Source organism: Treponema sp. Marseille-Q4523, assembly GCF_016901105.1.
Classification (GTDB): Bacteria; Spirochaetota; Spirochaetia; order Treponematales; family Treponemataceae; genus Treponema_D.
In genome coordinates this window covers 1-57,671 of record NZ_JAFEVM010000004.1, presented here as the reverse complement: position 1 = coordinate 57,671, position 57,671 = coordinate 1, and the positions used below count along the sequence as shown (strand labels likewise).

46 protein-coding genes and 1 tRNA gene (1 of these 47 running past the window's edge) are annotated in these 57,671 nt (G+C 50.6%); 17 read left to right on the top strand and 30 right to left on the bottom strand.

Annotation, left to right across the window (positions count from 1 at the left end):
* On the bottom strand, window positions 1-25 hold the beginning of the coding sequence (locus tag JSQ97_RS02025; protein WP_205074524.1) for a tyrosine-protein phosphatase. The gene continues 662 nt to the left of window position 1, outside the view; the window shows 25 of its 687 coding nt (coding positions 1-25); it begins with the start codon at window positions 23-25; its stop codon lies beyond the left edge, outside the window.
* A 124-nt stretch (window positions 26-149) separates the two neighbouring features.
* On the opposite strand from JSQ97_RS02025, the gene JSQ97_RS02020 reads away from it, so the two are divergent.
* Window positions 150-776, top strand: a complete 627-nt coding sequence (locus tag JSQ97_RS02020) for a hypothetical protein (protein ID WP_205074523.1) — start codon at window positions 150-152, stop codon at window positions 774-776.
* 71 nt (window positions 777-847) lie between these two features.
* On the opposite strand, the gene JSQ97_RS02015 is transcribed toward JSQ97_RS02020, so the two are convergent.
* Complete coding sequence (locus JSQ97_RS02015; RefSeq protein WP_205074522.1) at window positions 848-1,708, bottom strand: sensor histidine kinase; 861 nt, start codon at window positions 1,706-1,708, stop codon at window positions 848-850.
* Window positions 1,709-1,721: 13 nt separating this feature from the next.
* Window positions 1,722-2,450, bottom strand: a complete 729-nt coding sequence (locus JSQ97_RS02010) for a LuxR C-terminal-related transcriptional regulator (protein ID WP_205074521.1) — start codon at window positions 2,448-2,450, stop codon at window positions 1,722-1,724.
* 174 nt (window positions 2,451-2,624) lie between these two features.
* Here JSQ97_RS02010 and JSQ97_RS02005 point away from each other — a divergent pair, with 174 nt between their 5' ends.
* Together JSQ97_RS02005 and thrS are read left to right on the top strand one after the other, a co-directional pair.
* Entirely contained in the window at window positions 2,625-3,356 is a 732-nt protein-coding gene (locus tag JSQ97_RS02005; RefSeq protein WP_205074520.1) for a hypothetical protein, read from the top strand.
* Window positions 3,357-3,566: 210 nt separating this feature from the next.
* Complete coding sequence (gene thrS / locus JSQ97_RS02000; protein ID WP_205074519.1) at window positions 3,567-5,324, top strand: threonine--tRNA ligase; 1,758 nt, start codon at window positions 3,567-3,569, stop codon at window positions 5,322-5,324.
* 127 nt (window positions 5,325-5,451) lie between these two features.
* Here thrS and JSQ97_RS01995 read toward each other — a convergent pair whose 3' ends face one another.
* Window positions 5,452-6,531 carry a tetratricopeptide repeat protein gene (locus JSQ97_RS01995; RefSeq protein WP_205074518.1) on the bottom strand — a complete coding sequence of 360 codons (1,080 nt, stop codon included), beginning with the start codon at window positions 6,529-6,531 and terminating at the stop codon, window positions 5,452-5,454.
* Complete coding sequence (locus JSQ97_RS01990) at window positions 6,528-9,170, bottom strand: hypothetical protein (RefSeq protein ID WP_205074517.1); 2,643 nt, start codon at window positions 9,168-9,170, stop codon at window positions 6,528-6,530. The genes JSQ97_RS01995 and JSQ97_RS01990 overlap by 4 nt, the downstream gene beginning before the upstream one ends.
* Window positions 9,171-9,508: 338 nt before the next feature.
* On the opposite strand from JSQ97_RS01990, the gene JSQ97_RS01985 reads away from it, so the two are divergent.
* On the top strand, window positions 9,509-9,979 hold the full coding sequence (locus JSQ97_RS01985) for a hypothetical protein (RefSeq protein WP_205074516.1): 471 nt from the start codon (window positions 9,509-9,511) through the stop codon (window positions 9,977-9,979).
* Between the two features lie 557 nt (window positions 9,980-10,536).
* Here the strand turns inward: JSQ97_RS01985 and gap are convergent.
* From gap to hcp, 4 genes are all read right to left on the bottom strand, one after another.
* Window positions 10,537-11,583, bottom strand: a complete 1,047-nt coding sequence (gene gap, locus JSQ97_RS01980) for a type I glyceraldehyde-3-phosphate dehydrogenase (RefSeq protein ID WP_486389576.1) — start codon at window positions 11,581-11,583, stop codon at window positions 10,537-10,539.
* Between the two features lie 112 nt (window positions 11,584-11,695).
* A complete protein-coding gene (locus JSQ97_RS01975) occupies window positions 11,696-13,057 on the bottom strand; it encodes a hypothetical protein (RefSeq protein ID WP_205074514.1) in 1,362 nt (453 codons plus the stop codon).
* Window positions 13,058-13,079: 22 nt separating this feature from the next.
* A complete protein-coding gene (locus tag JSQ97_RS01970) occupies window positions 13,080-17,639 on the bottom strand; it encodes a 2-hydroxyacyl-CoA dehydratase (RefSeq protein ID WP_205074513.1) in 4,560 nt (1,519 codons plus the stop codon).
* Window positions 17,640-17,824: 185 nt separating this feature from the next.
* Window positions 17,825-19,462: a hydroxylamine reductase gene (gene hcp, locus JSQ97_RS01965; protein ID WP_205074512.1), complete on the bottom strand. Its 1,638-nt coding sequence runs from the start codon at window positions 19,460-19,462 to the stop codon at window positions 17,825-17,827.
* A 423-nt stretch (window positions 19,463-19,885) separates the two neighbouring features.
* On the opposite strand from hcp, the gene JSQ97_RS01960 reads away from it, so the two are divergent.
* Window positions 19,886-20,560: a Crp/Fnr family transcriptional regulator gene (locus JSQ97_RS01960; protein ID WP_205074511.1), complete on the top strand. Its 675-nt coding sequence runs from the start codon at window positions 19,886-19,888 to the stop codon at window positions 20,558-20,560.
* Between the two features lie 157 nt (window positions 20,561-20,717).
* On the opposite strand, the gene JSQ97_RS01955 is transcribed toward JSQ97_RS01960, so the two are convergent.
* The 7 genes from JSQ97_RS01955 to JSQ97_RS01925 form a co-directional block, all read right to left on the bottom strand.
* Window positions 20,718-21,578, bottom strand: coding sequence for a leucine-rich repeat protein (locus tag JSQ97_RS01955; protein WP_205074510.1), 861 nt, complete (start codon window positions 21,576-21,578; stop codon window positions 20,718-20,720).
* Between the two features lie 241 nt (window positions 21,579-21,819).
* Window positions 21,820-22,992 carry an alpha/beta hydrolase gene (locus JSQ97_RS01950; RefSeq protein WP_205074509.1) on the bottom strand — a complete coding sequence of 391 codons (1,173 nt, stop codon included), beginning with the start codon at window positions 22,990-22,992 and terminating at the stop codon, window positions 21,820-21,822.
* 209 nt (window positions 22,993-23,201) lie between these two features.
* Entirely contained in the window at window positions 23,202-23,978 is a 777-nt protein-coding gene (locus tag JSQ97_RS01945; protein WP_205074508.1) for a helix-turn-helix domain-containing protein, read from the bottom strand.
* 21 nt (window positions 23,979-23,999) lie between these two features.
* Complete coding sequence (locus JSQ97_RS01940; RefSeq protein ID WP_205074507.1) at window positions 24,000-24,293, bottom strand: DUF4491 family protein; 294 nt, start codon at window positions 24,291-24,293, stop codon at window positions 24,000-24,002.
* Between the two features lie 100 nt (window positions 24,294-24,393).
* Entirely contained in the window at window positions 24,394-24,873 is a 480-nt protein-coding gene (locus JSQ97_RS01935) for a flavodoxin (RefSeq protein ID WP_187383627.1), read from the bottom strand.
* A 249-nt stretch (window positions 24,874-25,122) separates the two neighbouring features.
* Entirely contained in the window at window positions 25,123-26,109 is a 987-nt protein-coding gene (locus JSQ97_RS01930) for a TAXI family TRAP transporter solute-binding subunit (protein WP_205074506.1), read from the bottom strand.
* Window positions 26,110-26,294: 185 nt separating this feature from the next.
* Complete coding sequence (locus JSQ97_RS01925) at window positions 26,295-28,259, bottom strand: TRAP transporter permease (RefSeq protein ID WP_205074505.1); 1,965 nt, start codon at window positions 28,257-28,259, stop codon at window positions 26,295-26,297.
* A 295-nt stretch (window positions 28,260-28,554) separates the two neighbouring features.
* Here JSQ97_RS01925 and JSQ97_RS01920 point away from each other — a divergent pair, with 295 nt between their 5' ends.
* The gene (locus tag JSQ97_RS01920) at window positions 28,555-30,054 is read left to right on the top strand and encodes a glycine hydroxymethyltransferase (protein WP_205074504.1); all 1,500 of its coding nucleotides are present in this window, start codon (window positions 28,555-28,557) and stop codon (window positions 30,052-30,054) included.
* Between the two features lie 97 nt (window positions 30,055-30,151).
* Here JSQ97_RS01920 and JSQ97_RS01915 read toward each other — a convergent pair whose 3' ends face one another.
* The gene (locus JSQ97_RS01915) at window positions 30,152-30,679 is read right to left on the bottom strand and encodes a hypothetical protein (protein WP_205074503.1); all 528 of its coding nucleotides are present in this window, start codon (window positions 30,677-30,679) and stop codon (window positions 30,152-30,154) included.
* Window positions 30,676-31,647, bottom strand: a complete 972-nt coding sequence (locus tag JSQ97_RS01910; RefSeq protein WP_205074502.1) for a hypothetical protein — start codon at window positions 31,645-31,647, stop codon at window positions 30,676-30,678. The genes JSQ97_RS01915 and JSQ97_RS01910 overlap by 4 nt, the downstream gene beginning before the upstream one ends.
* Window positions 31,648-31,947: 300 nt before the next feature.
* Here JSQ97_RS01910 and JSQ97_RS01905 point away from each other — a divergent pair, with 300 nt between their 5' ends.
* Entirely contained in the window at window positions 31,948-33,096 is a 1,149-nt protein-coding gene (locus tag JSQ97_RS01905; RefSeq protein ID WP_205074501.1) for a lipoprotein TP_1001-related protein, read from the top strand.
* A gap of 166 nt (window positions 33,097-33,262) precedes the next feature.
* Window positions 33,263-35,482 carry a peptidase U32 family protein gene (locus JSQ97_RS01900; protein WP_205074500.1) on the top strand — a complete coding sequence of 740 codons (2,220 nt, stop codon included), beginning with the start codon at window positions 33,263-33,265 and terminating at the stop codon, window positions 35,480-35,482.
* Between the two features lie 43 nt (window positions 35,483-35,525).
* On the opposite strand, the gene JSQ97_RS01895 is transcribed toward JSQ97_RS01900, so the two are convergent.
* A complete protein-coding gene (locus JSQ97_RS01895; RefSeq protein WP_205074499.1) occupies window positions 35,526-35,960 on the bottom strand; it encodes a single-stranded DNA-binding protein in 435 nt (144 codons plus the stop codon).
* A 601-nt stretch (window positions 35,961-36,561) separates the two neighbouring features.
* Between JSQ97_RS01895 and sdaAB the strand changes: the two genes are divergently transcribed.
* The 7 genes from sdaAB to JSQ97_RS01860 all read left to right on the top strand — a co-directional run bounded on the left by sdaAB (window position 36,562) and on the right by JSQ97_RS01860 (window position 43,675).
* Complete coding sequence (gene sdaAB / locus JSQ97_RS01890) at window positions 36,562-37,230, top strand: L-serine ammonia-lyase, iron-sulfur-dependent subunit beta (RefSeq protein ID WP_205074498.1); 669 nt, start codon at window positions 36,562-36,564, stop codon at window positions 37,228-37,230.
* Window positions 37,231-37,233: 3 nt separating this feature from the next.
* On the top strand, window positions 37,234-38,118 hold the full coding sequence (sdaAA, locus tag JSQ97_RS01885; protein WP_205074497.1) for an L-serine ammonia-lyase, iron-sulfur-dependent, subunit alpha: 885 nt from the start codon (window positions 37,234-37,236) through the stop codon (window positions 38,116-38,118).
* A 173-nt stretch (window positions 38,119-38,291) separates the two neighbouring features.
* Window positions 38,292-39,806, top strand: a complete 1,515-nt coding sequence (locus tag JSQ97_RS01880; RefSeq protein ID WP_205074496.1) for an ABC transporter substrate-binding protein — start codon at window positions 38,292-38,294, stop codon at window positions 39,804-39,806.
* A gap of 84 nt (window positions 39,807-39,890) precedes the next feature.
* Window positions 39,891-40,826 (top strand): ABC transporter permease, encoded by a 936-nt coding sequence (locus tag JSQ97_RS01875; protein ID WP_187385037.1) that lies wholly within the window; start codon window positions 39,891-39,893, stop codon window positions 40,824-40,826.
* Window positions 40,827-40,830: 4 nt separating this feature from the next.
* Window positions 40,831-41,712 (top strand): ABC transporter permease, encoded by an 882-nt coding sequence (locus tag JSQ97_RS01870; RefSeq protein WP_205074495.1) that lies wholly within the window; start codon window positions 40,831-40,833, stop codon window positions 41,710-41,712.
* 14 nt (window positions 41,713-41,726) lie between these two features.
* On the top strand, window positions 41,727-42,719 hold the full coding sequence (locus tag JSQ97_RS01865) for an ABC transporter ATP-binding protein (RefSeq protein WP_187385039.1): 993 nt from the start codon (window positions 41,727-41,729) through the stop codon (window positions 42,717-42,719).
* The gene (locus JSQ97_RS01860) at window positions 42,719-43,675 is read left to right on the top strand and encodes an ABC transporter ATP-binding protein (RefSeq protein WP_205074494.1); all 957 of its coding nucleotides are present in this window, start codon (window positions 42,719-42,721) and stop codon (window positions 43,673-43,675) included. Before JSQ97_RS01865 ends, JSQ97_RS01860 begins: the two co-directional genes overlap by 1 nt.
* A gap of 211 nt (window positions 43,676-43,886) precedes the next feature.
* On the opposite strand, the gene JSQ97_RS01855 is transcribed toward JSQ97_RS01860, so the two are convergent.
* The gene (locus JSQ97_RS01855; RefSeq protein WP_205074493.1) at window positions 43,887-46,136 is read right to left on the bottom strand and encodes an FAD-dependent oxidoreductase; all 2,250 of its coding nucleotides are present in this window, start codon (window positions 46,134-46,136) and stop codon (window positions 43,887-43,889) included.
* Window positions 46,137-46,574: 438 nt separating this feature from the next.
* Between JSQ97_RS01855 and JSQ97_RS01850 the strand changes: the two genes are divergently transcribed.
* Entirely contained in the window at window positions 46,575-47,039 is a 465-nt protein-coding gene (locus tag JSQ97_RS01850) for a hypothetical protein (protein ID WP_205074492.1), read from the top strand.
* A gap of 32 nt (window positions 47,040-47,071) precedes the next feature.
* Here the strand turns inward: JSQ97_RS01850 and JSQ97_RS13105 are convergent, their stop codons facing one another.
* From JSQ97_RS13105 to JSQ97_RS01815, 7 genes are all read right to left on the bottom strand, one after another.
* On the bottom strand, window positions 47,072-47,656 hold the full coding sequence (locus tag JSQ97_RS13105) for a regulatory protein RecX (RefSeq protein ID WP_205074491.1): 585 nt from the start codon (window positions 47,654-47,656) through the stop codon (window positions 47,072-47,074).
* 27 nt (window positions 47,657-47,683) lie between these two features.
* Window positions 47,684-48,076 (bottom strand): 30S ribosomal protein S9, encoded by a 393-nt coding sequence (gene rpsI, locus JSQ97_RS01840; protein ID WP_187383566.1) that lies wholly within the window; start codon window positions 48,074-48,076, stop codon window positions 47,684-47,686.
* A gap of 14 nt (window positions 48,077-48,090) precedes the next feature.
* On the bottom strand, window positions 48,091-48,519 hold the full coding sequence (gene rplM, locus JSQ97_RS01835) for a 50S ribosomal protein L13 (protein WP_187383565.1): 429 nt from the start codon (window positions 48,517-48,519) through the stop codon (window positions 48,091-48,093).
* A gap of 164 nt (window positions 48,520-48,683) precedes the next feature.
* Window positions 48,684-50,486 carry a hypothetical protein gene (locus JSQ97_RS01830; protein ID WP_205074490.1) on the bottom strand — a complete coding sequence of 601 codons (1,803 nt, stop codon included), beginning with the start codon at window positions 50,484-50,486 and terminating at the stop codon, window positions 48,684-48,686.
* A gap of 6 nt (window positions 50,487-50,492) precedes the next feature.
* Window positions 50,493-51,458 (bottom strand): hypothetical protein, encoded by a 966-nt coding sequence (locus tag JSQ97_RS01825; RefSeq protein WP_205074489.1) that lies wholly within the window; start codon window positions 51,456-51,458, stop codon window positions 50,493-50,495.
* Between the two features lie 415 nt (window positions 51,459-51,873).
* Window positions 51,874-52,425, bottom strand: coding sequence for an anti-sigma factor antagonist (locus JSQ97_RS01820; RefSeq protein WP_205074488.1), 552 nt, complete (start codon window positions 52,423-52,425; stop codon window positions 51,874-51,876).
* Window positions 52,426-52,914: 489 nt separating this feature from the next.
* Window positions 52,915-52,988 (bottom strand) — tRNA-Ala (locus JSQ97_RS01815).
* 114 nt (window positions 52,989-53,102) lie between these two features.
* On the opposite strand from JSQ97_RS01815, the gene JSQ97_RS01810 reads away from it, so the two are divergent.
* Window positions 53,103-53,858, top strand: coding sequence for an NAD-dependent protein deacylase (locus JSQ97_RS01810; RefSeq protein ID WP_205074487.1), 756 nt, complete (start codon window positions 53,103-53,105; stop codon window positions 53,856-53,858).
* Between the two features lie 145 nt (window positions 53,859-54,003).
* Here JSQ97_RS01810 and JSQ97_RS01805 read toward each other — a convergent pair whose 3' ends face one another.
* The 3 genes from JSQ97_RS01805 to JSQ97_RS01795 form a co-directional block, all read right to left on the bottom strand.
* Window positions 54,004-55,611, bottom strand: a complete 1,608-nt coding sequence (locus JSQ97_RS01805) for a Na+/H+ antiporter NhaC family protein (RefSeq protein WP_205074486.1) — start codon at window positions 55,609-55,611, stop codon at window positions 54,004-54,006.
* Window positions 55,612-55,690: 79 nt separating this feature from the next.
* Window positions 55,691-56,824, bottom strand: a complete 1,134-nt coding sequence (locus JSQ97_RS01800; protein WP_205074485.1) for a PTS sugar transporter subunit IIC — start codon at window positions 56,822-56,824, stop codon at window positions 55,691-55,693.
* Window positions 56,825-57,298: 474 nt separating this feature from the next.
* The coding region (locus tag JSQ97_RS01795) for a hypothetical protein (RefSeq protein ID WP_205074484.1) at window positions 57,299-57,671 on the bottom strand (373 nt) is incomplete at its 5' end.

Below are 57,671 nucleotides of genomic sequence, written 5' to 3'. Positions count from 1 at the left end.
AATGCAGCCGTCTGTAAGCTTTCATGTATACTCCTGATCTGTAAAGCACAAGTATAGCATAAAATGAGGGGAGAGCGAAAGCTGTGAAAAACAGGCATCACGGAAAAACATATATAGAATTTTCTCCGGTTTTATGCTAGACTTCTAAAATGCACGGAAAAAGTTCAGAATCCAAAAATATTTTTTGGGACGGCAATGCCTGTTCGGCTTTCTTAAATATATTTTTCCAAATTCTGTTGGGCATTGTTTTTGGACTTATGGATCTCGGGCCTCATTATTTGAATTCGCACTTCCGACTTCCGCTCTACATGGACACGATTTTTACCGTTACGGCAGCGTTTTTTTCACTTACGGCAGGACTGGTTTGCGCGGCTGTTTTTCATATTGTTTCCGTATTTACCTATCATTTTTCGCCGTATTCGCTTTTTTGGTCGATTTGCAGTTTTTCAATTGTTGTTATAATCAGATTTTATGTTTCGAGGAAAGAAAAAATCGGTTTGATTGATATTGTTTTTCTTATGTTTTTGATCCCCCTCATAATCAGTTTTGAAGGAGCCTCTATTTTTACCGTTATGAATATATTAGCAAACTATAAGGAAACATCCCAAGTCCGATTTATGTACTCGCTTTTAAAAAACGCGAATCTGCCGGTTTTTATTTCAGCGCTTTTGCCGAGAATTCCGGCGAATATCGTTGACAAAGCAATCGCCATGACCTTAGGTTGGCTTTGCTACAAAGGAATTTGCAGGATTTTCCCGAAAAAAAATTTGAAGTAAAGGATAAGATGACTTTCTAAAAACATAGGAAACACTGATTAAATGCGCACCTCGCTTTAATCAGCACTTCCCTAAATCTTTACAACCAATTTTATCTGCGTGCCTGTTTCTTCATTTGATTTTATCTTGAGTTCGGCATTGAGCAAGGCTGTCCGACTTTTTATTCCGCTTAGACCGAGGTGCGTGCCTGCGTTTTCCGTATTTTCAATTTTTTCAGGACAGAAGCCGTGACCGTCATCGCTTACAAGAAACACAAGTTTTTTGCCGTTTTTTTGCTTTTTCGCCGCGCATTCCGTTCTTTCATCATTTTCTTCACGGAGAACGACGCAGATTTCCTGTGCACCGGAATGTTTTTGGCTGTTGCTCACGCTTTCCTGTATTATTCTGAAAATATGCAGTTTTTGCGTTGCCGTCAGTTCATTAAAAAGAGGACTTTTTTCCGCATGAAATTTACACGGAATTTTTTCATGATCCGAACGGCTTGAGCAGAAGTCCGAAATCAGCTGGACAAAATCCGAAGTTTCAATTTCAGGCGGAGTAAGATTTCTGATAATAGTCCTGATATTTTTCAAATTCGATTCTTCAATTGACTGTATTTTATATAGGAGATTTTTTTGCTGCTCTGAAAAATCCGCGGATTCCGGCAGAGAACTGATTTTGTGTCCAAAAAGAAGGGCGGTCCTGATGTCCTGCGTTACAGTGTCATGCAAATCTCGGCTGATCCTCTTTCGCTCCTCTTCCTGAGCCTGAATGATTGCATTTGACCTCTCAAGTTCTTCCTCGTTCTTTTTTTTAAGCTGCCTGTTTTTTTCATTTTTTTTAAGATAAAGCAAAAGGATGATTACAAAAGAAATGCAGAGGATCGAAATTATCGTAAGAAGTTCTATAAACTGAAGAACCGCAATCTTTGCCTCTGCCGAAGAAAAGTCCATCAGATACCCCCCCCTATGAAAGTTTTTTTAGCAGCATATCTTTGTTTTTGCAGCCGATTTTGTCGTAAATGACGCTCAAGTAATTTTCAAGCGTGGAGATTTTTATTTCGAGGAACTGTGCAATCTCATGGTTTGAAAGCCCATCCTGAATCAGCTTTACAATCTGTTTTTCTCGTTTTGTGAGTATGGAAAAAACGTTCTGTGTATTCAAAAGGCTTGTAACCAAATCCGGCTGGATGAAAGTTTTTCCCTCAGCAACGGTATTCACCGCGTCCAACAGAAGTTTTTCATCGCCGAGTTTTGAGACAAATCCTCTTGCACCGACTTCATCGCTCATTGCGCGTTCAATACAGGCTCCTGTGTCGTGGCTGGAAAAAACAACGCTTTGGATCCCGTACTGCCGAAGAAGACGAACCGCTTCGAATCCGTTTGAAAATCTTTCGTCCGTGCCTTTTATCTGAATGTCAACAACCGCGACCGTGCAATTTTCCGCCTTGTCGGAATCCGGATATTTCGTTTCAGATTGAAAAACAGATTCACAATGACAAGTAATATTCTGTACTCTCTCCCCGTCATTTTTTTTCCTTATGTAAGGATCTTCTCCGATTTTTTTCAGAATATTAGGAATATCATCAAGACTTTCCGCTTCCGCAATCACATTCCACTGCGAATTTTCAGTGAAATATGCGGAAATTCCTTTTCTGAGCATTTTGTGGTCATCAACAAGAATCAAGTTTTTCATTAACTCTCATTATAGCACACAGTACGGACAACGCAATCAATTTAACTCACGGAAAAGCGTGAGTTAACTCACATAAAATCACAAAGGTATCAAACTGTTTTTTTGAAAGACGCTGATGTAGAATTACCGTACAAAAATTAAGTCGGCGGACAAAAAACGCGGAGGAAAAAATATATGAGCTATGAGACAAGATGTGCAATATGCGGAAGAAAGTATTGGCAGGAAAGTTCAGGCTTGGCAAAATTTACAGGAGTTGCCGGAGCCGCAGAAGATCTGAGTAATGCCGCTTTCCTCGGTGCAGGCGTGAAACTTCTAAGAGCCGGTGCAAAAGCTGCATCCGGTAAGAAAGATATTTGTCCTGATTGCAGGAGACAAGGATATAGTGAAAACTCTGTCGGCGGAGGCGGTTCCGGATACAGCTCAGAAGACGCCGGTCGTGCAGAAAGCAAAAGAAAGGCTGCCGTTCATAAGGAAGCAATAAGGGATATAAAGAATTATGAATTCCCTGAAGATGACAGAGAATTTAATCGCGCTGTAAATAATTTCTGTGATGATTATTGCGAATGCAGCGGAGGATTGATGGCGGACAGGGATTACAAAAAGACATACAAACAGAGAGCGGAACGCGAGTTGAAATTTTTAAAAGATTCAAATCCTGCACATTTTGACAAGTTCAACGAGCTTTGGGAAGAAGCGTCTGCAACCATGAAGAAAAAACTGAAGATAAAACTCATTATTTCCGGTGTCATTATAGGGGTATTTGTTATAGGCGGGGGAATTCTTATGGCTGCTGATAACGGAAATTTCTTTTTTGGCGCATTCGACGGTCTGTGTTTTGGCGGAGCGATAAGCATTTTCCCTCATATACCGCGTGGATTTGGCAAAACCAAAACAGATAACGAATAAGCAATTTATCTGCATACGGATTTTTTCGTATGCAGACATATAAAAAACGATGAAAGAAAACGCAATCCAATACATAATAAACCTGTTCGATAACCGGTTTGTCGAACAGGTTTACGCGTCCGTCGGGGCAAACGCAATTTCCAAGTGATTTACAAAACTCGGCATTCGAGCTATTATCAATGCAATCACGAAACGATATAGGTATTGTATATGGCACTCGACGAACGATTACAGACGATCAGGCACAGCTGTTCGCACGTTATGGCGGAAGCGATCAAACATCTCTATCCCGGCACGAAAGTCGCAATAGGTCCCGCGATCGATACGGGCTTTTATTACGATTTCGATTTTCCGAAAGACGTCAAATTTTCGGAAAGCGATTTTCCGGCGGTCGAAAAAGAGATGCGGAAAATTCTTTCGGGCAACCACGAATTCATGCGCAAAGAGATTTCAAAAGACGAAGCGCTTTCCCTTTTCAAAGACGAGCCCTATAAAATCGATTTGATACAAAACCTTCCTGCGGACGAAACGATCTCCACTTACGAGCAGGACGATTTTCGCGATCTCTGCCGCGGGCCGCACGTTTCGAGCACGAAAGAGATAAACGCGCAGGCTTTTAAGCTGATGAAAATCGCGGGCGCATATTGGCACGGAGACGCAAGTCAGCCGATGCTCACGCGCGTGTATGCGGCATGCTTTGCAAAGCCGGACGATTTGAAAAATTACCTCAAAATGCTCGAAGAAGCCGACAAACGCGATCATCGAAAACTCGGCGTAAAGATGGATCTTTTTCACATCGACGACGAAGATCCCGGCCAGATTTTTTGGCATCCGAACGGCTGGACGATTTACATAACGCTGCAGGAGTACATGCGCAAAAAGCTCGAAGCCGACGGCTACATGGAAGTCAATACGCCTGCGATCATGCCGCGCACGCTGTGGGAACGGAGCGGACACTGGGGACATTATCAAAAAAATATGTTCATCACCGAAAGCGAAAAACGCATGTTCGCAATCAAACCGATGAACTGTCCCGGCGCGATCGAAATATTTAAAACGCGGACGAGAAGCTATAAAGATCTTCCGATACGCCTTGCCGAATTCGGTCACTGCGTGCGCAACGAGCCGAGCGGCACGCTTCACGGCATCATGCGCGTGAGAGGCTTCGTGCAGGACGACGCGCACATTTTGTGCACCGAAGAGCAGATCGAAAGCGAAGTCGCAAAGTTCTGCAAGCTCCTCGTCGGCGTATACGGCGATTTCGGTTTTAATAAAAATCTCATCGTGAAACTCAGCACGATGCCCGACGATCATGTCGGAGACGAAGCGACGTGGCATCACGCCGAAAACGCTCTCGGAAACGCGTGCAAAGAAGCCGGTCTCGACTACGAAGTACAGCCGAAAGAAGGCGCATTTTACGGGCCGAAGCTCGAATTTACCCTCGTCGATGCGCTCGGCCGCGAATGGCAGTGCGGTACGATCCAGCTCGATTACCAGCTGCCCTCAAGCGAACGGCTCAACGCGGAATACATCGGAAAGGACAATCAAAAGCATCATCCGGTTATGCTGCACCGAGCCGTGCTCGGCTCGCTCGAACGTTTTATCGGCATCCTCATCGAAAACTACGCCGGAGCTTTTCCCGCGTGGCTCCACTTCGAACAGGCGGCCGTCGTCCCCGTCGGACCCGACTTTTACGATTACGCGGAGCAGGTGCGGAACGCGCTCGCCGAAGAAGGTATACGCGCAAACGCATACACAGACGAAAGCAATATGAAAAGCAAAATCAAATCGATAAGCTCGGAGCGCAAAACGCCGTACATCCTCATCGTCGGACAAAAAGAAAAAGACGAGGGTGCGGTAACCGTCCGCTTCCGCGCCGACAGCGGTCTCGAACAAAAAACGTTTTCGCTCAAAGACTTTATCGCCTATGTGCGGGAAAAAATGAAAACGCATTACAACGGCATTTGATCGATTGGTCGAACGGCGAGCGAAACGGATGGAAAATTTCGCGTTAAAAAAACTCGAAATTTAACCCGATTTCTAAAACCGGCATTTCCTGCACTTCGTTTTAAGCGATGTGCCGGATCACGGCGTGCTATCGTATCTTTGTAAGGCTCGCGTTGAATTCCGCTCCCGACACTTTTCCTTCGGGATAAAAATTGACTCCGTCGCGGAGCGTCATAAGTTCGTTTTCAACGCTGCCGAGTACCGCATCGAAATCGGGAGAATCGACGGGCACATCGGGGATCGGACTTGCAAGCATTCTGCCGCGGTAACGTTCGGAATATCTTACAGGATTTTGATTTTTCCTCGCAGCCGTCCGTAAATTCCACAAAAAGCGCGCGCACAGGATACGGCTCGCTTCCATCGCCGAGCGGAGCTGACTCTCATCGGAACTTCCGGAAACGCTTTTCAACAAACCCGCGCCCCGTACAACGGCAAACAATCTCTCGCCTCCGTACTTTTTTCCTCCGGTATAGATATCCAAAAGCTGCGTCGACGCTTGCGTGATTTCAACCATTTGCAAGAGCGAAAGCGATTCAAGCGGCAAAAATTTCGAAAGCTCTTTATCATCGGAAACGGCATCTTTAAGACGCCACGCTTTTTCGCGGAGCGGCGAATACGCGCTTTTATAAAAAGGAGCGAGAAGCAAAAAAGCCGTATCGAAGAGACCTGCCGCTTCATCGTACTTTCCCGCCTTGTATGCGTCGAGGGCGGATTCGAGCACGAGAACTCCGTCTCCGCTCCGAAGCGAAAGCGCTTCCTTTAAATTAACAATTCCCAAACGATGACCGAGCACGATCGCTTCGCTGTCGTCGGCATAGCGGCGGGCAGCCTGCTCGTAAGATTTTTTCGCTTCGCTCGAATTTCCGCCGATAAAATACGTGCGGCCCAGAAGCGCATAGAGACGGGAAGCCGTCCGTTTTTCAAGTTCGGGAACGGCGAGCCGCTTTTGTATCTCCGAAATGATATATGTCCTTTCGGCAGCGGAATTTAGGACATCGTCGCCGCCTAAAAAAGCGGCATCGAGCGGGGCAAGGCGTGACTGCATCGAAAGCGAAAAAGAGCCGTCAGAAGTTTCATTCGAAGAGACGAATACGTCTTTTTGAAACGTCATACAGGAAACGAGTACAAACGAAAACGCCGTGAAAATAACAATTAATAATTTTTTCATTGTATATCCCATGCATATAAATTTTTATCGAACGAAAGGACGATACATTCGCCCTTTTTATCGCCGTTGACATCCGCTATGACGGGTAAGCCCCTGCCCGCGACGGGAAATCCGGGGACGAGTTCGAGAGACTGCATAAAACCGTATAGTACGTTTTCGTCGGCGCACGCGTACACGGCATCTCCCGAAGCGGAACGTACGGAAGCGATTTTCCCTTGCCGAGCGGAAGACGCGCCGGGAATCTTTACCGTCGTAAAGGTACCGTCAAGTGCAAAGCGATACACTTCCGCATCCTCCGAAAGCGCAAAGAAAAAAGTTCCGCACGAAACGACATTCGTATAAAACACGCCGTTTGTCTCTATCGGAAATCCGTCTTCGAGCTTGCCGTCTTTAAAAAGGTAAAACCTGCCCGATTGGGTTATAAACGCCGTATAGAGAAAGCCGCCGCTTTCCATGAGCGCAGGCGAATCGAAGCCTATGCCGTCTATTTCCATCGGTTCTGAAAAATTAATAATTTTTTGATTTTTCATAAGATAGATCGAGCCTGCAAACGACTTTTCGTATACCGCAGCCGTATCGCCCGAAAGAGAAGGCGCGGATAAAATTTCACCGTCGTCCGGAAACTGCACTTCATCGTAAGTACCGTCATCTTTTACGACGACGATGACCGAACCCCGCGACGGGATCAAAAGCGTTTTGCCGAATGCTGCAGGACGTGCGGACGGAACGGCACCGGTGAGGATGGGAAAGTTTCCGACGTTTTCAAGAGCGCGGTTCAGCAGATGTACCGCACCGTTCGCGCCGACGGCCCAAAGCACGCCCCCATCCCTGCACTTTTCGGCAGCCGAAACGATCGACGCGGTTTCGGTAAATGCGAGTTCCGTCCGTTTCATGGACGCAAGTTCGAGCGAGCGTATCTTTTTTCCGTTTTCAAGCCAAAACACCGCACTGGGATTTTTACCCGTTTCGGCGTGCAACAAAAAGTCGGTCGTACCTTCGAGCGCGATCGGAAAACCCGGAACGAGGCGCATATCCGATGCCGAAGAAGCGACCGCATGCAGCTGACAGGTGAGCACCGAATTCTTTAAACGGAAATCGCAGCGGCCGACCGTGTACAATTTGAGCACATCGGCAAGCAGCGTACCGTTTCGGATAAAAAACGGAATGCTGCGTTTCAGATCGTAATACACGCTCACCGTCGCTTCCGCCGACTGATTGCCGGACACCGTTTTCCAATTTTCGTTCCGTGCGAGCATTTTGCGCTCTTTCAAATCGTTGTACACGGTCGAAAGGTTTTGCGGCGACTCGGAAAAATAAATATAATCCCCCTGCACGAAATAATACGGACGCGGCAGATCGATGCCGAAGGACGAAAGCAGTTCGCGAAGCAGCGGCGGCATATCGATACGGGGAAGGCGCACGCCTCCGATTATTAAATTCGTATTGTTTTCGATCGCAAACGATGAAAAAATGGAATCGAATATTTTTTCTCTCTGACGCGCATCGCGTATCTGCAGCGCAAAAACGGGATCGCTGTTGCCTTCAATGCCGAGCACGGCGCACTCGCTGCCCGTCCATGAAAAAACGATATCGTCGAGGGAAACCGAAAAAAGCCGCCTGCACCAAGCGTTCGCCCTCTGCCATGTACGCTCGACATCCGTCGTCCCTTGTAAAAGCGGAAAGAGCGCATCTTTCAATTCGCTGAACTGCCCCGCGTTGAGCAGCGTATAGTACTGCACGCTCTCTCCGAGCTGCGAAAGAAGCGCGGGCATTTTCGAATTTTTTATTAAAAGAGGCGCAAGCGGAGATGCGCTTGCATCCGAAATCGCAAACGGAAATTCCGCTTTGACCGTGATATCCGCATCGGTGATGCCGAAAGAAACGACGCTGAGAGCATTTTCATCGAGCAGCGAAGAAACGGCTTCGGCGACATCGTTTCCGGCGGTAACCTGTTCGACGAGCCGCTTTCCGTTTGCCACGATGCGGATCGGCTCGCCGCTTTTTTGCAGCAAAACCGCCTTTTCTTCTTTTTTGTACGCATGAGCGTTATCGTCCGAAATCGCACGGGAAAGCAAAGCAAGCGAATCGGATGCGATGAGGAGATTGCGCTTTTGGGCGATATAATACGCCGTATTTTTTCCCGCAGCGTATTTGAAATACGGAAAATCGGAATCCTTTACGTATTCAAAATTATTAATATCCAAATGCGGTGCGACAAGAGGTGCGAGGCGCGTCAACGCGGAAAGAAAGCTCATATCGATAAGTGCGATATACGACGAAGTTCCCTTCGCCGCATAAAACGCCGCATATACGCTTCGGGAAGCGGCAAAGCGCACGTATTTATTGTCTCGCAGAGCCGATGAACGGAACTCCATAAACGGAGCGCGATAATTCGAAAGCAGCGGATCGGCAAGCAGCACGTCGGCGGCTTTCAAATCGACTATCGGAGAAGCGGCATCCCACAGAGAATCGATGTGTACAAACACCGAATAATCGGACGGAATCACGTCGAGCGGCGACATCCTGTCGAGAACGGAAAAACCGATCCATCCGAAGAGAGAGACGAGGATGATGCATAAAAAAATCAAGATACCTTTGAAAAGCCGCACAATGAACGGCGATTTTTTCTTTTCCTTCATAGCGTACAGTATAGCAGATATGTAGGTCGAAAGTCGAGTTTCGAAAGTATTTCTAAATAAAGCTATGCTTTCGGCGAGAACTTCGTTCGGCGTCGCCTCACTACCGAGTTTGCCTTGCAAACTCGCCGTGTATGAGCCGCGGTCGAGCTTTTAGGGTAGGCTTCCGCAAGCCTAACGCTCGAAACGGCACGCAGCCGGAACCTCGCCTCCGCATCACTTTATTCACTTTCGAAACTCGCCGTTCAGTCGGTGAACGAAACAGTTGGTAAATTTCGAGTTTTAGAAAACTCGAAATTGAACCATGTAATTTTTTTTCAGTATCTGCTATAGTATTTTATATGAACGACGAACGAAAACAATTTTTTATCGAACTCGAAGAAAAGACGGGCGATGCCGTCGAAGAACTGGAATTCGTATGTATCAATGCGGATAAAAAAACCTACGCCGCCCTCTCGCTCACATCTTCGCGTACAGAGCTTTGGGGGCTCCTCGTCTTTTGCACGCACGGACTGTATTTTTACGTTTCCCCGTCCGAGAATTTTATGTCGCAGATGTTTCGCGAGATGACGCACGGGAAAAAACCTACCGAGCAGCTCATCGACCTCGGCCGGATCGAAGCGCTCGAAACGGAACTGCCTCAGAAAAAATGGTATTCCGTATTCTTTACCGATGTAAAACACCGCATTGACGCGTCGTTCGCCTTTGAAAAAAAACAATATTATTTTTCGATGACGACGCTCTCTCCGGCATCAGGCGTACAAGAGCGGATTCAAAAAAAGCTGCACGGAAAATCGGCGGTATCGACATAAACAAGCTCGCCGCAAAGCGTCGGGAATTGAACGCTCCGCAAGAATAAACGAAAAAAATCGGAAGAGCGCATAAAAAACCGGCCGTTAAAATTGCACAGCGAGTAAATCTTCAGATTTAGGAACTGTGCAATTCGTACGCGAGCCTCGCAACGCGCGCGTAAGCGCGAAGTTTCAAGCGGCGCACACGTATATCCGTGAGTTTTCAAAAGAGAACGGTTTGCCTTGCAAACTTGAAGTTAAATTGAACGGCGCTATTTCAGACGTTCAATTTAACCGGCCGACATGCATCACGCACCGACCGGTTTTATCTATTAATAATTATTAAAAATAATCCGAGCGACGAGGCGCAACCCTTACTTACTGATCACGCGGATCATTTCGCAAAGCTTGTTCGAGTAGCCCCACTCGTTGTCGTACCCACGGTCGAAGCAAGTGCGTACGACCGTGCAAAATACTTACTTGCTGATCACGCGGATCATTTCACAGAGCTTGTTCGAGTAACCCCATTCGTTGTCGTACCCACGGTCGAAGCAAGTGCGTACGACCGTGCAAAATACTTACTTGCTGATCACGCGGATCATTTCGCAGAGCTTGTTCGAGTAGCCCCACTCGTTATCATACCATGCGATCAATTTTACGAAATCATTTTCAAGCGCGAGACCTGCGTGCGCATCGAAGATAGACGTATGGCTGTCGCCCGTGAAGTCGGTCGAAACGACCTGATCTTCGGTGTACGCGACGATACCTTTGAGCGCGCCGTTCGCGGCTTTTTTCATCGTTTCGCAGATATTTTTGTACGCTTCGTCTTTGTCTTTGCCCGCAGCCTTTTCAAGCTGACAGGTAAGATCGACGACCGATACGTCGGGAGACGGAATGCGCATCGAAATGCCGGTGAGCTTACCGTTGAGCGCGGGGATAACTTTGCCGACCGCTTTCGCAGCACCCGTCGTCGACGGAATGATGTTGTTGTATACGGCGCGTCCGCCTCTCCAGTCCTTTCCGCCTTTTGACGGACCGTCGACCGTAAGCTGCGTACCCGTCGATGCGTGCACCGTCGTCATAAGACCGCGTTTAATACCGTACTCATCGTGGATCGCTTTTGCAAGAGGAGCGAGGCAGTTCGTCGTGCAGGACGCGTTCGAAATGATCGTCTGTCCCGCATAGGTCGTGTCGTTGACGCCGTAAACGAACATCGGCGTGTCGTCCTTTGAAGGAGCCGACATGACGACTTTTTTCGCGCCGCCTTTGATGTGCGCTTCGCACGCTTCCTTTGTCAGGAAAAAGCCTGTCGATTCGACGACGACATCGGTACCGCATTCGCCCCATTTGATATTCGCGGGATCTTTTTCCGCAAAGACGCGGATCTTGTTGCCGTTTACGATAAGGTGCTGATCGTCGAATTCGACTTTGCCTTCAAAGCGGCCGTGAACCGAATCGTATTTGAGCAGATATGCCAGATAATCGATCAGCATTTTCGAAGGATCGGCTTTATTGAAAGCGAGCAAATCGTTGATGCCGACGATCTGAATGTCGTTAAAGTTTGAAACCGCAGCGCGGAATACCATGCGTCCGATACGACCGAAACCGTTGATACCGACTTTAATCATACTAATAACCCCTTGTTAATAAAATCATTTTACGGGGATAATTTTACGCTTTATAAAAGCCAGTGTCAAGTTGATTAAAACGCCGCTGCGAGAGTATCCGAAAGCGGTTTTACTGCGGGTTGAAAGTCGCGGTCGTGCGCACGCGCACGAGATGTATAAAATCGCCTTGAAACGTGCGCGAGAATTCTGCGAGCGTCGCTTCGGCATTGTTTCGGAATACGACACACTGAAATTTTCCGGCGTCGTCGAAATACGGAAAGAAAATCGCGCATTGATTGAACGTGTGCACTTCGGGAATTCTTTTGCGGTCGGTTTCGCGGATCGCCGCAAGGTAGCATTCGCCGGGATATTCGGCTGCAAAGACGTACAAAAGCGGAGCGAGAGAAGACGCGGGATAGCCTGAATCTTTGACATACCCGACGGTATTCTTTACGCCGTCCGCCGTCATCTCCGCGGCAAACGGATCTTCGGTCATATCGACGCCCGATTCGGGATATCGGTAGGTTTTGCCGGTCGCGACGGAAAACACGGCGGATGCCAGATTGCGCGTCCAGTCGAGCGCAAAGGATATATTGTATTTTTCCGAAAGGACGCCTTGAAAACCTACGGGATCGTAGTTGACGGTGTGTTCGAGGAGAGGCAGCCGCTTGAGTCCGCCTCTCGTCATCGGATAGACGATGCCGTCGGCGATCCATTTGACGAATCCCGCGGAAGAAAGCGACATTTTGCCCGCATCTTCGGCGTGCATGCGGCGGGGCGCACCGGTCAAAATCGACACGGGATCTCCGTTTTCGTCGTACATCGCGTCGTCGGCATAGACGAGGTTTGCGAGGCGCGAACGAATGATTCGTATCATCGAAAGGGTCGTATCGTATGCGCCTTCCCGCCGGACGCTATAGCGCCACGGAAGCGTATTTTTCGTGAGAGCTGCGACATCGGAAAACGACATCGCATAAAAGCGCTCGAAAGGAAGACCCGTCGGAACTTGACGCGCGCAATAACTTCCGAATACGACAAAGTCTCCGTATGCGCTTTTTCCGAGCGGAGAAAATTGGACGTATACGCCGCTGTCGGGGGCAAAATAATAACGCACGCAAATAGGATTTCCCGAACGCTTATTCCGGACGAGGATCCAGCTCCCCGGCGACGATGACGAATAGACGTCCTGTACCGCCGTCGTTTTGCCGCTTTCGGAATATACGTCGACCGGCATTTCCGTGCGCGGAGCGACTACGACGGAAAAAGTCGTATCGGTTTCTTCAAGGCGGATCTGAAAGAGGTTTCCGTCTTTTGCCGTGCGCACTTCGGTACGGTTTTCTCTGACGAACGAAAGAGGGGCTTCAAACCACGTTTCGCGCAGCTCTTTCCGTATGTCGGACGAATCGGGGACGAGGCCCCCGGCGAAAAGCACATTCGCCGCTCCGCACACGAAAGAAAGTAAAATTATTAATTTTTCGGCAGCGTTCCGCATCGACATCCCCTCCTGCACTCGTTTATGCATGCACCGGCGCGAGCACCGGAGGACGGTTTCCCGCCGCAACGGGTTCGAAATCGGTAAAGCTTACAGCCCCTTCGGCCAAACGTATTTCGGGCTTTACGAGAGAACCGTCGCTCATCACGATCATGCCCTCTTCGTTTTCGTCGGGATGCTTTCCGATCGGAGCATTCGACAACAAAAGCTTTAAACGGTTGAGCTGATTGACTTCGCTCGAACCCGGATCGTAATCGATCGCGCTGATATTTGCGCCGGGAAAGCGCCGGCGGAGCTCTTTTATCATGCCCTTTCCGGTAACGTGATTCGGAAGACACGCAAAGGGCTGCACGCACGCGATACTCGGCACTCCCGTTTTGATAAGTTCGACCATCTCCGCCGTGAGGAACCAGCCTTCGCCCGTGATGTTTCCGAGCTGCACGATATCGTCGACGCTTTTCATCTGTTCGTAAATCGTTTCGGGCGCGTCGAAGCGGCGGCTTTTGCGCAGGTACTTTTCGATCGGCTTTCTGAACGATTCCGTAAACCACACGAGAAGGCGCGCGATCGTTTCGGTCTTTTTCGGGAACGCGAGTTTTTCGTGGCGGAAAATGCCGGTCGAAAACGTATACAGGAAAAAGTTCACCATGTCGGGCATAACCGCTTCCGCGCCTTCCCGCTCGATCGTATCGACGATCTGATTGTTCGCCGTCGGATGAAATTTGACGAGAATCTCTCCGACTATGCCGATGCGCGGTTTTTTGATCGGCAAAAGCGGCAGCGCATCGAAATCGTCGATGATGTTTTTGACAAGTTTGTGAAAACCGCGGATTGAAAGAGAGCGCAGCTGAATCTCCGCCCTACCGTTCCATTTTTCGTAAAGCGCGTTCGCCGACCCCTGCACTTTTTCGTAGGGGCGCGTGCGGTACAAAACGCGCATGAGCACGTCTCCTATCATCGAACTCATGATAAGCCGTTCGAGGAGTGAGAGCGTCACTTTAAATCCCGGATTTTGTTCGAGACCGTTCGCGTTCAGCGAAAGGACGGGGATATGTCCCCAGCCCGCATCGTTTAAAGCGCGCCTGATAAAGCCGATGTAATTCGTCGCGCGGCAGCCGCCTCCCGTCTGCGAAATGATGAGGGACGTATGATTCAAATCGTATTTACCCGATTCGAGGGCGGCGATCATTTGCCCCGTGACGAGGATCGACGGATAACACGCGTCGTTATTGACGAATCTCAAACCGATATCGACGGCGCGCGGATCGACCGCATCGAGTACGACGAATTTATAGCCGGAATATTCGAAGGCTTTTTGAAAGAGACGGAAGTGGATCGGCGACATCTGCGGTGCGATGATCGTATGCGTGTACTTCATCTCTTTCGTAAACACTTGTTTCTGATACGAAGCGCTCTTTACGACGGGCTTTTGATGACGTCTCTCGCGCTCTTTTACCGCTGCGATGAGCGAGCGGATGCGGATGCGCACCGCGCCCAAGTTTGCACCCTCATCGATTTTAATAAGCGTATACATGCGTCCCTTTGCGCGCATGATTTCGTCGACCTGATCGGCGGTGACCGCGTCGAGACCGCAGCCGAAACTCGTCAACTGCACGAGTTCGATGTTCGGCATACCGGTGACGAAGGACGCCGCGCGGTATAATCGATTGTGATACGTCCACTGATCGATGATGCGCAGCGGCCGCTCGATGCTGCCCAAATGTGCGACGCTGTCTTCGGTAAAGACCGCAAGTCCCAAATCGTTTATGAGTTCGGGAATACCGTGGTTGATTTCGGGATCGAGATGATACGGACGACCTGCAAGCACGATGCCGTTTGCGCCGCGCCTGATCGTCTCTTCGATCGCTTCGATACCCTTCTCTTCCGTGTCGCGCCGAAACTTTTCCTCTTCTTTCCACGCTTCGTCGACTGCGCGCGAGATGCGCTCTTTCGTCAATTCCGGAAAGTGCGGGATAAGCTCTTCGGCCAAGCGCACGGCCAGACGGTCTTTATCGTAAATCGGCAAAAACGGATCCATGTACAAAATGGAAGAATCCTGTCTGAGCGAATCGATATTGTTGCGCAACACTTCGGGATAGCTTGTGACGATGGGACAATTATAGTGATTGCCCGCAGTCGAATCTTCCTGCAGTTCGTAGGGCGCGCACGGATAGAAAATAAATTTTATACCCTGCTGCAAAAGACTTTCGACGTGTCCGTGAGAAATCTTTCCCGGATAGCACACCGACTCCGACGGAATCGTTTCAAGCCCTTTTTCGTAAACCGTGCGCGACGATCGGGATGAAAGGCGCACGCGAAAACCGAGCGAAGTGAAAAACGTAAACCACAGCGGATAATTTTCGTACATATTGAGTACGCGCGGGATGCCGACTTCTCCCATCGGCGCATCTTCGGCACGGAGCGGAACGTAATTGTTAAAAAGCCGCGCGTATTTCCACGCAAACATATTCGGAAGCTTCGCTTCTTTTCCCGCTTCGATATTCGTCGCTTTTTTATTGCTCGCGTCGAGGACATTGCCGTCGAGTTCCGCTCCCCGCTCGCAGCGGTTGCCCGTTACGAACTTCCGCTCGAAGCCGCCAGTGCTGAACGTGTTGATCGTCAAAAGGCAGTTGTTTTGGCATTTGCCGCAGCGGCGGAGATCGAGCTTGACGCTGAACGAATCGAGATCCGAAAGCGTGGCGATGCCCGAACGGACTTCATGCCGAGGAGCGCCGGGTCCCTCTTCGGGCTTCGGAGCCGAAAGATCGAGCCACTGATCGTAGGCGATAAGCGCCGAACCGTAGGCTCCCATGAGGCCTGCAACGTCGGGACGGAACACGTGCACGCCCGAAATATTTTCGAACGCGCGCAGCACGGCGTCGTTGTTGAACGTACCGCCCTGCACGACGACTTTCGTGCCGATGTCGCTCGCTTTGCGCAATTTAATAACTTTGAAAAGTGCGTTTTTAATAACCGAATACGAAAGACCGGCGGAGATGTCGGCGACGGATGCGCCTTCTTTTTGCGCCTGCTTGACGCGGCTATTCATAAATACGGTACACCGGCTTCCCAAGTCGACGGGCTTTTCGGCAAGCAGCGCCCTTTTGCTGAACTCGCGCACATCCATACCCATCGTACGCGCAAAATTGTCGAGAAAGCTGCCGCAGCCGGAAGAGCAGGCTTCGTTCAATTGAATGGAAACGATGGCGCCGTCTTTCATGCGAAGGCATTTCATATCCTGCCCGCCGATATCGAGTAAAAATTCGACGCCCGGCACGAAAAAGTCCGCCGCGCGAAAATGCGTTATCGTTTCGACTTCGCCCGCATCGACGTTGAGCGCCGCTTGAAAGAGCGCTTCTCCGTAACCGGTCGAAACCGCACGCGCGATGTACACGTCTTTCGGAAGCCGCGCATACAAGCCTTTTAAAACTTTGACGGCAAGATCGACGGGATTGCCTGCATTCGCCGCATAAAAATCCCACAGGATCCTTCCTTCCTGATCGATGAGTACGGCTTTCGTCGTCGTGGAACCCGCGTCAAGACCGAGAAAGACGGGGCCTTTGACACTATCCAAATCGCCGCGCTTCGCCTTTTCTTCTGCATGCCGGCTGACAAATTCGTCGAGATCGCTTTGACTTTTAAACAGCGGCTCCAAGCGCTGCACTTCGCTGAGTTCCGCGCCGACGAGGTTCGAAAGGCTGCTTCTGAAATCGGCGATCGTCGGAAAAGCAAAATCCGGCATACCCGAATAGCGGCGGTCGGCCGAATACGCGCAGCCCTGCGCAACGAAAAGCTGGGAATTTTCCGGGACGATGATTTCGTCGTCTTTTAATTTCAGCGTAACGATAAAGCGTTCACGCAGCTGATCCATAAAGTGGAGCGGGCCGCCTAAAAACGCGACGTGACCGCGTATCGGCTTTCCGCACGCAAGACCGGAAATCGTTTGGTTGACGACGGCTTGAAAAATGGATGCGGCGATATCTTCGCGGCGGGCGCCTTCGTTGATGAGCGGCTGCACGTCGGTTTTCGCAAAAACGCCGCACCGCGCGGCAATCGGATAGATCGTGTGCGCGTCTTTTGCAAGCGTATTGAGACCGTCGGCGTCCGTTTCAAGGAGAGCGGCCATCTGATCGATAAAGGCTCCGGTACCGCCCGCACACGTACCGTTCATGCGCTGCTCCACGCCGCCTTTAAAATACGTAATCTTCGCATCTTCGCCGCCGAGTTCGATGACGACATCGGTGAGCGGGATGATCGTTTTGACGGCAGTCGTCGCCGCAATGACTTCCTGAATAAACGGAACGGAAAGCCACTGCGACACGGACAATCCTCCCGATCCGGTCACTTTGACGGTGACCGCCCGTTCCGCTCCTCCCGCGATATTTTTTTCGAGGAAGTCGAGAGCTTTGTTTACGACGGATATGATCGTACTGCGGATATCGGCACGGTGGCGCTCGTAGTCGCTGTATATGAGCGTATCGTCGTCGTCGAGTACGGCGATCTTTACGGTCGTCGAGCCGACATCGATGCCGATACGGATCGGAAGCAATTCATTATGTAAAGCGGTCTGTGTTACTGCCATAAATTCCTTGTTAATTCTCGCCCGTTTTAACTCTCTCTATTATAATAGTAGTAAAGCATAAAATAGGCAAGTTGAACGATTTTACAAATTGACGACAGGTGCGATCCTATGCGCACATACGGTACCGTAAAAGATCCGCGCGATCCGCCGGACACAGGGCGCAAGCGGATCGCACGGTATTCGATTTATTCGCCTAAAAACAATTTTAAATCGTCGTCGACGGTGCCGATCGTCGCAAGACCGAAATTCTTTACGAGCACGTTCAAAACGTTCGGCGACAAGAACGCCGGGAGCGTCGGACCCACGTGAATGTTTTTTACGCCGAGGTACAAAAGCGCAAGGAGCACGATGACGGCCTTTTGTTCATACCACGCGATATTGAACGCGAGCGGCAGTTTATTGATATCGTCGAGACCGAAAATCTCTTTGAGCTTGAGCGCGATGAGCGCGAGCGAATACGAATCGTTGCACTGCCCCGCATCCAAAACTCGCGGGATGCCGCCGATATCGCCGAGATTCAATTTATTGTATTTATACTTTGCGCAGCCCGCCGTCAAAATAACGACGTCTTTCGGAAGCCGCTTTGCGAATTCGGTGTAGTATTCGCGCGACTTCATCCTGCCGTCGCAACCGCCCATCACGATGAATTTTCTGATCGCACCGGATTTTACTGCAGCAACGATTTTATCGGCAAGCGCAAAAACCTGCTCGTGCGCGAATCCTCCGACGATCGTTCCGCTTTCGATCTCTTCAGGCGCCTCGCAGCTTTTCGCCTGTTCGATGATCGCCGAAAAATCTTTTTTTTCGCCGTATGCGCCCGGAATGTGACGGCAGCCGGGAACGCCCGTCGCGCCCGTCGTCCACAAGCGGTCTTTGTAGCTGTCGGGAGGAATCACGACACAGTTCGTCGTCATCAAAATGGGCCCGTGAAATTTTTCGAATTCTTCTTTTTGTTTCCACCACGCGTTTCCGTAGTTTCCGACAAAGTGCGGATATTTTTTAAATGCGGGATAGTAATTCGCCGGAAGCATTTCGGAATGCGTGTACACGTCGACGCCCGTCCCCTGCGTCTGCTCCAAAAGCATTTCCATATCTTTCATATCGTGTCCCGAAATCAAAATGCCGGGATTTTTCCGCACACCGATATTGACCGTCGTCGCTTCGGGATTTCCGTACGCGCCCGTATTCGCTTTATCCAAAAGCGCCATACCCTGAACGCCGTATTTTCCCGTTTCAAGCGTAAGGGCGACGAGATCGTCGACCGAAAGACCCGCATCGAGCGTTTTCGAAAGCGCCTTTTGAATAAAGGCATCGACTTCTTCATCATCCTGCAGGAGCGCGTTCGCATGCTTCGAATACGCAGCCAATCCTTTCAAACCGTATATGATAAGTTCGCGCAGAGAGCGAACGTCTTCATCGCTCGTAGCGAGAACGCCGACCGTCGAAGCTTTCGCATCGAAACTCGAAACATCGCCTTTCCAGGTCGCAGCTTCAGGAAGCCCCTCACCGCCCGATACGCACGGCAAAAGGCGCTCGGTCACAGCGAGCGTCTCTTCGATCCGCTTAATGATCGACTCTCTGTCGAAGTTCGCATTCGTAATCGTCGTAAATAAATTGAGCGTTACGAGATGATTAACGTCTTTGCTTACAGGAAGCCCCGCTTGGCGCATCTTCGTCGTTACGCACGAAAGCCCCTTCGTCACATAGATAAGCAAATCCTGCATCGCCGCCACATCGGGCTTCTTACCGCAGACACCCGAAACGGTGCAGCCTTTGCCGCCCGCAGTTTCCTGACATTGGAAACAAAACATCTTACCGTCCATAGATACCTCTTGTTCTTCTGTATAATTTCGTACTGTATATTCAGGATAACCGTACCGGAATCTATATCCTCTAAAAGACAGCGTGTAATGCAAAAAATCGGCTGCACTCCCGGCAGCAGCCCTGCCGTTCACCGCGGCTGACCGTGATCGGAATCGGACTGCGCAATCTCTTTTTACAAAGAGATTGCTTGCCATCGGTCAGAGCGGTTCGGCGGCAGTCCCGCTGCCTCGCGTTCCGCCTTTTTTATGTAATCATACGCTTCCTTTCCGCATATACATTTCCGCTGCGGTTGCTCTGCCCTTACAGTTCAAACGCTTGCGTTTACAGTTCGAGTATACTAAAATGACGCATGTGATGATGTGGTAAAAACCACGCCGATTTCATATCGATTTTATCGGGCAGGGCGGCGCAAGGAGGCGCAAGTGGATACGGCGATGCTTCGTTCGCTGAAGATCTTCAACGGCATGGATGAAAAAGAAACGGCGCGCGCGGCGGCAGCGCTCGGCGTGTGCGAACGCGTATATAAAAAAGGCGAAATCATCTTCCATGCGGGAAACACGACCGATACGATGGGCATGGTGCTTTCAGGAAGCGTCATCATCGAAAACAACGATCTGTGGGGCAATCGCACGATACTCGGCTATATCGGCAAAGGGCAGTTTTTCGGCGAAACCTACGCGCTTTTGGAAAACACCGTTCTCCTCGTCGATGCGTGCGCGAACGAAGACAGCCGCATCGTATTTTTTAAAATCGGAGCGGTCAAAAACTTACCGGCACAGGGAGAGCCGTGGCTCGTAAAACTTTTATCGAATCTCCTTGCCATCTCCGTCCGCAAAAATATCGCGCTGTCGGAGCGGAGTTTTCATACCGCCCGCAAAACGAGCCGCGCAAAACTCCTGTCGTATCTGAATTTCATTTCGCTGAAAAAGAAAAACACCGAATTCGACATTCCCTTCGACCGACAGCAGCTCGCCGACTACCTCAACCTCGAACGGACGGCTCTTTCGAAAGAACTCGGAAAAATGCAAAATGACGGTCTCATCACGTTTCGAAAAAATCACTTCGTGCTGAACAAAACGAAGTCACAGGGAAAATAGAGGCGATTCAAAAACACGGATTCCGTTTGCGCGCAAAAAAACGCCGACCGGTCCGAAAAGGAATCGATCGGCATCAAATTTGAAAGTCCTTAATCGCACGGTGTGAGGATTACAAACTGCGACACCGCGCGATTTCTTTGTACGTTTTTACCTGCAATCAGTCCGCTTTTTTGAATCTGTCTTGATTTATAGACATGGCAATTGCACCGCCCTGATAGCTGCCCAATTGCCCTTGCGGAACGGTAATGCTGCCCGCACCCAGAGCGCTGCAGTCTTTAAAAGCCAGATTAAACGAACCCGGAACGTAATTACATTTGAGTGTAACGGATGTAAGCTTCGAACAACCGTTAAAACAGCTGAACATCGTATTGACTGCAGCCGGAACGACGGGCGCATTTTTCAATTCCGTACATCCCGCAAAACAAAAACCGAGAGTCGTAACACTTTCCGGCACGGCGGGTGCCGTCGTCAAACTGGTACAACTGTCAAAACAACTATGCATCGTCGTAACACCGCTCGGAATAGTCGGCGCTCCCGTCAATCCGGTACATCCAACAAAACAGCTGGTCATATCGGTAACACCAGCAGGAATATTTTCGACCGAAACAATCTTGTCACACTCTGCAAAACAGTTTGCCATTGATGTACCGGCCGCAACACTTGAGGGCAATTTAAGCGCAATCTTTTTACCGGACGCTTTCAATGCGGTCCCCAATGTACTCGGCGTATAAACGCCTGAAGTATTAGTACCGATTAAATCCGCCGCCGGTATGGTTCCCGTTATTTCGATATAGTTGACTTCGGTCGAAGAAGCGCTTGCAAGGTAGCCGGCCAAATCACTGTAAGCAACCTTTGTGTACTGCGAAGAGTTTCCGCTCCCCCCACTGCCGGCTGTGCCGCCCTCGCTGTCGGAAGCATCCTTACAGCCGCTCAATACGCTGAAAGCCAACAGGATACCGGCAAGCAGTACCCCCCCCCTGTATACTTTTGTATACAGTCTTGAATTTTTCGTATTCATAAACACCTCCTGGTATTGTGTCGAATACACATAACACACCCGGTTTACGGGCATCGTATCATACTTTATAATTATAATGAATTTTAATTTTTTTTCCAAATGCTTTGCGCGCACATCTTTTATCAATGTATGATTCTATTTCGCCGTTTGCCTTTGTTTTCATTTCGCGCAAAAAAAACGCCGACTGGTCCGCAAAAGAATCGATCGGCATCTCGCGGATGATCATGCAGGCGGAACAGACTCACCTTGATGTGCGTACGGTTTCCAGCCAGCCCAGCATAGTGTCCAGCACGAGGCGGGTATTTCCGCATTGACAGTGGTTCGACGCCGCTTCTTTGTCGGTGAACAGCCTGAACGTTACCGATTTTGCACCGGTGAGCGCATCGATTTCTTCTCGGTATAAATGCCAATCGATAAAGTGATCTTTTGCGCCTTGCAAAATCAATACGTCCTGATCGATTCTGTCCGCAATATCGAGCATTTGAAAATCGTTCATTTTTTGCATCCATTCGTACGGGCTTTTTACGCCGTATGCGTGCATGCCGTGATTGAGCGCCCATTGGAAAGCGGGGTCTTTTTTTACTTGACTGTACAACACGGCGTTTATAATGCCTTTTAAGCGAAGACGCAGCAGCGTTTTAAAAAAGTTCTGCACCGCATCGGGTAAATCAGAGAGGGCTACGTGCAAGAAATTCGGAAACACCGACCATGCGATAACCTGCTTAATGCGTTTTTCAAATGCGGCGGCTCTGGGCGCAAGCATCCCTCCCAAGGAAGCGCCGACGATAACAAGGTCGTCCAAATCGAAATGATCGATGATCGCCGTAACCGGTTTTTCCCATTCGTGCGTAAAAGTCGATCCCTGCACACGCAAAACGCCGCCCTGTCCCGGCCCTTCAAAAAGATACACATCGTAACCGTTTTCGGCAAAATACAGCATAGGAAAAAACAGCTCTTCAAAATAACTGTCGTTTCCGCCGTGCAAAAGTATCGTTCCTTTCGGAGTTTTATGCGAAGCGCTCATGCCGGCTTTTGTGTGCATAACCGGAAGACGGATCGAACCGAACGGAACGTCGAAGCGTTCAACCGTACCCGACGAAAAATAATCGGCATAGTGCGCGTAAAACAAATCGGCGGCTTTTTTATAATACGCAAGCTTGTCGCCGTCGCCGTCCGCCATAAAAAATTCGCTCATGCGGTAATAGGCGATCGCGTTTTCGGTTCTGTCTTCTTTGAGCGCATTGTCTCCCAAGCGGATGAGCGTATGCTTCCAGTCGTCGTGCGTGCGAATGCTGCGCGACACGGCGGCCGTTTCATCCAAGTCGCCTCCGTCCCAGTTGATAAGCCTATTAAACTGAAAATTATAATTTGCATTGTCGTTTAAATTATATAAACCGACTTTAAATTGAATCATAATTCCTCCAAATAAATATTTTTATAGAAACCTGCCCTAAAGTTTCAGGCGAGTGACAACGTACGATTTATTACAGAATAAAGGGTCGAATCGGAAAATACTTCCATCAGGACGCTGTTTTTCAAGCTCTCGATTTTTTTCGTCGAAGTGAAGTAATTTAGAGCGCGCAAAGAATTTCGGCAAGATTTTTTTAAGCGATATTACCGGTATCAGCTTCCGCTTTTGAGAAAGTCCGTAAACGATATGCCGCAGTATTTTTTACAGGCGGTCGCAAAATGCGAAGAACTTGAAAAGCCTGCAAGGATTGCGGCGTCCGTTATGCTCATGCCTTTTTCGATAACGCAGCGGCAGGTTTTTTCGAGTTTTTTTAAAAGAAGATAGTTTTTAAAATCGATGCCGACTTTTTCTTTAAACAAATGTAAAAATCGGCTTTTGCTCAAACACAGCATCCGAGGGATCGTATCGTATGCATCGCTTTCGATACTTTCGCATTGTTCTATAAGACGTATCGCTTCGGCGATGCGGCAGTCCATATTCCGCTCTCCCTCGCTCTTGCACATATCGCCGAATACGGATGCACCGTTCGCCTTCCGCTTTTTTTGCTTTGCATGCATGGCGAGAGTGCCGACAAGATATTCATCTACGGCTTCCAAGGGCTCCCCGTCCTCAAGCATACGTATGAGATGCTTTTCGATTTCGATCGGAAGCGCACCGAAGTTTTTTCCTTTAAGCAGTTCATCGTCGATTATCCGTGAAAGCTCGGACGTCGTATCGATCAAAAACACCGCCATAGGCGCATCCTTGTTTCGCCGAACACAGTGCATGACGTTCGATTGAATGACGGCCGAACACAGACTTTCACTCTCCTTTTCCGCCGTACAGGTAAAAGGTCGTGCCGAAATGAGAACGTGCTTTGCAAAATGTTTGTGCGCTTGCGGATCGTCGTATCGCGCCCGAAAGACAATGCGATCGTCTTTATATATCATACCGTTCGCGGCGCCGCTTCCTCATTCGGCGCCGTCTTTTCGTTTGGGATTTTTCGGAAACCAGCCCCGCTCGACACGCTTTTCCTGTTCCTTCAATTCCACGATGCTCCATAAGCAAGCCGTACCGATAAGAGCCGAAACGTATGCGGCGATACCGTCGGAAAAGAGCGCCGCCGCCAAAAACGCGAGACCCGCGATGAGGAAAATCGGCCACACTTTAGAGGAAAAATAATATTCGCATTTTATAACGATCGGATGAAACAGCCCGATAACGGCAAGAGACGCAACACCGATAATAATCGCTTCGATGTTCATGTTGCGCCCCGCACGCAGCAACGGACGCAATCGTCCCCCTGCCGTTTTATGTTCGCCGCCGTTTCCGGAAAATTTTCCATGTTCCTTTGCACTTCCAAAATCAAAACTTCTCCGCCCACTCGGAAAGAGATGCGGGATCCTGTTCACCGTTCAGCACTTTGCTCCCAATGATCTTCGCTTTCGGTGCGCTTTTCTGCAAATTCGAAATCGCCTTATCGAAACCGAAACCGCTTCCGCCGGCCGTCGCGAACAGCACGATTTTTTTGCCGCTGAAATTATAGCTCTCGACAAAGGTATTGATAATCGACGGCGCAATCGACCACCAAACGGGAAAACCGATAAAGATCACATCGTAATCGGAAATATGCGCATCTCCACCCGCGATCTCGGGCCGAAACGACGGATCGGACATTTCTCTGCTCGTTCGCGATCGTTTATCCATCCAATCCAAATCCGCTCTCGTATACGGCTTTACAGGCTTGATCTCATACAGATCCGCGCCCGAAGCCTCCGCGAGCATGTGCGCCGCATAAGAAGTTTTACCCGTTACGCTGAAAAACGCAACCAATTTTTTCGCCATATCCGTTCATCCTCTTAACAATTATTAAATTTCATATCAAATTTATTAAATATCTTCAGGGCGGCTTTTTGCGCCTGCGCCGCAAAAACCGGGCTTTTCGGGATTCCGCCCTCAGGCTTCATTCCTCCGCTCGCGTCGCTCGCTTCGGAACGGCTTCGCCGTCCCTTCAATCCCTGCCGCACCGCAAGTGCAAATCACAGCGTCGCCATACCGCGCGGCAGGAATTTCGGCAGAGATCGGACGAGTCCGTCAATCGACGGAAACGCCGATTTCGCGGTAATAGCGCTTCGCGCCCTCGTGCAGCGGCAAGTCTGCAATATCCTTTACCGCATCCGGCGCCTTCAATCCTTTTAAATTGCGCTGCGCATTTCCGAGTTCGTCGACGTTTTCCCAAAAGGTTTTTGTGAGCATATATACCGTTTCATCGTCGAGCGTCGAATTGCAAAACATCAGCATTTTAATAGCCGTCGTTCCGACGTCGGCGTTTTGTCCGGGATAGGTTCCCGCGGGAATCGTATAGCGCGCATACCACGGATAGGATGAACGAAGCTTTTCGAGGATATCGTCTCCGATCGAAACGAGCGTACACCCGGACGAACAGGCTTGCGAAACGGCGGCTGCGGGAATGCCGCTCATAATCCATGCGCCGTCGAGTGTGCCGTTTTGGAGCATGTCGGCAGCATCTCCGAACGCGATGTATTCGGTTTGAATGTCGGACGGATAATTCAAGCCCGCCGCGGTAAAGTGGTTTTTGCACTCGCCTTCAACGCTCGATCCCGCAGCGGCGACGGCAAAATGTTTGCCTTTGATGCCCGAAAGAGATGCGATGCCGGACTTTTTTGTAACGATGACCTGGTTCGGATTAAAATACAACCCCGCTATGATACGGAGATTTTTATTCGCAGCGCCTTCAAAGCTGTCGGTACCCTTATAGCTTTGAAAGCAGTTCGAACTCACCGCGATCGACACCTGCGACTCTCCGTCGGCGATCTGATTGAGGTTGTCGATGCCGCCGTTCGACGCTTGACTCGACGCGCTCACAAAATCGATTTTCGTGTCCCACACATTCGTGATCGCGGCTCCTACCGCATAGAGCGCGCCCGAAGCGGATGCCGTCGGAAATTTAATCGTCACTTTTTCGTGTCCGCCCGGCGCAGCTTTTTTTCCGCTGCAGCCAGCAAGTACGGCAGCCGCAAAAACCGCGGCAAAACCGATCTTCATAGATACGTTTTTCATATTCACCCCTATAAAACTTATGCAAACCTCTAAAAACCGACAGAGCTTTTAGAAGCAGTCTTTATTAAAACTTCCGTTTTCAAAAAATCAACCGTGCGTTTTCGCAGAACAAAAACAAGCATCGCACCGGCATTAATAATTATTAACGGATATTTTATCGCGTAACCGTATTCTTGAGCCTCCGCTTATGAGCGCGCTTCCGGATCGGAAATCTTTTTCGCCGGCACTCGGTTTTTTACGTATTGATAAATGCTCACCGCAGCGAGGAGCGCAAAGCCGATCGCATCGGAGGCGACGCCCGCATAGAGCAAAAGGGGGGCGATCGCAATGAGAGAGAGCCGTTCGAAAAGGGATGCGCGGCGCAAAAGCCATCCTTCAAGACCCGCGACGAGCGTGACCGTTCCGACCGATGCCGTAAACATCGACCAGAGGCTCATCGCAAAAGGTGCGCTTCCGCTTCCGATGAGCAGCACCGGATTTGCCAAAAAGAAAAACGGGATCAAAAATCCGACAAGCCCTATCCGCACGGCAAGCAGTCCCGTTTTAAGCTGATCCGAACCTGCGATGCCGGCTGCGACATAGCAGCTGATCGCGACCGGCGGCGTGATATTCGAAAGACATGCGTAGATGAGGCAAAACAAGTGCGCAGCTATCGGAAGTACGCCTGTCTTTATTAAAACGGGAACGGCGACTGCCTGCACGATAACGTAGGCCGCAACGCCAGGAACGCCCATCCCCAATATCGTCGACATAACCATGACAAGGAGTCCCGTCAAATAGATGCTCTTGTTCGGCACGACGTTTAAAATCACGTAGCCCATATTGAGACCAAGACTTGTCAGCGTCACAGTCCCGATGATGACGCCGATGATAACGCACGACACTCCGACGCCGACGGCACCTTTCGCGCCTTCGACGCAGGCGGCGATTATTTTATCGCCTGTCATACGCGTATCTTTTCGGAGCCAGCTCGCGCCGACGGCGGCAAAAATCGCTGCGACTGCCGAAAGAAGCGGCGTAAATCCCTTCGCCATCATCGCGATAAGCAGCACGAGCGGGAGCACAAGATGTCCCTGCTCTTTCAGCACTTTCACTGCATCGGGGATGTGCTCTTTGGAAAGACCGGGAAGTCCCATGCGCTTCGCTTCAAAATGAACGGCGAGCAGGATCCCCAAGTAATACAAAAACGCGGGCACGATCGCGGCAAGCATGACTGTCGTATAACTTATGTTTAAAAATTCCGCCATGACAAAGCCGACGGCGCCCATGATTGGAGGACAGAATTGACCGCCGGTACTCGCCGTCGCTTCGACCGCAGCGGCGAATTCTTTTTTGTAGCCTGTCCGCTTCATAAGCGGAATCGTAATCGTACCGGTCGTTGCGACGTTTGCGACGGCCGATCCGTTTATCATGCCCATGAGGGCGGATGCTAAGACGGCGACTTTTGCAGGCCCTCCCGGCGTGCGCCCGACGAGTGTCAAAGAAAAATCGTTGATGAATTTTGAAAAACCGCTGTGCTTTAAAAAAGAGCCGAAGACGACGAATAAAAAGATATACGTCGCAGACACACCGACGCCGACGCCCAAGATTCCCTGAGTGCCCCAAAACTGCGTAACGAGTACGCGCTTTATCGTAAAGCCGTTGTGTCCGAGCTGCCCCGGAATATATTTTCCGAAAAAATTATACGCAAGAAAGAGCGCCGCAAGAAAAGCGAGATTGCCCGATGTGCGGCGGGCGGCTTCAAAAACGACGGCAAGCGCAAGAGCGGCAACGGCGATTTGAAACGGCGTAACGCGGCCGCCGCCTCGAGCGACCGCCGTATAATGAAGTATAAAATAACCGAACGTAAAAAGAGCAAACGCGATGAGAAAAAAATCGACGACGGGAGGAAAGCGGCGCTTTCTGTTTTCTTTTTTCGTTGCAGGATATAACAGGAACGCGAACAAAAGCAAAAAAATGCTGTGAAACGCGCGCAGGTTTACGGCGCTCATCACTCCGACGGTATTGAAATAGAGCTGAAAGACGACCCAAACGCAGAGCAAAATCGAAATGACCTTTTCCGTCGGCCCGGTATACACTCTGGTTCGGGAATCGGTATCCGTGTCTTCAAGCAATTTTTGCGCAAGGGCAGCTTCGGTCGATTTCGGCATACGCCTTCCTAAAAATTTATAGGGAACCTCTGAAAACTGCAGTTTTTAGAAGTAACTTTGAAAATGCGATGTTGATTGTATAAACATACATCGGAAAAGTCAATGATTTTGATTTTGAAAACGCAGTATCGAGAACATATGATTTTGCAACTTTATAATTTTTTCTATCAAGAGGTATAAGGCAATCACGATATCGACACGGAACACGCGATCGCCGGAGCGCATTCGGAAGATTGCATTTTTTTTTCGATTCGATTATGATTCGCGTATTACACTTGAGGAGATATGGAAATCTATGGCAAGTCCTTTGGAAAATTATCTTGCATCATGCAACGGAAAACCGAACGCCGCGATGACTTCTTACGTCGCAAATCTGCAGCAGACGGCAGCGATCGCACCTGAAATAGCCGCGAGCGTCGTCAAAGAACTCGAAACGCAGCGCGCCCACTTAAAACTCATCGCAAGCGAAAATTACTGTTCGCTTTCCGTACAGGCGGCGATGGGAAATCTCCTCACCGATAAATACGCCGAAGGCTATCCCGAACACCGCTATTACGGCGGCTGCGAAAACATCGATGCGGTCGAATCCTGCGCGGCGAGGGAAGCCGAAAAACTTTTCGGCGCGGATTACGCATACGTGCAGCCGCACTCGGGCTGCGATGCGAACCTCGTCGCCTATTGGGCAATCCTCAATCACAAAATCGAAATGCCGACGCTTGAATCGTTCGGCGTAAAAAGCGTGTCCGATTTGACGGGATCGCAATGGGAAGAACTGCGCAAACGATTCGGGCGGCAGCGCCTCATGGGTCTCGATTATTATTCGGGCGGACACCTCACGCACGGATACCGCATGAACGTTTCGGCAAAAATGTTCGAAAGCATTCCGTACACGGTCGATAAAGAAAGCGGATTGCTCGACTACGACGCGATCGAAAAGCAGGCGATGGAAGTAAAGCCGCTCATTTTGCTTGCAGGCTTTTCCGCTTACCCGCGCAAGATCGATTTCAAACGGTTCCGCCAAATCGCGGACAAGTGCGGCGCCGTGCTCATGGTCGACATGGCGCACTTCGCGGGTCTCGTCGCAGGCAAAGTGTTTACCGGAGATTACGATCCGGTAGCCTTTGCGGATATCGTCACGTCGACGACGCACAAAACCCTGCGCGGCCCGCGGGGAGCGCTCGTACTGTGCAAAAAAGAATTCATCGACGACGTAAACAAAGGCTGCCCGATGGTTTTAGGCGGACCGCTCGGAAACATCATTGCGGCAAAAGCGGTCGCATTCAAAGAAGCGCTTACGAGCGAATACCGCGAATACGCGCACAATGTCGTCAAAAACGCGTGCGCCCTCGCGCAGGCATGCGCTTCACTCGGCATGAAACTGCAGACGGGAGGCACGGACAATCACCTCATGCTCATAGATGTGACGACTTACGGACTGACCGGACGACAGGCGGAAGCGGCGATGTTTCAGTGCGGCGTTACGCTCAACGCAAACTCGCTCCCCTTCGACAAAAACGGTCCGTGGTGGACGAGCGGCATACGGGTTGGAACTCCGGGCATCACGACGCTCGGCATGACGGAAACCGACATGAAAGAAATCGCTTCGATCATCGATTCGGTGCTGAAAGGCACGAAGCCCGGCACGACAAAAGACGGAAAACCGGCAAAAGGGAAAATCGTCCTCGATCCCGTCGTGCAGGAAAAAGCGAAACAGCGCGTACGGTCGCTCCTTTCAAAGCACGTGCTTTACCCCGAACTCGACCTCGCGTTTTTGAAAAAAGAATTCGTCAGATAAATTATCCGTCGTCAAATCCGCGGACGATGCCGCGGACGCTGCCGCTTGATAAAATCGAGGCTACGCGGCGCGGCAAACGCTGCGGTGCGAGAGCCGCTCACTTCGCATGTAGGCCGTAGGGATCTTCCCAAACGCTGCCGTCATCGTATTCGATTTTGCTCACGTATAAAAAATCGATGCGATACGCTTCATCGGGCATTTCCGAAATATAATCGTCGAGGCTGAACTCCGCGTTTACGACAGCATACGGCGCGATGTTTTCATCGTATTCGAGCACAATGCAGTTCCCGTCCGTAAAGGAAGATTCCTCGTCGCTTCCGCTTAAAAAAACGACGGCAAAAAACTTTCGTACCGCCCGTCCGCTTGCATTGTAAAATGTCAGCGCGATGCCCGCATATTCGTAAAACGCCGCATCCGCTCCGACGGACACTTCGCCCTTTATGCGATAGGGACTGCGCGCGTAGAGCGGAAACGAAAAGCAAAGAACGCACATCGCAGCGAACGCGAATTTCAATTTTGCAAAAACGTGAAGTCCGCCGTTTTTCTTCGCTCTGCATCCGTTTTTCGATCCGGTCTTTTCGGCCGCAGTCACGCTTTCCGCTTTGATCATCGATTTGTTTTTCATCTTGCCGCCTCGTACACGAATTTCTTCCCGCACGATACAATCGATTTGTCCGATACGGCCGGTTTTACCGTACGCAGCAGACGCGAATGCCTTTTCAGCGATCTAAGTATTTCGGCGGCAACATTCGTACAATGTATAAACGGATCGTCCGTATCGGGAGTAGGCGATCCTCCGTTTAACGATATTTTAAGCGGGCGCACCGGAAACGCGATATCGAAGAGCAAATGGATATCGCTTCCGTCGTACAAAAGCTCGTGCGCGATAATACAGCGCACAAATGCCGCGATATCGCCGGAAAAAGCGCGATATTTTTTAAACTGTACAAAAGCGGACGCGACATCGGATGCGGCAAGCAGCGCAAAGACGAGTTTGTTCGAGTTCAACGCTTCGACAGCCGTACGTACGCTCGTTTCGCTGTGCAAGTAGAGTATACACGGAGGTTTTACGCGGGACGCACTTCTCATCCGCTTCATGTCGGAAAAGATCGATATCGCAGCCGTCGGAATACCGTGCCCTGCAGGCGAACAGAAAATCGTAAGCCCGCTTTGCTGCACGCTCAATTTTCGAAGCCCTTCTATCTGAGCGCCGCACAAACCGAGTCCTTCAAGCGGCGGGAGAACGCGAGAAGAGCACGGCAGGCGAAGCACGATACCGCCCTGCACGACGGCGGTGCATATCAAAAGGGGATGCGCGCCGCGGTGAATAAATCGGCCGCACAATTTTGTCCTTCCGTTCAAATGAGAAAGCGACGCTATATGCCCGACAAGACGCTTCGCAAGAGGCGGCGGAAGTCTCATACTTTCACGGAACACCCCGTGCGTTTTAAAGGTGACGGTCTCTCTCCCGACAATGATTTCTCCGGCGGAAAGTGTGCACGCCTGCCGTATAATCGCGCAGAGCATTCCGTCTTCATGTAAATCGGCGTACGCGGCAATATCCGCCGCGCGTATAATGGTGTCCGTTTTCATCACAGTATAAATCGTCGCAGAGTGTCAAAAAGAGGAAGTCCTTTTCACTTTTTTTAAAGATGCCCTTATATCGATTTGTCCGAGTATGAGGATGCGGGATGTACCGGACAGGCAAACGGGAACGTTCAAAAGCTGTAATTTTTAGAGGTAATTTTGATTTTTTTACGGTTTCAATCTTTTTTCAAAAAAACTTCCTCTTTTTGTCATAATTTCTCGATCTATATTACGGACTGTAGGACAGCTGCCGATCGTTTTGCACTCGGATCGATCGGCGGCGCTTCTACAGTCGGGAGGTCGAAAGTGAAAAAAGAATACATACGGGTACTTGTACGGTTTTTACAAACGGCGTTTTTGACTGCGACCGTATCGTTTGCGCTTTGTCCGATTTCGTGCAAAGTGACGGATGAAGGTCTGCAGCTGCTGCACGGCGATTATGCAGCTCCGGTGCTGGAATCCTATGTCGCCGAAAGCGAGAAGCGCGTGTCGCTTTCGTTTTCCGAACCCGTAACGATCACCGGCGCAATCATCACTCGAACGACGCCTTTTTCGGGCGGAGAAGGTTCTAGCGAGCAGGGAGGTCTTTCGTCCGCCTTAAAAGCGGTGTCGGGTGAGACGGACGGCATTTCGGTCAGCCTCTCTTACGATGATGACGGGAGGAGGACGATCGCGGAGGCATCGGAAGCGCTCGAAGCGGGGGCACGATACGCGCTGTACGGCGAAGCGCGGGATGAAAACGGGAATACGCTTACGTTCTGCGTACCCTTTATAGGCTTCAACAGTCGCATTCCGAAAATCGTCATCAGCGGTGTCCATCCGCAGTTCGCATCAGCACCGAGCGGAGGAGGAGATGCAAAATGCGAATTCGTCGAACTCTATGCGCTCACGGACGGAAATGTCGCGGGGCTTGCGATTCAAAGCGCGGCGGACGGCATCGACAAAGCGTTTACGCTTCCGGCTGCCGAAGTCCGCGCGGGGGATGTCATCGTCGTTCACCTGCGCACAAAAGGCGACGGCTGCGCGAGCGAAACGGGCAGAGACCTGTCGCTTTCGTCGGGATGGTATACCTCTCCTACCGTCCGCGATATTTGGTCGCCGAACGAAAAAGCGTGTTTGGGAGACAAAGAAGACGCGATCATACTCGTCAACGATTTTACCGGCGATATCCTCGATGCCGTATTATATGCGCATCCGGAGACTGCGGCATGGAGCAATGAAAACGTAAAAGACACCGCGCAAAAGATTGCGGGAAAAGGTATTTGGAAAAGCGCTTTACCCGGTGATGCGGCGAGCACGGGCGGCCTAACGGCTTCGAAGATGCTCAAGCGATCGGGCTGTATCGCGCTCAGGATTGCCGCTGAAAACGGTACGCTCGGCGATATCATTGAACAAGCGAAAGAGCATTGGAGGGTAGAAAAAATCGTAAAAGGCGCGGTCAATCCCGTAGAATGACGAGAGCGCCGATACCCCGCCGTATCGCCGTCGACGTGTACCGGATACGGACGATGCGGATGCATCACGCGCCGTATCGGTGTCGAATACAAGCTCCCTGTCTGAAACGCAGAGAACGGTACCGTTCCAGTAGTGTTTCGTTCCGATTTCTGCTATAGTTGCGATTATGGCAGAACTATTGGCGCCGGCGGGTAATATCGAATCGCTCGACGCGGCTATCGGCGAAGGTGCCGATGCGGTATATCTCGGTCTCAAAAGCTTTAACGCGCGGCTTCGTACGACGAACTTTGCGTGGAATCAATTCGAAGCGGCTGTCGATGCCGTTCATCGGCTCGGCAAAAAAATATACGTTACGGTCAACACGGTATGCGAAGAACATGAGACGGAAAAGCTGTACCGGCTCCTCGCCTACCTCGACAGGGTAAAGCCCGACGGGCTTATCGTGCAGGATTTTGCCGTCATCCGCATGGCGCAGCAGTTTTTTCCGTCGATGGAATTGCACGCATCGACGCAGATGAACGTCGAAAGCGCAGCGGGCGTAAACCTTTTGAGCAGGGAAGGGGTCAAGCGCGTTGTCCTCGCACGCGAACTCGGTCTCGAAGAAATCAAATCGATAAAAGCTGCGACGACGGCCGAACTCGAAGTATTCGTGCACGGCGCGCTGTGCGTAAGCGAATCGGGACTATGCCTTTTTTCAAGTTTTCTCGGCGGCAAGTCGGCAAACCGAGGTATGTGTACGCAGGCGTGCCGCCGCTATTATGCGGCGGAAAAAAGCGGCGGTATTTCGGAAGGATATTATTTTTCGCCGTGCGATCTTGAACTCGTCTCTCAAATCCCCGACCTCGAAGAGGCGGGCGTCGCTTCATTTAAAATCGAAGGGCGCATGAAAAGCGCGGAATATGTCGGTACCGTCGTCGCCGCTTACCGCTATGTTATGGATCACTGGAAGGAAGATAAAAAAGGCGCGGTCATAACGGCGAAGCGCATGCTCGCATCAGATTTTGCCCGGTCGAAATCGTCGTATTGGTATAATTTTAAAACGCAAGCCGAAGGCATCGAAAAGGCGGGCGAGGAAATATTGAACCCCGATCAGGCGGGCGGTACGGGCATCTGCCTCGGTACAATCGCTGCGCTGAAACCCGCTCCCGCCGCCCTCGTCGAAGCGGAAAAGAAAAACGCCGCACCCGATACTCCTCCGGAACAGCTTCGCGTGCAGATGGCGCGCTTAAAAGGCGGCTCCTACGATCCCGATCCCGGAGACTCGATCCGCCTGCACCGCAGGGACGATTCCGGCCGCGTAAGCCGCAAAGTGCACAACGCGGAAACGGCTGAAGACGGCACTCGATGGATAGACGTACCCGGCGGATTTAAAGTCGGCGACAGCGTATACCTCTTGCAGATGAAAGCCGCATCGAAGCGCTACACTCGCGTCCTCGCGCGCGATGTGTCGCAGTATCGGAGGCAGCCGGGAGACGAACAGCTTCCCGTACTCGATTTGACGCCCATAGGCAAAAACGATCTGCAGTTTTTTCCCGAAGGCTTATACGTACAGGTATCGTCCATAGCGGATGTGTTCGTCGTCCAATCATCTCATCCCGTGCGCGTCGTTATCGAACTGAACGGCGAAACATCTTACGATCTTGTAAATCACAAAACGGTGCTGCCGCTTTCCAAAAAGCAGCTCATCATTTCCCTCGATCCCTTTTGTCCGCCCGAAACCGAAAACTCCTTGCGGCAAACGCTCGATGCGCTCATCGCTGACGGCTTTACGACGTTTATCGTAAACAATGTCGCTCATATCGCGCTGCTTAAAGGCAAAAAAGGCGTCAACGTCATCACCGGTCCCTACCTCTACACGTTCAACCGTTGGGCGGTTTCGTGGCTCGAAAATCAAAACATCGGTGCCTTCGTTATGCCTTATGAGAATTCGCGCAAAAATCTTTTGGCGACGTTTTCGCCTTCCGTCCGCTCCCGCATCCTCGTGCCCGTGTTCGCATATCCCGCGCTTTTCCGCCTGCGATTCAAACTGCCGCCCTCATACGATTTTACGTATTTTACCGATAAAGAGGGCGCTTCGTTTAAAGTCAATTCGACGCCGGACGGTTCGTTCGTCATGCCGGAAACCGCGTTTTCGGTGACGGATAAATGCGATCTCCTCTACGGCGACGGCATCAAGCGCATTTTAATCGACTTTTCGAAGACAAAGGTGACAAAACCCCAGCTGCGAGAAGTGATGAATTCGCTTGTAAAAAAAATCCCGCTCAATGGTGCGTACCGCTTTAATTGGAAAGAGGGATTTTATTCGTCCGGAGGCTTTAATTCGCCGAAACGCGTCGAGGAACAAAAATCGCGGGGAGCGGAAACCCGCCCCCGAACAAAAAAATAAGCGCGAGCCGATCGACCCGACCGGGAACGCGGTTTTTGTTTTTTCAGAACACGGCTTCTTCGGCATCCATGCGATCGAATTCTTCCGCCGACGCCGCGGTCGCTTCCGCTATACCTGCAAGCTCCGCATCCGAATCGCCCCTTCTTCCGACTTGCGGTTTGAATTCGATATGTTCCGCTATGATCGTTACGCGGCTCACATTCTTTCCGTCCGCTCCTTTCCAGCGGCTCTGCTTCAGCCTGCCGACGACGCGCAGCCCTCTTCCTTTTGTAACGCGTTTTTCGCAGTATTCGGCCATCTTACCGAACGCTTCAACATCGAAATATGAAACTTCTTCGACACCCCTGCCGTCGCCGCTTTTGTACCAGCGATTTACCGCGAGCGGGATCGTACACACTTTGCATCCGTGCGGCGTTTCTTTAAATACGACATCGCGCGTGATGTTCCCTTCGAGAATGATCGAATTTAATTGATTCATAAAAAACTCCCATAAAAACTTTTGCAGGAAGTTGCAACTTCCGAAAAAGTTTTTAGCCGTGCGCGAGCCTCGCAACGAGCGCGTAAGCGCGAAGTTTCAAGCGGCGCACATGTTAAATAATCGAGTTTGCAAAATAAAGTGTATTGTATTCATATAATTTTTATCAAAACGATGTATATACACGTTTTCTGCAAACATCCGCGCAAACTCGAGATAAAAAGCGACGGCGATATTTCAGACGGTGCTTTTTATCATTCCTCCTGTCATACCGATCTCAAACCGTATCTCCCGTTTCAAAATCAAGCGGGCACTTCTTGAAAACTCGGTCGATTTTCTTGAGGTGCCCAAGCGTATAGTGCCGGCCGGCAAACGCTTTTTTGCACGCAGCGTACATGCTATATATCGCGGAAATTTTTCATTTTCGGAGTTTTTTACGACAAAAGATGACGGATTTTTGCAAAATTTTGTTACTTTACGGGCGATATATAAGGTACCCTTTTGACATTCGACCTTTTTAGGTAAAAATTGATTTCCGTGGATGAAGTTCCCCTGTAATTGATTTTAATGTTCCGTAATGCTAGTATTCCGATTCGGTACAACTATGAACGTCTTTCATATCATCGGGCCTGTAATGATAGGGCCGTCAAGTTCGCATACAGCCGGAGCGGTGCGCATCGGGCGCGTCGCACATAAAATCCTCGAAGGTGCCGACCCGGCGGAAATCACCGTCGAACTTTCCGGCTCCTTCGCGAAAACCTATGCGGGGCACGGCACGGACAGAGCGCTGCTTGCGGGGATCATGGGTTTTGACAGCGATTCTCCGGAAATCAGAGACGCGTTTGCGATCGCCGAGCGGAAACACATCCGCTACGAAATCGTTCCTATCGACATACCCGACACGCATCCGAATACGGCACGCATTTCCATAACCGCAAAAGACGGAAAAAAAATTATCGTGCAGGGATCGAGTATCGGTGGCGGTAATATCCGCATAACGCGGATAAACGATATGAAAGTCGATTTTTCAGGCGAAAATAATACGCTTTTGGTTTTGCATTACGACAAGCCGGGACTGGTCGCCGCCGTTACGAATCTCATGTTCGAAGAATACAAAACGATGAATATCGGCAACTTTAAACTGACGCGGTCTTTCAAAGGCGGGCCTGCTCTCATGACGATCGAAGTCGACGGACAGATCCCGGACGGCCTCACGGAAGATATCAAACACATTCCGAATGTGATACACATTTTATTGATAAAGGCGATTTAAACTATGTTGGCATATAAATCGATTTCAGAATTGACGGAAGCCGCACAGGCGCAAAACAAAACGATAAGCGAAATCGTCATCGCCGATCAGGCTGCGGACATGGAAAGCACTCCCGAAGCATTGTATGAAAAAATGGATCAGAGCTTTCAAGTGATGATCGAAGCCGTACAATACGGACAGGAAAAAAATCAAAAATCGATGTCGGGCTTGACCGGCGGCGAAGGCTATAAAATGCTGCACTATGCCGAAGTTTCAGGCGGCGGGCTGTGCGGTTCGTTTATGACGCGCGCTCTGAGCCGGGCTTTGGCGGTTTCAGGCTGCAACGCCTCTATGGGTAAAATCGTCGCGTCTCCCACCGCCGGCAGCTGCGGCATCCTTCCGGGCTGCTTGATTTCCATGTATGAAGATAAAAAAATCGACCGCCGCGCCGTCGTCATGTCGCTTTTTACCGCAGGCGCTTTCGGCATGGTCATAGCGAACGAAGCGAACATCGCCGGCGCCGAAGGCGGCTGTCAGGCGGAATGCGGAAGCGCCGCCGCGATCGCAGCCGCAGCCCTTGTCGAGTTGCAGCGCGGCATGCCTTCACAATGCGCCGATGCGTGCGGCATTGCCATTTCCAATCAGCTCGGTCTCGTGTGCGATCCGGTAGCGGGCCTCGTCGAAATTCCGTGCATCAAACGCAATGCGGCCGGACTCATGATCGCATTTTCCGCCGCCGATATGGCCCTCGCCGGCATCGCATCGGAAATCCCGGCCGACGAATGCATTTTTGCGATGCGCCAAGTCGGAGAAGCCCTGCCCTCTTCTCTGCGCGAGACATCGCTCGGGGGGCTTGCAGCAACTCCCACCGCACAAAAATTAAAAGAAAAGGTATTCGGAAAAGATTGATTTTTTGAAAATGAATATATTCTAATTTTATTATAATTTTTTTTGACAAATAAATATTGATGTGGTATCATTATATTTTATAAACGCTCTCAGCCGATAGATACTATTCGTTATCAAACGACCATAGCGCTTATCAAATCTATACCTATGTGTAAAAAATTGGAGGATCACACATGAAAAGGATTGTCGGTTTTATTCTATTTGCGTCGCTTTTTTTGGCTTCCTGCGGAAAGCCGAGCGCAAAAAAGGGCTCGGAAACTGCAGGCTCAGGTCATAAGGAAGAGCTGATCATCGGTTCGGCAGTCGATATCAACAATCTCAATCTTCAAAAGCAGGCCGATCAAATCAACAATATCTGTCTGAAATTGACGCATCAGGGACTTTTTCAACTCGACGAACAAAACCGCCGCATCCCCTGCCTCGCAACCGAAGCAAAATGGATCGACGATCATACGATCGAAATCGCTCTCGTTCACAACGCCTGTTTTTCGGACGGCACGCCGCTGACGGCAAAGGATGTCAAGTTCACGTACGACATGGCGCTCACCAATCCCGTCGGATCGAATCTTACGGGACTCACTTCGACGGATGTCATCGACGACTACACCGTGCGCATGAACATGAGCGACTATTCGAACGACTATCTTATGAATCTCACGTTTATCCCGTTCGGCATCCAATCGAAAGCCGCCTACGACAGCGGCATGAAAGAACCGTGGCTCATCGGTTCCGGACAATATATATTCGATAAATGGGTGGAAGGCGAATATTCGACCTTCGTCAAAAATGAAAAATACTGGGGCGACAATCCCGGAATCGCAGAACGCATCACGTTCAGACCGCTGCTCGAATCTTCAAGCCGCATCATCGCGCTGCAAAACGGTGAAATCGACGTGTGCATCGATCCGCCCATCAACGAACTCGACATTCTCAAAGGATCGCCGAACATCACCGTCCACGAACAGGCCGGCACTCGTCTGTTCTATTTCGGCGTCAACTGCTCCAAAAAGCCTTTCGATAATCAAAAACTGCGCCAGGCGATCGCGTGCGCAATCGACCGCGAATCCGTCATGCAGGCGGCGGTCAAAGGCAAAGGAACGCCGCAGACGACCATACTGAACCGCGGACTGTGGGGATTTTACGACGATATGCCGGGCTTCGGCTACGATGTGGAGCGCGCGAAAAAACTGCTTGCGGAAGCGGGTTTTGCCGGCGGTTTCGATACGACGCTTACGATCGCGAACTCTTCGCCGTATATGGCGATTGCGCAAGTCATCCAGTACAATCTGAAAGTGATCGGCATAAACGCGGAAATCAAAACGATGGAAGATGCGACGCTCAAAGCGACGTGCAAAGCCGGAACGCAGGATATGTTCTTGTGGAGATGGAACGAAACGATCCGCCCGGACTGCGTATACCGCGATCTCTTCTATACCGGAAGCGGCTCGAACTTCCATCACTATTCGGACAAAGCGGCGGACGTTCTCGTCGATAAAGTGCTCAAAGACAAAGACGCCGATCAGAGAGCGGCCGACAGCAAAGAGCTGCAAACCTATCTCGTCAATGCATGTCCGCAGGTTCCGCTCTATATTGCAAACCTCGTCATTGCCTACAATAAAAATCTTGTTATGCCCTTCTTCCGCTCAGGCGGCGACCACGAATGGTTTAACGCTTATATAAAACAATAATTTTCATTACCGCTTTCAGACGACACCTCCGGCAAAAGTCCGCGGGTGTCGTCATTCTTATCAATACAGACGGAGTATTTTAGAATGCTGAAATATATCATAAAAAGAATTCTCCTCATGTTTCCCGCAATTTTGGCAACTTCTTTTATCATTTACTTTGCCATGAATATGACGGGCGGAGATCCCGCGCTTACGATCGCTCCCGAAAACGCAACCGAAGCGCAGCTCGATCAGATCCGGATGGAGCTCGGCTTAAAAGATCCGCTTATCGTCCGCTACGGGAAATATATGCTCGGTATATGCAAAGGGGATTTGGGAAAGAGCTACGTTACGAAAAAAGACGTATTCAAAACGTATATGGAGCGCTTGCCGAATACGCTTCAACTCGCCTTTTCCGCGGTTTTAATCGCAACGCTGCTCGCCGTTCCTCTGGGGATTTATACCGCCATTCATCAAAACACGTGGAAAGACACCGGAGGCATGGTCTTCGCTTTATTCGGCGTTTCGATGCCGAATTTTTGGCTCGCGCTCATGCTCATCCTTTTGTTTTCCGTCCGTCTGCAATGGTTTCCTTCCGGAGGTAAAGGCGGACTCAATACGCTCGTACTGCCGGCCGTCACCGTCGGTTTGGGCTTTGCCGCACTCATTACCAGAACGACGAGAAGCGCCATGCTCGACGTTATCCGCCAGGATTATATGACGACCGCCCGCGCAAAAGGCGCCGGTGAAAAAAACGTCATCTTTCAGCACGGCTTACGCAACGCACTCATCCCGATCATCACGGTTATCGGTATGCAGCTTTCAAATGCGCTCACCGGTTCCGTTCTTGCGGAAACGGTATTCTCATGGCCGGGTATAGGCCGCTTGATCGTGGATTCCATTTCCAAGCGCGACACGCCGATGGTCACCGGCGCGATCATCATGTCGTGCGTACTCATGGTCGTAGTGAACCTCGTCATCGATCTTATCTACGCTTTTTTCGATCCGCGCATCAAAGCTCAGTACGCTAAAAAGGGATAACAACATGTCAATCAATAAAAAAAAGGAAACGGTAAAAAGCCGCTCGCTTTTACAGCAGACATGGCATCGCCTTTTGAAAAACAAAGGCGCCGTCATCGGAATGATATTTTTGATCACCCTCGTCGCGGTTTCCTTTGCCGCAGGTTATATCTACGATTACGACAACGACATCATCGCCATCAACGTCAACAATGCCCTCCAAAAACCGTCGATGCAGCACTGGTTCGGTACCGACAATTTGGGAAGAGACATCTTTGCGCGCATTCTCTACGGCGCTCGCTATTCTCTTATGATCGGTGTCGGAGCCGTCTCCATAGGACTCGTTATCGGAATTACGCTCGGAGCCGTCGCGGGTTTTTACGGCGGTATGATCGATCAGATCATCATGCGCATCGTCGACGTTTTTTATTCGATTCCGAATATCATGATCGCCGTCGTCATCGTGTCGCTGCTCGGAACGAGTACGGTAAATCTTTTGATCGCGCTGTGTTTTACGTGTGCGACGAGCTTTACGCGAATCGCACGGGCAGCCGTCATGACGATCCGCGACCAGCAGTATGTCGAAGCCGCTTACGAACTCGGTCTTCCGACGTGGAAAATAATTATCAAGCACATTCTTCCGAATTGCCTTTCGCCGATAATCGTTCAGGTAACTTTGCTCATCGGCACGACGATCATCGCGGCATCTTCGCTTTCGTTTCTCGGAATCGGAGTACCGTCTCCCGCGCCCGAATGGGGTGCGATGCTTTCCGAAGGGCGGAAATACGTGCGGGTTGCAGGTTATATGTGCGTAACGCCGGGCATCGCGATAATGCTTACCGTTTTGGCGTTGAATCTTTTGGGCGACGGCTTGCGCGATGCGCTTGATCCGAAAATGAAAAAATAATACGAGTGTAAACTATGTCCGAAACTGTTCTTGAAGTAAAAGATCTTATTGTACATTATGAAACCGACGACGGCTGCGTCGAAGCGGTAAACGGGCTGAGCTTTTCATTGGAAAAAAAGCAAACGCTCGGACTCGTCGGCGAAACGGGTGCGGGAAAAACGACGACCGCGCTTTCCATACTCCGCCTCATTCCGACTCCTCCGGGAAAAATCGTGAGCGGTTCCGTGAGCATCAACGGCAAAGACGTTCTTGCGATGAAACAGGAAGAACTGGAAAAGATGCGCGGCACCGACGTCGCCATGATCTTCCAGGATCCGATGACGGCATTGAATCCCGTCATGACCGTAGGCGAACAGATTGCGCAAGTGTATATGCTGCATGAAAAAATCAATAAAAAAGCGGCGTTTGAAAAAGCGAAAGAAATGCTGAAGCTCGTGGGGATCGCCGAATCGCGCGCATACGATTATCCGCATCAATTTTCGGGCGGCATGAAGCAACGCGTGATCATCGCCATAGCGCTCGCGTGCAATCCTCAGCTGCTCCTCGCCGACGAACCGACGACTGCCCTTGACGTCACCATTCAAGCGCAGGTTTTGGAATTGATCCGCGACCTGATCCGAAAACTCGGCATGTCCATGGTTTTGATCACCCACGATTTGGGTGTCGTTGCGGAAATCTGCGATAACGTTGCGGTCATGTATGCGGGGCGCATCGTTGAAACGGGCAGCGCATGGGAAATCTTCAATGAAACCGCACATCCGTATACCGAAGGCTTATTCGATTCGCTTCCGAACTTAAAGCAGCGGGGCGAAGAGCTCGTGCCGATTAAAGGCATGATGCCCGATCCGACGAATCTCCCTGCGGGCTGCGCTTTTTCTCCGCGCTGTCCGTATGCGACGGAAAGCTGTTCCGCAGCCGTTCCCGGTATGCGATGTATTCACGGAACGCATTACGTAGCCTGTACGGCGTATGACAGAGCCGGATTCAAATTGCGGGGGACAAAATAATGGCAAAAACATTGCTCGAAGTGCAAAATCTTACAAAATACTTTGCGACTCCCTCAGGTCAGCTCCACGCGGTCGACGGAGTCAATTTCAAACTCGAAGAAGGAAAAACGCTCGGCATCGTAGGAGAGTCCGGCTGCGGAAAATCCACAACCGGCCGCGTCATTTTGAAACTCATCGAACCGAGCGGCGGCAAAATCATCTTCGACGGAGAAGATATTACGAAATACAGCCGCCGTAAAATGCGCCCCCTGCGCACGCGGATGCAGATGATTTTTCAGGATCCGTTTTCAAGCCTCGACCCGCGCCAGACGGTTTCGCAGCTCATCGCCGAACCGATCATCGAACACAAACTCATACGAGGCAAAGCTGCTATCGAAGAGCGCACCCTTGAGCTTATGGAAACCGTCGGTTTGGCGAGCCGCCTTATGAACAGTTATCCGCACGAACTCGACGGCGGCAGGCGTCAGCGTATCGGAATCGCGCGCGCCCTTGCGGTAAAGCCGAAGCTCATCATCTGCGACGAGCCGGTGAGCGCGCTCGACGTTTCCATTCAGGCGCAGATTTTGAATCTTTTGAAAAAACTGCAGAAAGATTTGGGACTGACGTATATTTTCATCACGCACAATCTCGCCGTCGTCAAATATTTTTCGGACGATATCGCCGTCATGTATTTGGGACAGCTCGTGGAAAAGGCTTCGTCGGACGATATATTCGCATCCCCGACGCATCCGTACACAAAAGCCCTCCTCTCCGCCATCCCGATTCCGAAAGTGACGAAAGAAAGAGTGCAGCGCCGTTTGATCCGCGGGGAAGTTACGAGTCCCGTCAACTTGCCCGACGAATGCCGGTTTTTAAAACGCTGCGACGAATGCGACGAAGAGCTTTGCCGCACAAAAAATCCGGAGCTCAAAGAAATCGCACCGAATCATTTTGTCGCCTGCAGCTGCATCCGCTGAAATCGCAATCCGCTTCAAACACGATACCCCGACACTCTCGCGTCGGGGTATGTTCATATCGGATTCAATGTCGTGTTTTCTACACGATTTTTTCAAAACCTGATATCTTCCAACCGTTTCGTATAAAAAAATACGGCGGCCGAACGAATCGGAACCGCCGTATATCGTTTGCGCCGCACGATATGCGGCCGTAAAGTCAATGTTTAAAAATTTATTTTATTAAACCGGCTTTTTTCATAGCCGTCGCGAGCGCTTCTTTGAAAGCGGTCGACGTCATCGTCGCGCCGGAAACCGTATCGAGGTTCGCGCTCTGTTTTTGGAGCGCCTGCTCGGTCAACTTCGCGATCGCTTCGGGGCCGATGCCGGGCGTTTCTGAGTGTTTGATCACTTTGATGTCCGTCATCTTGCCGCCCTTAACGGTGATCTGTACGCGAACCGTTCCGCCCATACCCTTGTCGGATGCGCCCGTAAAGGTGTTGTTCGCGGCTCCCGACATGCTCGTATAGTTGAAGATGGAGCCGGATGCTGCAGTCGTTTTTTGACCGGCTGCGATCGCCTTCAATTCGGCTTCTTTTTCGGACTGCGTTTTCGTTGCGCGCGTGGAACCGCGGAGCGAAAAGTACGAAGCTTTGTCGGTCTTCGTCTTGTAGTTCGTTTCGGCTCCTGCAAATGCGGGATCGAGAGCCGTACTCGCCGTCGCAAATCCGTCTTTATCGACGGAAGCGGCCGAGCGGCCGGCGATATAGCCCGCCGTGATAACGCGACCGAGTCCGTGCACTCTCATACCGCCGGCGGATTCGCCCGCGCAGAAGAGATTCGGAATGAGTTTTCCGTGCAAATCGACAACCTGCATTTTGTCGTCAACGCGCAAACCTGCAAGCGTATCGTGGATGTTCGATACAGCCCACAGCGCGTAGAAAGGTCCGGTTTTGATTTGGTTTTGAAGCGTGGTTTTTCCCCAATCGCTGTCTTTTCCGGCCGCGACAAACGAATTGTAGCGGTTGACCGTGTCGACGAGGGTTTTGGGATCCATCTTGATGTTTTCGTAGTATTTGTTGACGACTTTTTGTGCGAGTTCTTCAAGCGTGTCCGCTTTGAACGCATAGCCGCCGTCGAAGTCGAGAACGCCCTGTTCCATGACCCAGTCGTTACGTTTTGCGGCCGCATCGTCTACGATCGCCCATACCGGACCGCCGTAGCATTCGGCATTTCCGTCACCATCCGCGTCGATAAATACGCTCGATGCGGCGCTGTTAAAAAAGCGCTGATATTCGGGGCCGGGGAATACTCCGCGGTAATCGTCTTCGTTCGCAAAGCGCTGACCGAGCATATTTACCACGATCATGCTGTTGAGATCCATTTCAATACCGGTCGCTCTCGAAAGCTTCCAAATCTTGCTGTCTCTCATAAAGCCGCGGCCGTAGCCGTACTGGCAGCCGATGCGGTTCGGAGCTTTCATCTGCGCGCCGCCTTCGGTCATTTGATAGGACGAAAGCGACATAAGAGCGGCCCCTATTTCCATTGCGGCGATTTCGCCGGACGCATCCTGATCGGAGAAGGGCATACCGCCCAGTCCGTCGTATTCGGGGCCGAGGCGCGGGTCGAACATCGTGCGGAATTGCACGTTGCCGGTCGAACCGCCCGTTGCGATGATAACGGCTTTGTTCGCTTTGATGTTCAGCGTTTCTTTCGTGCTTGCGATATTGCCGTCGGTCATAAGGCTTGTAAGAGGGGTGCTTTCGCCCGGAAGAACGTGGGGCGTATAGTGAGCCTGCACGCCGAGCACTTTTCCCGACTGACCGTTTTCGCGGTAGATTTTGTCCATGTGATAGTTCAAAAGGAATTTCGCACCTTTTTCGCGAACCGATTTTTCAAGCGGGCGGGTGACCGCAACGCCTGCAGCCGTCGTGCCGGTGTATTCGTTTTTCCATTCGCCGCTGTCGGAGTACGTCATGCGTCCGACGCTGTCCGGATCCGATCCGCCGTCGCGATAGTAGTTGCGAACCATCGGTTCGATTTCCAATACTTTAACGCCGTTCTTTAAGATAAAGTCGTATGCTTTTGCCATGCTGTTCGCAACGGAACGCACTTGGGAAAATTCGTTAAAGCGCGAATCGACCGCTTGACCTCTGGTATGATCGTAGTAGTACAGGTCGGCCGAATCTTCGATAGCCCATTCTTTTTGAGAAACCGTGCTGCCGCCCGAGTGAAGCTGGCCTTCGCTCACCGCCGCGTGTCCGCCGACATCCCAGTTCGTTTCAACGAACAAAACGGATGCGCCGTCTTCGATCGCTTTGAGTCCCGCGGGCAAACCCGCGCCGCCGGCTCCGATGATGACGACGTCCGCTTGGTAGTCCCATTTGACTTTCGTGCCGCTGCCGCAGCCCACAGCGAGCATCATAGCCGCACACACAGATAAAATCGCAATTTTCGACAAAACGCGATTGTCCGATACTTTCATATATGCCTCCTAAATAATAGCTCTGCCAAAATCATACGCCGAAACGCATTTTTATGCGCAAATATTATATGTTTTCCGCATATTTTTGTCCAGAAGATAATTGACAATCTCAAACCGATACATATTGAAAAAGCGATTGACAAAAGGATAAAACTAATCATATTATCACCCCTACATAATTTTTTGAGGCGGATACGGTGAAACGGAATGTACGCTCTACCTGACGCGGCAGGGAGAAAACGAGACGACCGTAAACTGCGAACTTATCGGTATCGCTCAGTTCGAAAAATTGTTAAGCGATTTGGGTATCGACGGCGACCCCGTCACCAAACTGACCACTATCACGGAAAGTCAAAACAAATAACCGCTCCGAATACAGGACGGCAGGAATATTTCGAGTTTAAAAAACCGAAATTTATTAATACCAAGGAGAATATTATGGACAGCGCTCTTTCCAATGCAAATAATATCGGTCACGTATATTATTTTATCATTATCCCGATCGGGATCATCGTCTATGCGGCGTATATGTTTTTCAGGCTCAAAGGCGACAGCCGAAGAAAGCAGAACTGGCTCGAAGCACATCCTGATGCGGCGAAAGTATACATCGGAAAAAACAATTCGATTATAAAAAAACTTATGCACCGGATACAGATCATATCCGTCGACGGCGAAAAACCGATTTTCTTTACGGAAAAAATGATAAACGGATTTTTTGTCGCGCCGGGAACGCATATCGTCGAATCGTCATTTTCAAAAACGCGCCCCGGCTTTTTCTACCGAAGCGTTACGACGACGTATGCTCCGAGTAAACAGGAAATCACAGTACAGACGGGCAAGTCATACAATTACACGTTCGACACTGAAAGCGAATCCTATCGCTTCGAAGAACTCGGCGTTTAAAATGAATACGGGACGCACCGCGCGGCGTCCCGTCAAAGCTCGCTCTCGTCCGCAGCCGCCCGTATCGTTTTTTGCGAAAAGCCGTGACGCAATAAATAATTGATAATCTTATCTTCCCGCATACGGCGGCGCCTGCATTTTTCGAGCGCTTTTTTGCAGCTCTCGTCTTCGGAATTTTCCGAAAAGAATTCGTCGAGCGCCGCATCGGCGACTTCCCGCGCTATACCGCGAAAAGCGAGCTCCAAAGCAAGGCGCGACCGTCCTTCCAAGTGATTGATTTTCCGCGTATCCAGCCATGCGCGTGCAAAGCGCGCATCGGAAAGAGAGCCTTCGCGTTCGAGGTAATCGAGCACCTTTTCGATGTGGCGCTTTTCGATACCTTTTGCCCCGAGTTTCCGCGTCAAATTAAAGCGCGACTGTTCCGCCCTCGCCAAATACGAAAGCGCTTTCGATTCCGCGGCATAACAGAATCCCGCATCGATGATGTCCTCTTCATCTTCACCGGAAAAGACACTGCCGCTTGAAATCGCTTCGGGGGCAACGTGTATCAAATACGCTTTGCGTATAAAAAAAGCAGGCCCTTCTTCGGTCGTGATTTTTATACAACCGGAGGACACCTGCTTCGTTTCCGAAACGACCACAGCTTAACGCTTGCTGAACTGGAATCTTCTGCGTGCACCGCGCTGACCGTATTTTTTGCGTTCCGGCATACGGGAATCGCGCGTCAGGTAGCCGTTCGCTTTAAGCGCAGTGCGGGAATCCTGATCGATTTGAACGAGGGCGCGCGAAATGCCGTGAAGACAAGCCGCAGCCTGTCCGTTCATACCGCCGCCCTGAACGGTGATGAGTATATCGTATTTGTTGTCGTTCGACGTGACGAGCAGCGGCCGACGGACGATCTGCACCTGTTCGTCGGTGATAAAATAATCCTTAGGCTCTTTTCCGTTGATGACGATTTTGCCCGAGCCGTCACGCACGAAAACACGCGCGACCGCAGTCTTTCTTCTACCCGTACCGATTGCCAAATTTTTTACCATACTGAAACTCCTAATCAAACTTCAAGCGGCTGAGGATTCTGCGCTTTATGCGGATGCTCCGCGCCTGCATATACTTTTACATTTTCGAAGAGCACGCGGCCGAGCCGGTTGTGCGGAAGCATACCTTTGATGGCGCGTTCGAGCGGTTCGGCCGGATGGCGGGCAAGCAGTTTTTCAAACGTAAAGTGTTTGAGGTTGCCGACAAAACCGGTATAGTTGTAGTACATTTTCTTTTGCTCTTTTCCGCCGGAAACGGCAACTTTGTCGGCGTTGATGATGACGACGTAATCGCCCGTATTCTGATTCGGCGCATACGAGGCCTTGTGTTTGCCGCGCGCGAGTGAGGCGGCTTTTGCGGCAACGCGACCGAGCGGCTTACCCGCAGCGTCGATCACGTACCATGCGCGTTTTATATCCTGCGCTTTTACAAAAATCGTATCCATAATAAAATCCTACAAAATAAAAATATGCGTGTCCGATAACGATGCATCGCGCCGTCGAACACAAAACGACGGTGAGCAGCCGTCGTTTTACAATACGGGGAAGCTTATTGTATCTTATTTTTTATCGCTTAGTCAATATGATAATCGTATCGGCTTCACCGCGTCTATCCCTCGCTGCGCGCCAAAAACACGAGAGACACGATTATCAATATGACGGCATATACGCCCGCTCCGAGCGGAAGGCAGCACTCGCCTGCAATGCCGATGAATACGTAATTGATAATTTTAAAGAGCCGCTCGAGCGCGCCGTACAAAACGTGGGCGAGTACGGAAAAAAACGGAAATGCGAATATCCACGATGTTTTAAACAGAACCGTTTCGCCGATCCTGTAATTCCACGCAAAAGCCGCAAACCAGATAAAAAGGATCAACATAAACAGCGGATACAGTATACGGTTCAAAAGCACTTGCCCGAACACTTCGTCGGAATAACCGAAGCGGCGACCGTTTCCGACAAAGCGAAAGAGCGAAATCATATTCATGTATTCGGCACCGCGTGAAACTTCCGTGAGCAGCAAAAAATCTCCGTATGATAACGGCAATACGATTTGATCGCCCCCGTCTTTTTTGTCGGAAGCAGCAGAGCGGTAGCGCGGCTCAACCGTCACTCCTTCGGTATCTCTGTCGACCGATCGGAGCAGGATGTACGGAACGAATCGAGAGGATGCGGGTATGCCGAGCGAGCGCTTCGTCTCCGCATCGAAATCGGCGGAAGAGACTTGGCGCATTTTCGCATAGGGTACGTATAGGCTCCCCGTGTACGTTCCGTCCGCATCGATCGAAAAAACAGAAAGCGCGCGAAGATATTGCACGATACCTCCGGATCCTTTTACCGGAGTGATACCTTCGATGTAAACGATCGATGTCGAGCCGTCGTCTTTTTTTAGCGAAAAATGCACATCGCCCGCCGTTTCGAATTCCTTGGCATCGATTATCTCGTCGATAAAAAAATACTCGGCGTCGAGCCGTGCATGTGCGATCGCAAGGTAGCGCGCGACATCGGGATCGTTCGCATTTTCGCGCGATTCGAGGGAAAGCGTACGGAATATATAATACGCTTTGAGATCGTCGCCTTCGGCGAGCGCCGCATAGCCGGAAAGTTTTCGTGCATAGATTTTTTGCTCGTCGGTCGCGGCGGGTAAGTCCGAAGAGGAAAGCGCATTCCATGCATCCGCGGCTATGCGCTGCAGCTCCGTGTAATTCGTATCGCGCGGCGTCGTAATCGATACGGCGCTTTGCGCCCAGTAGTGCGCATCGAAGTATTTTTTTTCGGCGTACGCTTTTTCGGCGAGCGCGCGAAGTTCCCGCACCGTATAGCCTTCTTCACTCACGGGTCGGCCCGCTGTCTGCGGGGGGGCAGGATGCGCGGCATCGTGCGCTTCGCGGGAAGCGATTTCGGTATCGCGGGAGAGAGCGAGCGCTTCCGGAGAAGCGGGATCGATTTTGAGCGCAAGCTCCGCGTAACGGTACGCAAGCGCTCCCCTGCCCGCCTGTTCGACCTGCCGTCCGACGCGGACGTATTCCTGCACGAGGAAGGGCATCCGCTCGAGCTGTTTTTGCTTGGCGGACAAGATCGGTGTTCCGATTTCCAATGCCGCAGTCAACACGAGGGACAGCACGAGGGATGTGACGACGACACCTCTATAGCGGCGGAACATCGCTTGGGAAAATCGCCGTTCGCTGCCGGAGGGGTTTCGTCCGAACGAAACGGCGTAGCCGATGACAAAGCCCGTCACGGAGAGGGCGGGAAGGATGCGGCAAAAAAGTTCGAGTCCGCTGTAAAGTCTGTAGAGCGTTTGTTCTTTTGCGATGAGAGGCGGCAGCGTTCCTGTAAAAAATCGAAACGCCATACACACGCAAAAACAAAAGAGAAGGTAGCCGATCAAAATCTGCAGCACGCGTTTCATAAGCGCTTACCTCGTCCTCGCAAGGCGCTTTGCGCGGACGGCTGCAGCGAGGCACCCGACCGTTATGCACAAGATCGCGATGATTACATTGATGCAGATGAGCAGAGGATCGCCCGATCGCGCAAAAAACGGAAGCGCTTGTGCCTGCAAAGGACCCGCTTCCCGCAAGGCTTTGAAATATTCCGAATAATACAAAAGGTTGAACGACAGCACGCCGCCGTCCATTATCAGGAGGTACAAAATACCGACGAGACGCCAATCGCTGCAAAACGAAACGGCATACGTCGAACAGAGCGCAAGCGCAAACGATAAAAAACCGATCCACGCAAAATGCCCGCTTTTCCACGCCAGCTCCGCGTGCAGCTCGATCATATCCATACCGCTTACGATCCATGCGGGAAAGACCGGCACCGTTTCACGGATGAGAACGTCGTCGAACGGCGCGCTTTCCGCTTCCATAGCGTTTATATCGATCTGCGTAAGAATCACCGCGTTTTCATCGCCCGCTCTTTTGAGTACGACGGCGCTGCTTTCGCAAGATGAGACATCGTGCGGCAGATAGACGATCTCTCCGGCATAGGGACGGAAATATCCGGCCGTGAGCGTACTTTTCGCAGCGGGGGGCAACGATCGCTCGGCCTTTCGTTTGAATTCGATAAAGAGCGGAAAAAAAACGATCCACGTCACCGCACACAAAAGGATGTAGACGGCGACGGGCAAAAATCCTCCTCCCGAATGGCGGATACGGTATAAGCTTAAAAACAGCGGCGACAAAACGATGACGACCGGCACGACGACAAAAAAACCGCGTGCAAGCGCATACGCGTTGAACAATTCGATCGCGCGGCCGGCGACGAGATGAGCCGTATTGAAATATACCATGTAGACGAGTTCGCCGACAACGATGCAACAGACCGCGATCCCTATATATGCGGGAATGAGCAAAAACGATTTTTTTACCGATTCAGTCATACTGTTTCCGCCTGTTCCGCAAATATCGCCTCCGAAAGCACAACTTTATCAGATCATACTTTCCAAAGTCGACATTCGACCTTTTCTGATTATCGGCATAAAGCGCTTATTTCGATATATGGGCACTTCTCCACAGGTCGATACACAGGATTTCCACAACTTATCCACACGGCGAAAGCCCGCAAAGAGCTGCCGCCCTATCTCTCTGTAATCCGACACATAACCGACAGCGCAAAGCAACATATAATTTGTTGTATTATAATGATTTAGAAAAGTTATCGACAGCCGCTGTCCGTCTTTTCATCTCGGAAGGGAAATCCATCGCCGTTCGGTGCGATATTTCGGGTTTTCCTCAGGCTTATCCACAAATTATCCACAAATAAAAAAACCGGCATCAGCTGCCGGACTCATAGTCTTATCCGAGTGTGATCGTCCCCTGCGCGTCGATCGCAAGGATGGATTTGCATTCCGAACAGCGGAAGCGTCCCGCACGCGTGGCCCTGAGGCGCTTCGTGCACACCGGACACGCGAAAACTTTCGGAAAAACGCTGCTCGTGACAGGCAGACCGTTTTTAAAAAACGCAAGCGCATTTTCGAGCGTATCTTTGATATTGAAAAACTGAGAAAATCCGAGCAGCTGAAATACTTCCGATACTTTCGGCTGAATATTAAGCAGAACGATATCGCCGCCTCTCGGCTTTACCAATTTTAAAAAAGCGGTAAACGAGCCGATACCCGTCGACGAAACGTAATTGAGCGAAGAACAATTAAAAATCAAATTGATATATCCGGCATCGACGACTTTTTGAATTTTCTTTTGAAAAAAGTTTGAATTATACGTATCGATATAACCGTTCAAATATATGCACAATCCGCTTTTCAACGCATCGATCTTTTCAAGAGAAATTTTCAAACTATCGTCTTTTTCATCATTAAAACCCGGAACCAAAGTATTATTATTTGTCATACTTGTTAATCATCTCCAAAATACACATTAAACTTTATCTGTAACTATACACTAAAATCACCATAATGTCAAATACATTAATTTTGTTCACCCGTTCTCCAAGATAGAATAGGGCAAAGTTGCCTTTCAAAACTGCAGTTTTGAAAGGTGCTCAATAGAGTCTTTTTAAAGTTTGTAATTTCTGATGAACATAAAGGACTTTCCATGAACTGATTTCAGAAAGCGACATAAAAATCAACATAAAATATGACATCCCATTTTCTAAGTATGACGGTAAGAATTTCACGTACTTTCGGAGATGATCGGACTTGAACCGCCCCTTCGTTCAGGCGCTTCCCGCCCCTGCCTCAGGACGCCTCCGTACGCTGCCGGCGGCATCCCTGCCGCCTATTGGTCGCATCGGCTCGGCGCGTACTCCGATAGTCGGTTCTTTGCAAATTTTCAATAAATTTAATACGCAGTAAAATAGCCGTCTCTCTTCTGTTTTTTTGGAGATGATCGGACTTGAACCGACTACCTCTTGCATGCCATGCAAGCGCTCTAGCCAGGTGAGCTACACCCCCATATTCGTTTTATGTACTATAACAAAATTTCGGCCGTACTGTCAAGAATGCGGCCATGTGCCCCTCGACAAGAGCATATAACATTGCACTGCAAAATACGGTATACTCTAAGCTATGAATACGAACGATTTCGATAAAGCGATTGCAAAACTGCAGCGCATGATAGACGAAAGCCGCTCTATCGTATTTTTCGGAGGAGCGGGCGTTTCGACGGAAAGCGGTATCCCCGACTTCAGAAGTACGGACGGACTGTATCACCAACAATGGAAATATCCTCCAGAGCAGATGCTCAGCAGGAGTTTTTTCGACGCGGACCCCGCGGAGTTTTACCGCTTTTACCGCGAAAAGCTCATCGTCAAAGGCGTAAAGCCGAACGCGGCGCACAAAAAACTTGCGGAACTCGAAAAGGCGGGAAAGCTCAGCGCCGTCGTCACGCAAAACATCGACGGACTGCATCAGGCGGCGGGAAGCAAAAACGTATTCGAACTGCACGGAAGCACGCTGCGCAATTACTGTATGAAATGCGGTGCTTCCTACGATATCGATTTTATCGCCGAAAGCGCAAACGCTCCCGACGGCATACCGCACTGTACAAAGTGCGGCGGCATCGTTAAGCCCGATGTCGTGCTCTACGAAGAAGGTCTCGACGGAGCCTGCATCGAAGGAGCCGTCCGCGCGATACGGGACGCGGACATGCTCATCATCGGCGGCACATCTCTCGTCGTTTACCCCGCGGCAAGTCTCGTAAACTATTACCGCGGAAACAAACTCGCCGTCATCAATAAAACCGCGACGGGAGGCGATGCGATCGCAACGCTCGTCATCCGTGATTCGATCGGAAAAGTGCTCGGCGCCGTAAAAACCTCGTAAACGGAAAAAGAGACCGAACAAAAATTATTAAAGCGATTCGAATGCCGCACGTACCCTACGCGCCGACATTCGGCGCATGCGCAAAAAACTCCGCCATGCTCATATCGCGCATCGGTAGCCTTGCCGATCGATTTCAATCCGCTCTCTATTTCATCGCTTTCGGCAAAAATACGATGCCGATAACGAGAACGAGCGCGAACGAAAGCCATGCCGCGATCATGTTCATCGAAAAACCGCCTGCGATAAATCCGAGCGCCGAACAGAACGCGATAAAAACCGCGTAGGGCATTTGGGTCGCAACGTGTTCGAGGTGCGGACAGCCCGCTCCCGTGGACGAAAGGATCGTCGTATCGGAAATGGGAGATGCGTGATCGCCGAACACGGCGCCTCCGACGACGGCGGCGATACAGATCATGCATGCGTTCACGAGAGATGCTTGATCCAATCCCTTCGCCTGCGCAAGTCCCGTCGCGATCGGCATGACAAGCGGAATCATAATGCCGAAAGTACCCCAGCTCGTACCGGTCGCAAACGAAATGAGAGCTGAAAGCGCAAAGACGATGACGGGAATGAGTTCAAGCGGAAAGCGCTGCTTGACGACGATTTCCGAAAGGTAAACGCCGAGTCCGAGTCCTCCGTGCGACGGCGAAGATTTGATGATCGTTCCGATCGTCCACGCCATCGACAAAATGATCAGCGCCGGTATCATCGATTTGATGCCGTCCCGAAGCGCTTCCCCCGCTCCGCTCAAGTTCAACAATTTTCTTGCGATATAATAAATATACGTCGCAAAGATCGTAAAGATGATGGCGTAAAAAAGCGCAACCGATGCGTCGGTATCTTTGAATGCGTCTCCGAGCGGGATCGTTTTCGCGGCATCGGCAAAGGACATAATCGATTTTCCGTCGACCGCGCTCATCCACGTCGTCACCGGAAAAAAGATCAGCGCCGTCACGATGAGGACGATGATCGGAAAAAGCATGTCGGCGGGCTTCGCCGAATCGTTTACGGTGTTTTCGACTTCGCCGGCAACCGCTCCGTACTTTCTTTCATAAAAGAGTTTGCCCTGTGCCGCACGCGCTTCGGAAGACTTCATCGGGCCGAAATCGCGTTTTGTTAAAATGATGACGAGTACGAAAACGAGCGTACCGAGCGCATAAAGGTTGTACGGTATGGAGCGGATAAAAAATTCGAACGGCGTCATCTGCATCGCATCGAAGCCTTCCGCACCCTTTACGATCGACATGACGGTAACGACCCAGCTTGAAATCGGCGCGATGATGCACACGGGAGCCGCCGTCGAATCGAGCACGTAGGCAAGTTTTGCGCGCGCAATTTTCGTCTTATCGCAGATCGGGCGCATGATCGTACCGACGGTAAGCGAATTGAAATAATCGTCGATAAAAATTATCAATCCGAAAATAAACGACATGACAAGCGATCCCTTGCTCGTTTTCAATTTCAGCGACGCCCATCTGCCGAAGGCGCCTGCGGCTCCCGTTTTCGAAAGCATACCGACAAGGCCTCCGAGCAGCGCGCAAAAAAGGAAAATGCGGATATTCCATCCGTCGGCAAGCGAAGAAGCGAGCGCATCGGTGAGATGCATGAGCGCAAGGGCGGGATTGCCCCCCGTGACGATAAGCGTGCCCGACAAAATGCCGAAAAAGAGCGATACGATCACGTCTTTAGTGACGAAGGCAAGCACGATTGTTAAAAGCGGGGGGATGATGCCCCACATACCGAAACTGGTCATTATGATCCTCCAATTGGATATGACAGGATGGTCTATTTTAGCATATTCGCTCTTTCATGTCTTGCCGTACGGATTTCCGCTATGCGTCGAGTTTCATATCACCGTCACGGATCAAGCCGCGAGCGCGAAGCGCCGCATAAAAAGCGTATGCGAGTACGGCCGGAAAAAACACATCGACTGCGATTATCTTTAGGATGATAAGAGCGGCGCTCTCCGCTCCCTGCATCGCTTGAAAGGTCATGATCGGACCGACAAGTCCGCTCGTTCCCATACCCGCTCCCGCAGGAAGAGTGCGCATCTTAAAGAGGCACGAAGCGAGGGGACCGGTGATCGCCGAAGCGAGAGTCGGCGGAATCCATATAAACGGATTTTTGCAGATGTTCGGGATCTGCAGCATAGATGTTCCGAGTCCCTGCGCGAAAAAACCGTTAAAGCCGTTGTCGCGGAAGCTGATGACGGCGAAACCTATCATCTGCGCGCAGCAGCCGGCAGTCGCAGCTCCTCCCGCGATCCCCGTCATACCGAGTATGATCGCGATAGCCGCGGAGCTTATGGGCAGTGTTAAAATCATCCCCATGACGACGGAGAGCACGATGCCCATCCAAAACGGCTCGAGTTCCGTCGCCTTTTGTATGGCGCTCCCGAGAGCTGCCGATGCGGATGCAAGGGCAGGCCCGAAGAGCAATGCGGCGGCGGCCCCTGCGATGACGGTTACGGCAGGCACGACGACGATATCGATTTTAGTCTTTCCCGCGACGAACCTCCCGCATTCGGCACCGACTAAAGCCGCAGCGAAAGCTGAAAGCGGATCTCCCGGCCCCGCAAAAAGCACGCTTCCGTTTTCAGCGATAAAGGCCGCCTGCCCTGCGCTCAAATAGGCGGCGCATTTTACGGAATACGCGCCTATCGTACCGGTGAGAATGCTTCCGTACAAAGCGAGTTTCGGCGCACCGAGCGAATGCGCGACTCCGCACGCGATTCCGGCTCCGGTGAGTACGGTGAGCACCTGTCCCGTGAGCATAAAAAATCTTCCCGCATACGCAAGAGATGCATAGACGCTTGCGCTCGCACCGCCTGCGCCGCCCAAATCGCCTCCGGACGGGAAAAATCCTCCGATCTGCTTTATAATCAATCCGATGATGAGCGTGGAAAAAAGGCCGAGCGACATTCCGCCGAATGCATCGACTACATACCGTTTGAAGTACTTGTTCATAGAACACCTCGAGGAAAAATAATAGGCTGAAAGTCGAGTTTCGAAAGTATTTCTAAATAAAGGTATGCTTTCGGCGAGAACCCGTCCGCTTAGCCGCGGTCGAGCTTTTAGGGTACGCTTCCGTAAGCCTAACGCTCGAAACGGCACGCAGCCGGAACCTCGCCTCCGCATCATTTTATTCACGTTCGAAACTCGCCATTCAGTTGGCGCGTGAAACAGTTGGAAAAAATTGATATACTTTGTCGATGCTGATACGCGGCGCGCCGTGGGCGCCGGTAATGCCGCCGCAAGGGATTCGGCTGTAGGCTATCACAAACGTAACATCTGCGCTGAAAAGTATAACGCTTCTCCGCATGAACGGCAAGCGTCAGCGATACCGGAGCTGCGAAAAACGGCGATACATCCGTTCGCGCGGTAATTTTGTCGTTGTAAAAAAACGGAAAGATTTAAATTGCACATCTGAAATAGCGCCGTTCAGTTTAAACCTTCTTTTGCCCCTGCAAAAATCAGTCCGTCGGGCGGCGTGTCTTCTTCCGCTTCCCAAATTTCTTCCAGCATTTCGTATTTTTGCGTTTTTTCGTCATACGCCCAAAACTGAGCGTGATAATGCGTCGGCCAGTCTTTCGGTCGATCATAGCTGATGATTCTCAGACCGACTTTTCCTTTATATTCTACGAAATCGTAAGGAAAGGGCTTGGGAGTATACCATTCTTCTTTTGTATAATTTTCATCTGACCGGAATTCCTCCCAGCCGAAAAAAGCCGAATACAAAACTTCTTTCCATTCTTGATTGACATATTTGTAAATAATAAAATATGTAGCCGAAGAACTTGCATGTATACTCTCC

What these genes read in the sequence shown, in the direction of transcription:
- JSQ97_RS02020 (WP_205074523.1), top strand. Translation starts at nt 150, where the DNA reads ATGCACGGAAAAAGTTCAGAATCCAAAAATATTTTTTGGGACGGCAAT.
- JSQ97_RS02015 (WP_205074522.1), bottom strand. Translation starts at nt 1,708, where the DNA reads ATGGACTTTTCTTCGGCAGAGGCAAAGATTGCGGTTCTTCAGTTTATA.
- JSQ97_RS02010 (WP_205074521.1), bottom strand. Translation starts at nt 2,450, where the DNA reads ATGAAAAACTTGATTCTTGTTGATGACCACAAAATGCTCAGAAAAGGA.
- JSQ97_RS02005 (WP_205074520.1), top strand. Translation starts at nt 2,625, where the DNA reads ATGAGCTATGAGACAAGATGTGCAATATGCGGAAGAAAGTATTGGCAG.
- thrS (WP_205074519.1), top strand. Translation starts at nt 3,567, where the DNA reads ATGGCACTCGACGAACGATTACAGACGATCAGGCACAGCTGTTCGCAC.
- JSQ97_RS01995 (WP_205074518.1), bottom strand. Translation starts at nt 6,531, where the DNA reads ATGAAAAAATTATTAATTGTTATTTTCACGGCGTTTTCGTTTGTACTC.
- JSQ97_RS01990 (WP_205074517.1), bottom strand. Translation starts at nt 9,170, where the DNA reads ATGAAGGAAAAGAAAAAATCGCCGTTCATTGTGCGGCTTTTCAAAGGT.
- JSQ97_RS01985 (WP_205074516.1), top strand. Translation starts at nt 9,509, where the DNA reads ATGAACGACGAACGAAAACAATTTTTTATCGAACTCGAAGAAAAGACG.
- JSQ97_RS01975 (WP_205074514.1), bottom strand. Translation starts at nt 13,057, where the DNA reads ATGCGGAACGCTGCCGAAAAATTAATAATTTTACTTTCTTTCGTGTGC.
- JSQ97_RS01970 (WP_205074513.1), bottom strand. Translation starts at nt 17,639, where the DNA reads ATGGCAGTAACACAGACCGCTTTACATAATGAATTGCTTCCGATCCGT.
- hcp (WP_205074512.1), bottom strand. Translation starts at nt 19,462, where the DNA reads ATGGACGGTAAGATGTTTTGTTTCCAATGTCAGGAAACTGCGGGCGGC.
- JSQ97_RS01955 (WP_205074510.1), bottom strand. Translation starts at nt 21,578, where the DNA reads ATGAATACGAAAAATTCAAGACTGTATACAAAAGTATACAGGGGGGGG.
- JSQ97_RS01950 (WP_205074509.1), bottom strand. Translation starts at nt 22,992, where the DNA reads ATGATTCAATTTAAAGTCGGTTTATATAATTTAAACGACAATGCAAAT.
- JSQ97_RS01945 (WP_205074508.1), bottom strand. Translation starts at nt 23,978, where the DNA reads ATGATATATAAAGACGATCGCATTGTCTTTCGGGCGCGATACGACGAT.
- JSQ97_RS01940 (WP_205074507.1), bottom strand. Translation starts at nt 24,293, where the DNA reads ATGAACATCGAAGCGATTATTATCGGTGTTGCGTCTCTTGCCGTTATC.
- JSQ97_RS01935 (WP_187383627.1), bottom strand. Translation starts at nt 24,873, where the DNA reads ATGGCGAAAAAATTGGTTGCGTTTTTCAGCGTAACGGGTAAAACTTCT.
- JSQ97_RS01930 (WP_205074506.1), bottom strand. Translation starts at nt 26,109, where the DNA reads ATGAAAAACGTATCTATGAAGATCGGTTTTGCCGCGGTTTTTGCGGCT.
- JSQ97_RS01925 (WP_205074505.1), bottom strand. Translation starts at nt 28,259, where the DNA reads ATGCCGAAATCGACCGAAGCTGCCCTTGCGCAAAAATTGCTTGAAGAC.
- JSQ97_RS01920 (WP_205074504.1), top strand. Translation starts at nt 28,555, where the DNA reads ATGGCAAGTCCTTTGGAAAATTATCTTGCATCATGCAACGGAAAACCG.
- JSQ97_RS01915 (WP_205074503.1), bottom strand. Translation starts at nt 30,679, where the DNA reads ATGAAAAACAAATCGATGATCAAAGCGGAAAGCGTGACTGCGGCCGAA.
- JSQ97_RS01910 (WP_205074502.1), bottom strand. Translation starts at nt 31,647, where the DNA reads ATGAAAACGGACACCATTATACGCGCGGCGGATATTGCCGCGTACGCC.
- JSQ97_RS01900 (WP_205074500.1), top strand. Translation starts at nt 33,263, where the DNA reads ATGGCAGAACTATTGGCGCCGGCGGGTAATATCGAATCGCTCGACGCG.
- JSQ97_RS01895 (WP_205074499.1), bottom strand. Translation starts at nt 35,960, where the DNA reads ATGAATCAATTAAATTCGATCATTCTCGAAGGGAACATCACGCGCGAT.
- sdaAB (WP_205074498.1), top strand. Translation starts at nt 36,562, where the DNA reads ATGAACGTCTTTCATATCATCGGGCCTGTAATGATAGGGCCGTCAAGT.
- sdaAA (WP_205074497.1), top strand. Translation starts at nt 37,234, where the DNA reads ATGTTGGCATATAAATCGATTTCAGAATTGACGGAAGCCGCACAGGCG.
- JSQ97_RS01880 (WP_205074496.1), top strand. Translation starts at nt 38,292, where the DNA reads ATGAAAAGGATTGTCGGTTTTATTCTATTTGCGTCGCTTTTTTTGGCT.
- JSQ97_RS01875 (WP_187385037.1), top strand. Translation starts at nt 39,891, where the DNA reads ATGCTGAAATATATCATAAAAAGAATTCTCCTCATGTTTCCCGCAATT.
- JSQ97_RS01870 (WP_205074495.1), top strand. Translation starts at nt 40,831, where the DNA reads ATGTCAATCAATAAAAAAAAGGAAACGGTAAAAAGCCGCTCGCTTTTA.
- JSQ97_RS01865 (WP_187385039.1), top strand. Translation starts at nt 41,727, where the DNA reads ATGTCCGAAACTGTTCTTGAAGTAAAAGATCTTATTGTACATTATGAA.
- JSQ97_RS01860 (WP_205074494.1), top strand. Translation starts at nt 42,719, where the DNA reads ATGGCAAAAACATTGCTCGAAGTGCAAAATCTTACAAAATACTTTGCG.
- JSQ97_RS01855 (WP_205074493.1), bottom strand. Translation starts at nt 46,136, where the DNA reads ATGAAAGTATCGGACAATCGCGTTTTGTCGAAAATTGCGATTTTATCT.
- JSQ97_RS01850 (WP_205074492.1), top strand. Translation starts at nt 46,575, where the DNA reads ATGGACAGCGCTCTTTCCAATGCAAATAATATCGGTCACGTATATTAT.
- rpsI (WP_187383566.1), bottom strand. Translation starts at nt 48,076, where the DNA reads ATGGTAAAAAATTTGGCAATCGGTACGGGTAGAAGAAAGACTGCGGTC.
- rplM (WP_187383565.1), bottom strand. Translation starts at nt 48,519, where the DNA reads ATGGATACGATTTTTGTAAAAGCGCAGGATATAAAACGCGCATGGTAC.
- JSQ97_RS01830 (WP_205074490.1), bottom strand. Translation starts at nt 50,486, where the DNA reads ATGAAACGCGTGCTGCAGATTTTGATCGGCTACCTTCTCTTTTGTTTT.
- JSQ97_RS01825 (WP_205074489.1), bottom strand. Translation starts at nt 51,458, where the DNA reads ATGACTGAATCGGTAAAAAAATCGTTTTTGCTCATTCCCGCATATATA.
- JSQ97_RS01820 (WP_205074488.1), bottom strand. Translation starts at nt 52,425, where the DNA reads ATGACAAATAATAATACTTTGGTTCCGGGTTTTAATGATGAAAAAGAC.
- JSQ97_RS01810 (WP_205074487.1), top strand. Translation starts at nt 53,103, where the DNA reads ATGAATACGAACGATTTCGATAAAGCGATTGCAAAACTGCAGCGCATG.
- JSQ97_RS01805 (WP_205074486.1), bottom strand. Translation starts at nt 55,611, where the DNA reads ATGACCAGTTTCGGTATGTGGGGCATCATCCCCCCGCTTTTAACAATC.
- JSQ97_RS01800 (WP_205074485.1), bottom strand. Translation starts at nt 56,824, where the DNA reads ATGAACAAGTACTTCAAACGGTATGTAGTCGATGCATTCGGCGGAATG.